The organism is Devosia sp., assembly GCF_036563435.1.
Lineage (GTDB): Bacteria > Pseudomonadota > Alphaproteobacteria > Rhizobiales > Devosiaceae > Devosia.
The window spans coordinates 455570-513240 of the sequence record NZ_DATCMJ010000001.1; the positions used below are offsets into that span (position 1 = coordinate 455570).

The 57671-nt window shown below is 63.8% G+C and carries 47 protein-coding genes and 2 pseudogenes (1 of these 49 cut by a window edge); 15 read left to right on the forward strand and 34 right to left on the reverse strand.

The window, feature by feature from the left end:
• Both VIL88_RS02190 and VIL88_RS02195 read right to left on the reverse strand, forming a co-directional pair.
• Positions 1-2141: the start of a translocation/assembly module TamB domain-containing protein gene (locus VIL88_RS02190; protein ID WP_331985466.1), read on the reverse strand. It extends 2209 nt beyond the left edge of the window; 2141 of the gene's 4350 nt are visible here — the first part of the coding sequence; the start codon lies at positions 2139-2141; its stop codon lies off the left edge, out of view.
• Positions 2141-4015: an autotransporter assembly complex family protein gene (locus VIL88_RS02195; protein ID WP_331985468.1), complete on the reverse strand. Its 1875-nt coding sequence runs from the start codon at positions 4013-4015 to the stop codon at positions 2141-2143. Before VIL88_RS02195 ends, VIL88_RS02190 begins: the two co-directional genes overlap by 1 nt.
• Positions 4016-4311: 296 nt before the next feature.
• On the opposite strand from VIL88_RS02195, the gene VIL88_RS02200 reads away from it, so the two are divergent.
• The 4 genes from VIL88_RS02200 to VIL88_RS02215 all read left to right on the forward strand — a co-directional run bounded on the left by VIL88_RS02200 (position 4312) and on the right by VIL88_RS02215 (position 8807).
• The gene (locus VIL88_RS02200; RefSeq protein ID WP_331985470.1) at positions 4312-5085 is read left to right on the forward strand and encodes an SDR family NAD(P)-dependent oxidoreductase; all 774 of its coding nucleotides are present in this window, start codon (positions 4312-4314) and stop codon (positions 5083-5085) included.
• A gap of 85 nt (positions 5086-5170) precedes the next feature.
• Positions 5171-6064, forward strand: a complete 894-nt coding sequence (locus tag VIL88_RS02205) for an aromatic ring-hydroxylating dioxygenase subunit alpha (RefSeq protein ID WP_331985472.1) — start codon at positions 5171-5173, stop codon at positions 6062-6064.
• Between the two features lie 225 nt (positions 6065-6289).
• On the forward strand, positions 6290-7996 hold the full coding sequence (locus VIL88_RS02210) for a Rieske 2Fe-2S domain-containing protein (protein WP_331985474.1): 1707 nt from the start codon (positions 6290-6292) through the stop codon (positions 7994-7996).
• Between the two features lie 166 nt (positions 7997-8162).
• The gene (locus tag VIL88_RS02215) at positions 8163-8807 is read left to right on the forward strand and encodes a glutathione S-transferase family protein (protein WP_331985476.1); all 645 of its coding nucleotides are present in this window, start codon (positions 8163-8165) and stop codon (positions 8805-8807) included.
• A gap of 2 nt (positions 8808-8809) precedes the next feature.
• Here the strand turns inward: VIL88_RS02215 and VIL88_RS02220 are convergent, their stop codons facing one another.
• The 3 genes from VIL88_RS02220 to epmA form a co-directional block, all read right to left on the reverse strand.
• The gene (locus VIL88_RS02220) at positions 8810-9934 is read right to left on the reverse strand and encodes a hypothetical protein (RefSeq protein ID WP_331985478.1); all 1125 of its coding nucleotides are present in this window, start codon (positions 9932-9934) and stop codon (positions 8810-8812) included.
• 116 nt (positions 9935-10050) lie between these two features.
• Positions 10051-11082, reverse strand: coding sequence for a lysine-2,3-aminomutase-like protein (locus VIL88_RS02225; RefSeq protein ID WP_331985480.1), 1032 nt, complete (start codon positions 11080-11082; stop codon positions 10051-10053).
• A 130-nt stretch (positions 11083-11212) separates the two neighbouring features.
• Entirely contained in the window at positions 11213-12268 is a 1056-nt protein-coding gene (epmA, locus tag VIL88_RS02230; RefSeq protein WP_331985482.1) for an EF-P lysine aminoacylase EpmA, read from the reverse strand.
• Positions 12269-12393: 125 nt separating this feature from the next.
• On the opposite strand from epmA, the gene efp reads away from it, so the two are divergent.
• On the forward strand, positions 12394-12963 hold the full coding sequence (gene efp, locus VIL88_RS02235; protein WP_331985484.1) for an elongation factor P: 570 nt from the start codon (positions 12394-12396) through the stop codon (positions 12961-12963).
• A gap of 181 nt (positions 12964-13144) precedes the next feature.
• Here efp and VIL88_RS02240 read toward each other — a convergent pair whose 3' ends face one another.
• The 4 genes from VIL88_RS02240 to motA all read right to left on the reverse strand — a co-directional run bounded on the left by VIL88_RS02240 (position 13145) and on the right by motA (position 16595).
• Positions 13145-13639 (reverse strand): ferritin-like domain-containing protein, encoded by a 495-nt coding sequence (locus tag VIL88_RS02240; protein ID WP_331985486.1) that lies wholly within the window; start codon positions 13637-13639, stop codon positions 13145-13147.
• 85 nt (positions 13640-13724) lie between these two features.
• A complete protein-coding gene (locus tag VIL88_RS02245; RefSeq protein WP_331985488.1) occupies positions 13725-14693 on the reverse strand; it encodes an acetylxylan esterase in 969 nt (322 codons plus the stop codon).
• 95 nt (positions 14694-14788) lie between these two features.
• Entirely contained in the window at positions 14789-15709 is a 921-nt protein-coding gene (locus VIL88_RS02250; protein WP_331985490.1) for a flagellar motor protein MotB, read from the reverse strand.
• A gap of 22 nt (positions 15710-15731) precedes the next feature.
• A complete protein-coding gene (motA, locus tag VIL88_RS02255) occupies positions 15732-16595 on the reverse strand; it encodes a flagellar motor stator protein MotA (RefSeq protein WP_331985492.1) in 864 nt (287 codons plus the stop codon).
• A 194-nt stretch (positions 16596-16789) separates the two neighbouring features.
• Between motA and VIL88_RS02260 the strand changes: the two genes are divergently transcribed.
• Entirely contained in the window at positions 16790-17632 is an 843-nt protein-coding gene (locus VIL88_RS02260; protein ID WP_331985494.1) for a division plane positioning ATPase MipZ, read from the forward strand.
• Between the two features lie 120 nt (positions 17633-17752).
• On the forward strand, positions 17753-19960 hold the full coding sequence (locus tag VIL88_RS02265) for a bifunctional diguanylate cyclase/phosphodiesterase (protein WP_331985496.1): 2208 nt from the start codon (positions 17753-17755) through the stop codon (positions 19958-19960).
• A 6-nt stretch (positions 19961-19966) separates the two neighbouring features.
• Here the strand turns inward: VIL88_RS02265 and ureG are convergent, their stop codons facing one another.
• From ureG to urtA, 13 genes are all read right to left on the reverse strand, one after another.
• The gene (ureG, locus tag VIL88_RS02270; RefSeq protein ID WP_331985498.1) at positions 19967-20590 is read right to left on the reverse strand and encodes an urease accessory protein UreG; all 624 of its coding nucleotides are present in this window, start codon (positions 20588-20590) and stop codon (positions 19967-19969) included.
• Positions 20587-21237 carry an urease accessory protein UreF gene (locus tag VIL88_RS02275; protein ID WP_331985500.1) on the reverse strand — a complete coding sequence of 217 codons (651 nt, stop codon included), beginning with the start codon at positions 21235-21237 and terminating at the stop codon, positions 20587-20589. Before VIL88_RS02275 ends, ureG begins: the two co-directional genes overlap by 4 nt.
• Complete coding sequence (locus tag VIL88_RS02280; protein ID WP_331985502.1) at positions 21234-21713, reverse strand: urease accessory protein UreE; 480 nt, start codon at positions 21711-21713, stop codon at positions 21234-21236. The genes VIL88_RS02275 and VIL88_RS02280 overlap by 4 nt, the downstream gene beginning before the upstream one ends.
• A complete protein-coding gene (gene ureC / locus VIL88_RS02285) occupies positions 21713-23422 on the reverse strand; it encodes an urease subunit alpha (RefSeq protein ID WP_331985504.1) in 1710 nt (569 codons plus the stop codon). Before ureC ends, VIL88_RS02280 begins: the two co-directional genes overlap by 1 nt.
• On the reverse strand, positions 23422-23727 hold the full coding sequence (locus VIL88_RS02290) for an urease subunit beta (protein ID WP_331985506.1): 306 nt from the start codon (positions 23725-23727) through the stop codon (positions 23422-23424). Before VIL88_RS02290 ends, ureC begins: the two co-directional genes overlap by 1 nt.
• 2 nt (positions 23728-23729) lie before the next feature.
• Positions 23730-24317 carry a HupE/UreJ family protein gene (locus VIL88_RS02295; RefSeq protein WP_331985508.1) on the reverse strand — a complete coding sequence of 196 codons (588 nt, stop codon included), beginning with the start codon at positions 24315-24317 and terminating at the stop codon, positions 23730-23732.
• 17 nt (positions 24318-24334) lie between these two features.
• On the reverse strand, positions 24335-24637 hold the full coding sequence (locus tag VIL88_RS02300) for an urease subunit gamma (RefSeq protein ID WP_331985510.1): 303 nt from the start codon (positions 24635-24637) through the stop codon (positions 24335-24337).
• A gap of 9 nt (positions 24638-24646) precedes the next feature.
• On the reverse strand, positions 24647-25462 hold the full coding sequence (locus VIL88_RS02305) for an urease accessory protein UreD (protein WP_331985512.1): 816 nt from the start codon (positions 25460-25462) through the stop codon (positions 24647-24649).
• 2 nt (positions 25463-25464) lie between these two features.
• A complete protein-coding gene (gene urtE / locus VIL88_RS02310; protein ID WP_331985515.1) occupies positions 25465-26169 on the reverse strand; it encodes an urea ABC transporter ATP-binding subunit UrtE in 705 nt (234 codons plus the stop codon).
• A gap of 30 nt (positions 26170-26199) precedes the next feature.
• Positions 26200-26949, reverse strand: coding sequence for an urea ABC transporter ATP-binding protein UrtD (urtD, locus tag VIL88_RS02315; protein ID WP_331985517.1), 750 nt, complete (start codon positions 26947-26949; stop codon positions 26200-26202).
• A 5-nt stretch (positions 26950-26954) separates the two neighbouring features.
• Positions 26955-28106, reverse strand: coding sequence for an urea ABC transporter permease subunit UrtC (urtC, locus tag VIL88_RS02320; protein ID WP_331985519.1), 1152 nt, complete (start codon positions 28104-28106; stop codon positions 26955-26957).
• Between the two features lie 187 nt (positions 28107-28293).
• The gene (urtB, locus tag VIL88_RS02325) at positions 28294-29946 is read right to left on the reverse strand and encodes an urea ABC transporter permease subunit UrtB (RefSeq protein WP_414650101.1); all 1653 of its coding nucleotides are present in this window, start codon (positions 29944-29946) and stop codon (positions 28294-28296) included.
• 74 nt (positions 29947-30020) lie between these two features.
• A complete protein-coding gene (gene urtA, locus VIL88_RS02330) occupies positions 30021-31295 on the reverse strand; it encodes an urea ABC transporter substrate-binding protein (RefSeq protein WP_331985717.1) in 1275 nt (424 codons plus the stop codon).
• Between the two features lie 328 nt (positions 31296-31623).
• Between urtA and VIL88_RS02335 the strand changes: the two genes are divergently transcribed.
• Both VIL88_RS02335 and VIL88_RS02340 read left to right on the forward strand, forming a co-directional pair.
• Positions 31624-34875 carry a S41 family peptidase gene (locus VIL88_RS02335; protein ID WP_331985521.1) on the forward strand — a complete coding sequence of 1084 codons (3252 nt, stop codon included), beginning with the start codon at positions 31624-31626 and terminating at the stop codon, positions 34873-34875.
• 119 nt (positions 34876-34994) lie between these two features.
• Positions 34995-36980: a PhoX family phosphatase gene (locus tag VIL88_RS02340; RefSeq protein WP_331985523.1), complete on the forward strand. Its 1986-nt coding sequence runs from the start codon at positions 34995-34997 to the stop codon at positions 36978-36980.
• A 1267-nt stretch (positions 36981-38247) separates the two neighbouring features.
• On the opposite strand, the pseudogene VIL88_RS18070 reads toward VIL88_RS02340, so the two are convergent.
• Positions 38248-39423: pseudogene (locus VIL88_RS18070) on the reverse strand (S8 family peptidase); the annotation flags it as partial.
• A gap of 127 nt (positions 39424-39550) precedes the next feature.
• Entirely contained in the window at positions 39551-40252 is a 702-nt protein-coding gene (locus VIL88_RS02350) for a hypothetical protein (protein ID WP_331985527.1), read from the reverse strand.
• A gap of 168 nt (positions 40253-40420) precedes the next feature.
• On the opposite strand from VIL88_RS02350, the gene VIL88_RS02355 reads away from it, so the two are divergent.
• The gene (locus VIL88_RS02355; protein WP_331985529.1) at positions 40421-41863 is read left to right on the forward strand and encodes a hypothetical protein; all 1443 of its coding nucleotides are present in this window, start codon (positions 40421-40423) and stop codon (positions 41861-41863) included.
• 50 nt (positions 41864-41913) lie between these two features.
• On the opposite strand, the gene VIL88_RS02360 is transcribed toward VIL88_RS02355, so the two are convergent.
• Both VIL88_RS02360 and VIL88_RS02365 read right to left on the reverse strand, forming a co-directional pair.
• The gene (locus VIL88_RS02360) at positions 41914-43191 is read right to left on the reverse strand and encodes an NAD(P)/FAD-dependent oxidoreductase (RefSeq protein WP_331985531.1); all 1278 of its coding nucleotides are present in this window, start codon (positions 43189-43191) and stop codon (positions 41914-41916) included.
• Positions 43179-44267, reverse strand: a complete 1089-nt coding sequence (locus VIL88_RS02365) for a polysaccharide biosynthesis protein (protein ID WP_331985533.1) — start codon at positions 44265-44267, stop codon at positions 43179-43181. Before VIL88_RS02365 ends, VIL88_RS02360 begins: the two co-directional genes overlap by 13 nt.
• Positions 44268-44583: 316 nt before the next feature.
• Between VIL88_RS02365 and VIL88_RS02370 the strand changes: the two genes are divergently transcribed.
• From VIL88_RS02370 to VIL88_RS02380, 3 genes are all read left to right on the forward strand, one after another.
• Positions 44584-45864 (forward strand): sensor domain-containing phosphodiesterase, encoded by a 1281-nt coding sequence (locus tag VIL88_RS02370; protein ID WP_331985535.1) that lies wholly within the window; start codon positions 44584-44586, stop codon positions 45862-45864.
• A gap of 100 nt (positions 45865-45964) precedes the next feature.
• The gene (locus VIL88_RS02375) at positions 45965-46690 is read left to right on the forward strand and encodes a DUF4336 domain-containing protein (protein WP_331985537.1); all 726 of its coding nucleotides are present in this window, start codon (positions 45965-45967) and stop codon (positions 46688-46690) included.
• Positions 46691-46761: 71 nt separating this feature from the next.
• Positions 46762-48081 carry a cytochrome P450 gene (locus VIL88_RS02380; RefSeq protein WP_331985539.1) on the forward strand — a complete coding sequence of 440 codons (1320 nt, stop codon included), beginning with the start codon at positions 46762-46764 and terminating at the stop codon, positions 48079-48081.
• 1 nt (position 48082) lies between these two features.
• Here VIL88_RS02380 and mce read toward each other — a convergent pair whose 3' ends face one another.
• The 6 genes from mce to VIL88_RS02410 form a co-directional block, all read right to left on the reverse strand.
• Positions 48083-48505 carry a methylmalonyl-CoA epimerase gene (gene mce, locus VIL88_RS02385; RefSeq protein ID WP_331985541.1) on the reverse strand — a complete coding sequence of 141 codons (423 nt, stop codon included), beginning with the start codon at positions 48503-48505 and terminating at the stop codon, positions 48083-48085.
• The gene (scpA, locus tag VIL88_RS02390) at positions 48502-50616 is read right to left on the reverse strand and encodes a methylmalonyl-CoA mutase (protein WP_331985543.1); all 2115 of its coding nucleotides are present in this window, start codon (positions 50614-50616) and stop codon (positions 48502-48504) included. Before scpA ends, mce begins: the two co-directional genes overlap by 4 nt.
• A 171-nt stretch (positions 50617-50787) precedes the next feature.
• Positions 50788-52770, reverse strand: a complete 1983-nt coding sequence (locus tag VIL88_RS02395) for an acetyl/propionyl/methylcrotonyl-CoA carboxylase subunit alpha (protein ID WP_331985545.1) — start codon at positions 52768-52770, stop codon at positions 50788-50790.
• The gene (locus VIL88_RS02400) at positions 52767-53045 is read right to left on the reverse strand and encodes a DUF2442 domain-containing protein (RefSeq protein WP_331985547.1); all 279 of its coding nucleotides are present in this window, start codon (positions 53043-53045) and stop codon (positions 52767-52769) included. Before VIL88_RS02400 ends, VIL88_RS02395 begins: the two co-directional genes overlap by 4 nt.
• Positions 53026-53262, reverse strand: a complete 237-nt coding sequence (locus VIL88_RS02405; RefSeq protein WP_331985549.1) for a DUF4160 domain-containing protein — start codon at positions 53260-53262, stop codon at positions 53026-53028. The genes VIL88_RS02400 and VIL88_RS02405 overlap by 20 nt, the downstream gene beginning before the upstream one ends.
• A gap of 7 nt (positions 53263-53269) precedes the next feature.
• On the reverse strand, positions 53270-54802 hold the full coding sequence (locus VIL88_RS02410) for an acyl-CoA carboxylase subunit beta (protein ID WP_331985551.1): 1533 nt from the start codon (positions 54800-54802) through the stop codon (positions 53270-53272).
• Between the two features lie 254 nt (positions 54803-55056).
• On the opposite strand from VIL88_RS02410, the gene VIL88_RS02415 reads away from it, so the two are divergent.
• Positions 55057-55869, forward strand: coding sequence for a TIGR02587 family membrane protein (locus VIL88_RS02415; protein WP_331985553.1), 813 nt, complete (start codon positions 55057-55059; stop codon positions 55867-55869).
• 8 nt (positions 55870-55877) lie between these two features.
• Positions 55878-56273 (forward strand): hypothetical protein, encoded by a 396-nt coding sequence (locus VIL88_RS02420; RefSeq protein WP_331985555.1) that lies wholly within the window; start codon positions 55878-55880, stop codon positions 56271-56273.
• Between the two features lie 63 nt (positions 56274-56336).
• On the opposite strand, the gene VIL88_RS02425 is transcribed toward VIL88_RS02420, so the two are convergent.
• Positions 56337-56636, reverse strand: coding sequence for a hypothetical protein (locus tag VIL88_RS02425; RefSeq protein ID WP_331985557.1), 300 nt, complete (start codon positions 56634-56636; stop codon positions 56337-56339).
• A 219-nt stretch (positions 56637-56855) separates the two neighbouring features.
• Positions 56856-57551, reverse strand: a pseudogene (locus VIL88_RS02430) (FadR/GntR family transcriptional regulator).
• Positions 57552-57671 lie beyond the last annotated feature (120 nt).

Here is a 57671-nt window from a genome sequence, read left to right on the forward strand (position 1 = left end):
GCGTTGCGCGTGGCATTGCCGGTGATCTCGGTACCGGCTGCCTGGAAGCGGAGGTCGCTCAGCACCTGCTGGTCATCGACGATGCCGATGCCGGCCGCAAGCGTGGCGCGATGGCCTTCGATGTCGGCCTGCCCGCTGACCTGGCCCCGAAGGGCGTCTTCGGCATAGCGGCCATCGAAGCCGAACCGGCCGTTTACGAGATCGCGATCGGCGAGGCGCCCCTGCGGCACCTCAGCGTCGAGCACGAGGTCGATGCCGGCCTCTGCCGTGCCCGTGGCGGTGCCGGTGACGCTGAGCGCGCCGCTGGCCTGATCCGACAGCAGCGCCAGGTCACTGAGATCGAGGTTGAAGTCGAAATCGGCCACTTCGCTGGAATAGGTGCCATCGGCGAGGATGCTGAGCTGTTGATTGCCGACGCGGAAATTCTCGGCCAGGAGGCCAGCTTCGGTGCGCGCCACTCGGCCGGTCAGCGCCACCGTGCCGGCCAGCAGCCGATCGGCCACTTCGTCGCCGACGGAAAGGTCGGTGCCGGTGCCATCCAGGGTCACGTCGAAGCCGCCGGTCAGCGGCATCAGCGTGCCATTGATGCGAAGGGCAAGGGCGCCATCGAGCTCACGGCCGGCAAGCCCGGAGAAGGGTGCAATGCTGGCGGTATCGACGGTGATGTCGCCGGTGAAATCGAGGTTGTCGAGCTGACCGGCAAGCGCAACGGTCAGGGCCTGGCCCACCACGCGCAGTTCGGCAAGCTGCACCGGCTCTCCTGCCGTCCACATGCCGGCAATGCCCAGCCCGATGGAGTCACCGAGCGCGGCTTCTATTTCAGCGGAACCGGCAATGCCGGACAGCGTACCGTCGCCGTTGAAGGTCACCCGCCGCGTAGCAGGATCGCTGAGATTGGCGGCCACGCCGCCCAAGGTCATGGCCAGCGTGTCGGCGGCAAAGCCCTCCGTCTCGTAGCCGGTCACGGCCAGGTTGGACGACCATTCCTCGCCCGTCTGCCCGAACGCGACGTCGAGCCGGGCCGAGCTGACACGCGTCGCGCTGCCCGGCACCGGAAGGATCACCTTCTCGCCCGAGGGATCGGCGACAACAGCCTCGAGGGTCAACTGGCGGAGGAAATTGTCCGGCGTGGTTTCCGCTGCTGCCTGTAGCGACAATTGTCCACCGCTCAAGCGGAGGCCGGTGATCGAGAGCCCACCTTCGGCGCGCAGGAGAGCGTCGGCGGCAAGCGTCGTCTCGGCGCCAAAGAACGGGCGATAGGGCTCGGCCAGAAGCGTCGCCAGCGGACCGCCAAGGTCCAACGCAACGGCGGTGCCCTCGGCCTGGCGATTGATGGTCGCGACACCGGCAAGGGCCGTCTGGCCATTGGCCTGCAGTTCCAGTTCGGTGCGCAGGTCGGTGATGGGGCCGCTGCCTGAAAGGTTCAGCGTGACGGCCGGGCGGCCCTCGATATTGAGGAGGTTGGCCAGGAGTCCGTTCTCCGGCTCCACCAGCGACAGACCAAGGTCGATATTACTCTCGGCGTTGCTGTAGACCACGTCGAGGTCCAGCGTACCGCCCGGTCCGTCGAGACGCACGATATCGAGGCTCGTGTCGAGATTGCCCCCTTCCAGCGTCAAATCACCGGCTAGAGAAACCTGCGACGCCAGCCCGAACACGTCTTCTCCGAAGGTAACCGAGGGCACGCTGAGCTGCTGCAGAATGACGGCGACGGGAAATTCCGGAACCTGAAAACTGCCGGCCTCGGGCGGCGGAAGATCTACCGCACCCTCGACGGGACGGGCGTTGCGGATGAAGTCGATGGAATCGGCCTTGAGCGACTGCACTTCGAGGCGCCCGAGGAACAATGCAGCCTGGTTCCAGGTCAGGGTCGCGTTGTTGACCTGCAGCCAAACGCCTTCGGCATCGGAGATGGTAATCTCGCGGATGGAGACATTGCTGCCGAGCACACCATCGATGTTAGAGAGGCGGATCTGCCGCTCCGGCGTGGAGAGGCGATCCTGAACGAAGGTGGTCAGCCAGTCCTTTTGTTCCTCGTTGTCCATGGCAAGGACATCCTGCGCCGCCACCGGCAGCGCCGCGGCGACGAGGAAAAGGAACAGGACGGCCAGATGCCGATAGAAAGACAAAAGTGCGCGCATCAGAAGGCCTGCCCTATGCCGACATAGATGGCGTAGTCAGGATCGTTCGCGCGCTTGTTCAGCGGGATGGCAACATCGAGCCGGAGGGGCCCGAGACCGGTATAGTAGCGCACGCCCAAGCCCGCACCGACGCGCAACTCGTCCAGCGACGGAAAGCGGTCGGCGGCCACGTAGCCGGCGTCGACAAAGCCGACCACGCCGATGTCGTCGGTCACCTTGGCGCGCGCTTCGAGCGAGCCCTCGAGCAGGTACCGTCCGCCCGTCACCACGCCTGCGCCATTGTCCACGCCGATGGACCGGAAGCCATAGCCACGGACGGAGCCGCCACCGCCGGCAAAGAACAGCTTGTCGGGCGGAATCTGGTCGAGGCCCGGTCCGACCACCGCACCACCCTTGAGACGCCCGGCCAGGACGAATGCGTCGTCCTCGGCAAAGCCGAAATAGGTGCGGCCTTCGACGGTCAGCTGGGCGCCGGCATTGCCGTAGTTGAGTTCGTAGAAGGGCTGAACATCGAGTGCCGCGTACCATCCCTGCGTAGCGTCGACCGGGTCGTTGCGGAAGTCGAGCACGGCATTGCCGAAGAGGCCAAGAGTCTTGAAGTCACGGGTGCCGAAGACGTCGTCGAAACGGTTGACCTCGAACTGCGCGCCGCCAGAGAGGGTAATCTGGTCCGAGAGGATGTGAGTCAGCCCCACGCGGCCGGAAGCCGAGGTCTCGGTATAGGTGGGGTAGATGGTGCGCTCGGCAAAGACGGTGGCCACCAGATCGGTATCCGGCGTCCAGATGCCGGGCTTGGTGAAGGTGCCGCCAAAGAAGTAATCGAACTGGGAGGTGTCGAGCGGATAGCCGATGCTGGCGACGCGCGCGTCGAGCCGGAGCCGCTCGGCCTGGCCGAAGAGGTTGCGCCAGAGGTGATAACCCTCGACCCCCAGGCCATCGATGGTGGAATAGGAAGCGCCTGCGCCGAAGCGGCGGCCCGGCAGTTCCTGGACGATCAGTTCATAGGGCAGCAACCCGTCGGCGCCGACCGATTCCGCTGCCTGGAGCCGCGCCGCCTGGAAGACCTCCAAGCGATCGAGGCGCTTTTGCGCCCGCTCGATCTCGTCGGGGTCGAATTCCTCGCCTACGGTGAGCCCGGTCTGGCGCCGGACAAAGGCGGGGTCCATTCGCTCGGTGCCCGAAACGGTCACCTCCCCGAAGGCGGCCTTTGGCCCGGGATTGACGGTGATGGTGACGTCCACAAGGTTGACGGCGTGGTCCGCGACGACGTCGCGCGAGGCTATTACTGCCTTGGCATAGCCTTGCTGGCGCCAGGCCTCGAGCGCCAGTTGCTCAGCCTGCAGGATCACCGAGGAGCGCGCGACGAGGCCGCCGCCGAAGCCCCGCGATGATGGCAGTTCGACCTGGTCCCATGGATCACTGGTTGCCGGAGCCTGGTTGACGATGGCAACATTGTTGAAGCGGAATTCGGGACCCGGATCGACCACGATGGTCACATCGACCGGATCGGGCAGGTCGATATCGGGCGGCAAGCCGGAGGCTTCCCGGCCACCGACGCGGATCGATACCGTGCCGCCATAGAAGCCTTCGTTGTAAAGCGCGGCCACCAGCCGGCGGTAGTCGCCACGGGCTTTGGCCAAAAGGCCAGCGGCGCCGGAAGCCGGCTCCTCTTCGTCGGCGATCAGGGCGGAGGCATTGCGAACGGTGTTTTCCACCGGGCCTTGCGTATTGACGACGAGCGTCACGCGATAGGGCTGCGGATCGGTGATCACGCTTTCTTCGTCGGTCTCGTCCTCGAAGAACTTCATGCCGAACAATTCAAAGCCGAGCGCCGGCGAAGCTGCTGCGCCGAACCCGGCCAGGGCAACGCACAAAGCGCCAATACTCGTTACCAGACGCGCGATTTGCAGTGGACCAGTTCCCGCCCGTTACGCTTCAACCACAGAGGCAGAAGCTCAGTTTGCTCCCCGGGGAAGAAGATTTCGTTAAGGACCTTCCCGCCCAGGCACTCTAGTGCCATGGGCAAGGCCGGCACAACCTCGGGCAAGCCTCTGCAGGAGAATTGATCGACCAGCCGTGGCCGATGGGCAACGGGTATATGTCGGTCTGGCTTGACCGCACCGGCCCGAGGGGTCACTAAAAGGCCTCCCCACGCTGCAAGAGTTTATCCATGTACCAGCTGCTCGACCCCAGCCGCTTTGTTGTTTTCATCACCGGCGCAACCTCCGGCTTTGGTGCTGCCGCCGCGCGCCGCTATGTCGCCGCGGGCGGCAAGGTTATCGCCACGGGCCGCCGCAAGGATCGCCTCGTGGAACTGCAGAACGAACTGGGGGCCGAGAACTGCCACATCATCGAACTCGATGTGCGCGACCGGCACGCGATTGATGCGGCCATCGCCGCCCTGCCCGAGCCCTTTGCCGGCATCAATATCGTCCTGGCCAATGCCGGCCTGGCACTGGGCCTGCAGCCGGCGGCGGAAACCGATGTCACCGACTGGGAAACGATGATCGCCACCAACGTGACAGGGCTGGCATATACGATCCGGGCGCTCCTGCCGGGGCTGATCGCGCGGGGCGGCGGCCATGTGGTCACCTTGGGATCGGTCGCGGGTGATTATCCCTATCCCGGCGGTTCGGTCTATGGCGCCACCAAGGCTTTCGTGAAGCAGCTGGCGCTTAACCTCCGCTCCGACCTCCAGGGCAAGAATGTGCGGGTCACCAATATCGAGCCTGGTCTTACCGAGACTGAATTCTCGCTGGTGCGCTTCAAGGGGGACGAAGCCAAGGCCAGCAAGCCCTATGAAGGCACCAAGGCCATGAATGCCGATGACATCGCCGAGACCATTTTCTGGTCCACGACGCTCCCAGCGCATGTCAACGTCAACCGCCTGCAGGTGATGGCGACGACGCAGGCCTTCGGACCCTTCGACATCTACCGCGAATAGACTGCAAGGCGGCCCTGCCTCCGTTGCAGCTTGCCCCCTGGAGCCTGCCCGCGATAGAGTTGCGGGCAGCAAGCCCGGACCATCAATGACTTCAATCGATCCCATCACCCGTGACCTCTGGCAGGTCATCGCCGCAACCGACGAACTTCCTGTCGGCATCGTCGAGACCACCCTTCTCCTCGACCAGCCGATTGCCATGACCCGCGACCGCAATGGTGAGCCGGTCGTGTGGCGGCGCAGCGATGAGCAGCCCGGTGACGAGATCGATCCAGAGACCATTCTCGACCGTCTGCCCGTGACCACCGGCTATGGCTTTACCTGGACGAGCCTGGGTAGCCCGCCCGCCCAGCTGTTTCCGGTGCCTGAATATGCCGAGAGCGACCGGGTGAACATGAGCTGCGGCTCCATTGGCATCCACGTCTCGGCCCCGCGGGCGGTCGAGAACTTCCTCGACATGGGGCACTTCCCCTATGTCCACACTGACATTCTGGGCGCCGAGCCGCATACCGAAGTGAAGGAATACGACGTAGAGGTCTCCCAGGAGCGCGACGAAGTGCTTGCCACCAAGTGCAAGTTCTTCCAGCCACGGGCGGCCTTGTCGGCGACCGACGGCATGGAAGTGGAATATGTCTATCGCGTGCCGCATCCCTTCTGCTCGGTGCTCTACAAGTCATCGCCCGAAGCGCCCGAGCGGCGCGACGTCATCGCCATCTTCCTCCAGCCCATGACCGAGGAGCGCTGCCGCGCTCACCTCCTGCAGTCGATGATCGACTCCACCTCGACCATCACCGAACTGCGCCGCTTCCAGCAGACGATCTTCGGGCAGGACAAGCCCATCCTCGAAAACCAGTATCCCAAGCGGCTGCCGCTCGACCCACGCGCAGAAACACCGATCCGGGCGGACAAGTCCGCCATCGCCTATCGCCGCTGGCTATCGCAAAAGGGGATTACCTATGGGGTGATCCCGGTGGCGGGGTGACGTGACTGCTGTGGCTCAGTCGTCTCCCTCCCCCTTGAGGGGAGGGATCAAGGGTGGGGGTTCGGGACCCTCACTACACTTGGCGTCTAGGCCAACCTGCAGAACCCCCACCCCCGCCCTCCCCTCAAGGGGGAGGGAGTTAGATCGAGTTGCCCCGTACGCCAGGGTGACCAGCAAGCATTCGATATCGATCGTGGCGCGATCCCAGACCACCGCGGATCACGCATGACCCTCACCCTATCCGACCCGACCTGGTACCCGATCGCCTCAAGCGAGGACCTGCCCTTCCGCCATGTCTATCAGGGGCAGTTGCTGGGCCGCGAACTTGCCGTGTGGCGGGCCGACGATGGCAATGTCAATGTCTGGGAGAACCGTTGCCTGCATCGTGGCGTTCGCCTCTCGATTGGCGTCAACGAGGGCGGCGAACTCAAGTGCCAGTACCACGGCTGGCGCTATGCCAACCGCTCGGCCGGCTGCACCTATATCCCGGCCCATCCAGCCGATGCACCTGCGCGCCGCATCCAGAACAAGACTTACCCAGTGCGCGAGGCCTATGGCCTGGTCTGGTCCGCCGCCAATGACGACCAGCCGTTCCGCCCCTTTCCAGGCGCTGAAGGGCATGACTGGTTCGCCCTGCGGCCCATGCCGGTCAATGCGGCCCCTGAAGACGTGCTCGCAGGCTTGGTGCGGCTTGCGCCCGACGACCAGCCGGCTGACCTGCTGCCCGGCCTTTCGGTGCGTTTCGCCGGCACCTACTACTTTGTCCAGCCGGTTGATGCCGGCCGGTCGGTGATCCGCGGCCTCCTGCAGGAACAACCGGTCGAGCCGACGATCACCCTGCGCCACTACAACGAGATGCTGAGCAAGCTGCGCGATCGGCTGGAGCGTGCCGCCCAGCGCAAGCCAGCGCCGGCACCGCTGCAGCCGGCCTTTGAAAAGGTCTCGGCCGAACTCTCCACCATGCCCGATATCGCCATCCCGAAGGGCAACACCATTACGGTGGTGGTCAAGCGCAAGTGGACCAGTGCCGATGGCGTCATCGGTTTCGAACTGGCGCCGCGCGAGGGGCACCTCCCAACTTTCCAGCCGGGCGCCCATATCGATATTCATCTGCCCAATGGCATGACGCGGCAATATTCGATCACCAACGGGCCGGGCGAGCTCCTAAGCTACATCATCGGCGTCAAGGCCGAGAGCGCCAGCAAGGGCGGCAGCAAAGTGCTGGCCGAAACCGTGCGCGAGGGTGACCTCCTCGCCATCTCCGAGCCGCGCAACAACTTCCCGCTCCGCCGCGACGCCACCCGCACCGTGTTGATCGCCGGCGGCATCGGCATCACACCGCTCCTGTCGATGGCCCGTTTCCTCGACAAGTCGAACCTGCCGTACGAGCTGCACTATTTTACGCGTGCCGAGGACAGCACCGCCTTCCGCTCCGAACTAGAGGCACTCCATGGCAAGGTGATCTTCCACACCGGCCTGCCGCGCGAGCAGACCGCCGTGACCATCAGCACCGCACTAGGGCAATGGTCGCTGGCCCAGCATGTCTATGTCTGCGGACCATCGGCCATGCTGGAAATGGTGCGCGCCACCGCTGCGGCGCAGGGCTGGCCCGAAGAGTCGATCCATTTCGAGTATTTCAAGAACGACAAGATCATCGACAACTCCAACGCCTTCGACGTGGAACTGGCCCGCTCGGCCATGACCCTGCATGTTCCATCGGGCAAGACAATCCTCGAGGTCATGCGCGAGAACGGGCTCACCGTCCCGAGTTCCTGCGAACAGGGCGCCTGCGGCACCTGCCTGACCGGAGTGATCGAAGGCGAGGTGGACCACCAGGACGTCTACCTCAACGACAGCGAAAAACGCGCCAACACCTGCATGATGACCTGCGTCAGCCGAGCCAAGGGGCCACGGCTGGTGCTGGATATTTGATTGTGGTGAGCACCGAGCGCGCAGTCGAATCCCTCCCCTTTGAGGGGAGGGATCAAGGGTGGGGGTTTGGGACTAGCCAGGCCAACCTCACCCAGTGCGACCTTCAGAACCCCCACCCCACCCCTCCCCTCAAGGGGGAGGGGGCAGATCGGGGCGAGACCAAGATATGACGATCACCCTCTACGACTACGAACTCTCGGGCAATTGCTACAAGCTGCGGCTGCTGATGAGCATCCTCAAGCTCCCCTACGACATCGTGCCGGTGGACTACTATCCCGGGCGCGAGAACCGCTCGGACTGGTTCCTGCGGCTCAACCCGTTCGGGCAGTTGCCGGTGCTCAAGGATGATGATCTCGTCCTCTCCGACAGCGGCGCGATCCTCGCCTACCTGGCCCGCAAATATGACGCGAGTGGGCGCTGGCACCCAACCGATGCCGCCGCCACTGCCGAGGTGCTGCGCTGGCACGGCGTGGCCGACAGCATCACCGGCAGCGTCGCGGCCGCACGGCTGGCCCTGAGCTTCGGCCTCGACTATGACGTGCCGCGCTGCCAGCGCGAGGCCCACCGCATCTTCCGCCTGATGGACGAGCATCTCTGGTTCGGCGAGCGCGGGGGCCGCGACTGGCTCTGTGCCCCCGATCATCCCACCACGGCCGATATCGCCTGCTTCCCCTATGTGATGCTGAGCGAAGAGGCAGGCGTCGGTCGCGAAGACTATCCGGCGCTGCGGCGCTGGACCGACCGTGTGCGCCGGGTTCCGGGCTTTATCGTCATGTCCGGCATCTTCCCGGCCGGGGCAGCACTCGGTTAGCGCTAGGACTTGGTCTTGGTCGGCGCCACTTTCCATCTTGTCCAATCCTCGGTGTCGACACACCCAAAGGGCGCGCGTTCGTCGCCGAAGCGCTGGTACAGCTGGGTACAGGCCCAATCATTGAGCGGCTCGGGCATGAGGTTGTTGATTTCGATGCCCACTGAGTCGAAAGCGTCATTGGCACTTGTGGCGTAGTAGATCCAGTAGCCAAAGATACCGACGGCAAACAGAACCAGCACGCCAAGGCCTGCCGCGAGGCCGCGCCAGATGCGGTATTTGGGCTTCGCGGGCTCCTGGTAGGTAATTGCCCCACCGCGTGCTTCCTGTTGCGTGTCGAAGGCGGCGAGCGCCAGCTGCCGCTCGGCATCGCTGAGTTCGAGACGGTGAAGATCGCGATCGAGCAGAACCGGCACTGCAAGGTGGTCGGACGCGACGGCGACCCCCAATGCCTTGCCGTTCTCGTCCACCGCCATCATCGGTTCATCACTACCGCTGAAGCGGGAGCGGATGATCTGCCCCTTGCGCTTGCCATCGCGGAGGGCATGGTAGCCCACGAAGCGGGAGCCACCCTTGGTGTCGACGCCCACGACGTCGACGGGCACCACCTGGAGGCGCCCGGCGACACCGGCGGCTCGATTGGCGCGGGCGGCCTTTATGGCGCCCCAGATCATGCCCAGCGTACCGCCCACGAAGACCAGCATGAAGACCGCGAACACGGCGAGCCGGTTCCACAACATGTCGAGACCAAGACTTACCGTCGCCAGTTCCGGCTTATCGCGCGAAACCACCAGCTCAACTTCGTAGTCGCCGCTGGAGAAATCGAGAAAGGCCAGCGAGACATGGGTATCGTAATCCTGGCCGCCATAGCTATAGACCAGCCTTGCCTCGCAATCGGTGAGGCCCCGGCGCGTCGTGCATTCGCCATCCAGAATCTCCCCGTTGGGAACGCTGATCGGGTTCTGGCTGATCTGCCAGTCGCGCCAGAGGCCTGGCCCCTGCCAGATGGCAAGGCCAATTGCCATTGCGGAAAGCAAAATGACGGTGAAGAAAAAGGCGGCCGGCTGCGCCAGCGGACGCCCGGCAATGGCTATCGACCTGTTGGGCAAGGGAAGATCAACGAAGCTCATGGAAACTGGACTCACTGAGACAGGTATGCCGCAGTGATACGCCAGCCCCAACGATCACGTAAATGCGAGAACCGCTGAAATTGCTTCACATTTTTCGCGGCCTTGTCAGCCAAACGTCATGTAGACGGTGGATAGGGGTGATCAACACCCTGCCAATCGCGCACGGTGAAGCAGCCATCACCGACCGAAATGGTGCTGGCGCCGATCTGCGCCTTGCCGTGACCGCCAGGGATATCGAGGATATAGGTCGGCTGCGCCAAACCCGAGATGCGACCGCGCAAGGCGCTAACCAGCGCCTGCCCTTCCTCGATCGACAGCCTGAAATGGCTGGTCCCGGGCGCCAGGTCGGGATGATGAAGGTAGTAGGGCTTCACGCGGTTCTCGACGAAGGCCTTCATCAGCGAGGCGAGCGTTTCCACGTTATCATTAACGCCGCGCAGCAGCACCGACTGGCTGATCAGCGCGATACCGCCATCTGCCAGCCGCGCCAAGGCCCTGCGCGCCGCATCCGAAATTTCACGGGGATGATTGGCGTGCACTGCAAGATAGGTGGTCTTGCCGCTGGCCTTGAGGGCCTCGACCATGGCCATGTCAACGCGCTCGGGCTCCAGCACCGGCACGCGGGTATGAAAGCGGACGATTTTGACATGCTCGATCCGGGCAAGTCGTTCGCCGATCTCGCGCAGCCGGCGCGGTGACAGCACCAGCGGGTCGCCACCGGTGAGGATCACCTCCCAGATTTCCGGACGGGCCGCGATATAGGCAAGGGCCGCATCGAGCTGCGCCGGGGTAAGGGTGCCCAAGCCATGCGGCCCCACCATTTCGCGGCGGAAGCAGAAGCGGCAATAGACGGGACAGACATGCACCGCCTTCAGAAGCACCCGGTCCGGATAGCGATGGACAATGCCCTCGACCGGCGAATGGGCAAGGTCGCCGATCGGATCGGCGCGCTCATCCGGTGTCGTCACCAGCTCGGCAACATCGGGAACAAACTGCCGAGCTATTGGGTCATCGGGATCAGCAGGATCGATCAGGGCAGCAACCGCGGGGGTGATGCCAATGGCGTACTTGTGCGCCACCGCATCGAGCGCCGTGGCGTCATGGACGAGGCCGGCTTCGATCAAATGTTGTATGGTTCGGATGAGCATTATGCTGCCCCACTCCAGATTGTCACCCTCGGGCTCGAACCGAGCGAGCTGCACTTCGAGGCAGTTCTGCAAGTATAGCCCCTTCGGGTCAAGCCCGAGGGTGACGTCCGGTGGATAGACGACCAAGAACTCATTCCGCCACCGGCGCCCAGAGTACCGCCTCGATGCGCGGCGCGCCGGTAGCCAGCATCACCAGGCGATCGAAGCCCAAGGCGACGCCACTTGCTTCCGGCATCAGCGCAAGGGCGGCAAGGAAGTCCTCGTCGAGGGGGTAGCGCTCACCATAGATGCGCGCCTTTTCCGCCATTTCTGCTTCGAAGCGCCGGCGCTGCTCGGCGGGGTCGGTCAATTCGCCGAAACCGTTGGCCAGCTCCACGCCGCAGGCATAGAGCTCGAAACGCTCCGATACCCGCCGGTCATCCGCCGTGCGCCGCGCCAACGCCGCTTCGGCGGCGGGGTAACGATCAAGCACAGTGGGACGGCCGATGCCGAGATGCGGCTCCACCCTGTCGGTGAGCACGAGGCTGAACAGGTAGCTCCAGCTGCGATCATCGGGCACCGACATGCCGTGAGCCAGCATCTGCGCCGCCAGAGCGTCACCATCTGTCTGTCCTTCCAAGTCCATGGTGGCCAAGAGGTCGATGCCGGCATAACGCAAAAAAGCGTCGGCTACACTCAGCCGCTCCGGCTTGGCGAAAGGATCGCACTGGCGGCCGCGGAACTGGAGGGTTTCGGCTCCCGTGATCTCTGCCGCCAGCGTGAGGAAGGCAAGGCAATCAGTGATGACCGCATCATAGCCTTCACCGACCCGATACCATTCCAGCATGGTGAATTCGGGATGGTGCAGCGCACTGCGCTCCCGGTTCCGCCACACATGGCCGAGGCTGGCAATGCGGCTCTCGCCGGCAGCCAGGAGCTTCTTCATGGTGAATTCAGGAGAGGTATGGAGATACATGGGCTGCCCCTCCCCGTTGTTGCCAATCATCTGCGTCGCGAAGGCATGCAGATGCGTCTCGTTCCCCGGCGAGCGCTGCAAGGCCGGCGGATCGACCAGGAGGAAGTCCCGATCGAGGAGATAGCTGCGAATGGCAGCCTCGATCCGGCCGCGCGCGAGGAGGATCGGCCGCCGATCCGCATGCAGCGAACGCGTCCACCACGACGATGGCTGGATCTGGGAAACGCTCATGGGACCTTTACAACGCCCGGGCTGGCGATTTTCGTCGAGATAGGGTAGTTGGCGCGAGGAATACACCATTCGGGCGCGGCAGGCCTGCCTCTACGACGCGCCAATGAGTTGAACAAGGAAGAATAATGGTCAAGGTCATCGCCTCCTCGCTGCGCAAGGGCAACGTCGTCGAGCAGGACGGCAATCTGCACGTCATCCTGACGGCCGAAAACGTCCACCCCGGCAAGGGCAACTCCATCACCAACGTCAACATGCGCCGCATCAGCGATGGCGTGAAGGTCGTCGGGCGTTGGCGCACCGTGGAAATGGTCGAAAAGGCCGACGTGGACGAGCGCGAATACGACTATCTCTATTCCGATGGCGAAGGCCACCACTTCATGAACCCGGAAAACTACGAGCAGCTCGTGGTCTCCGACGACGTCATCGGCGACCAGAAGGCCTACCTCACCGACGGTATGAAGGTTTACCTCAAGACCTTCGAAGGCAATGCGATCGCCATGGAACTGCCGCAGCGCCTGAGCTTCGAGATCGTCGAGACCGAGCCGGTGGTCAAGGGCCAGACGGCCTCTTCGTCCTACAAGCCAGCCGTGCTCAACAATGGCCTCAAGGTCATGGTCCCGCCTCATATCGGCGTCGGCACCCGCATCGTCATCCTGACCGAAGACAATTCCTACGTGGAACGCGCCAAGGACTGAACTGCGGCGGCCCCCTCCCATCCTCCCCCTGACAGGGGGAGGAGCAGATCAGGCTTGGGGCACCATCTCGTCCACCCACCAGGCAGTCCCTCCCCCTTTCAGGGGAGGTTAGGTGGGGGTCTCCACCAAATAAAACGGGCCCCAGCGGGCCCGTTTCTTTCACTCCGAAGGTGCGGAGACCTTAGGCAGCAGCCTTCTGGTTTGCGCTGGATTCGGCAACCTGGGTCAGCTTCTTGTCGGTGGCGACTTCCTGCGCCAGCGTCTCGTCGATTAGCTTCACCGCATCCTGCATGCCCAGCTGGGAAGCCCAAGTCTTGAGGGTGCCGTAGCGGGCGATTTCGTAGTGCTCGACAGCCTGGGCAGCGGCGACCAGACCGGCGTCGAGGGCAGCGGTGCCCTTGTACTCGGTCATGATTTCCTTGCCTTCTTCGATAATGCCGAGGATGGCATCGCAGGTCTTGCCGCGGGCGGGCTTGCCAAGCAGTTCGAAAATCTGCTCGAGGCGCTCGACCTGGCCTTCGGTCTCTTCGGCATGCTGCTCGAAACCGGCCTTGAGCTCTGCCGACTGGGCAGCCTTGGCCATCTTCGGCAGGGTCTTCAGGATCTGCTTTTCGGCGTAGTAGATGTCCTTGAGCGTGTCGTGGAACAGGTCTTCCAGGGTTTTTTCGGCAGCCATGATGGTATCTCCGAGCTTTGTGTTTCAGCTGCCCGATGAACGACTCTCTGTGGTCAAGGTTCCCGTAAGTTTACTGGCGCAGCGCTTACATGAAGCGCTCGGTGAGCCAGAGCATCTGCGCGCGATCCTGGAAAGCCTGGCCGCCTTCATGATTGTTGTACTCGTATTCTTCCATGCGCTTGTCCGCTCCTGCATAGGCATTGAAGGCGCCATAGACGCTTGATGGCGGGCAGACGTCGTCCATCAAGGCGACGGAAAAGAGGGCTGGCGCACTGGCGCGGCGAGCAAAGTTGACTCCGTCAAAATAGTTGAGCGTTTCGAAGACCTGCTCCCGCTTGTCTCGGTGCTGCGCCAGGAAGCGAACGATCTCCAGATAGGGATCGCGGCCGGCCTTCTGCATGGAGCGGCGATAGTCGCAGAGGAAGGGAACATCGGGCATGACCGCCTTGATGCGTGGATCGAGACCGGCAGCTGCGAGGGCAATGCCGCCGCCCTGGCTGCCACCACAGACGGCGATCCGCTGGGCATCGACAAAGTCCTGCGCAACCAGGGCATCGATGGCGCGCACGGCATCGGTGAAGACGCGGCGGTAGTAGTAGTCGTTCCTGTCGAGGATGCCCTTGGTCATCATGCCGGGAATCGAGGGCGTCGTCCCCACCGGGTCGGGCGTGGCGCCGGTGGACCAGCCACTGCCCTGCCCTCGCGTATCCATGCGAAAATTGGCAAAGCCGGAGGCGGCCCAATGCAGCTGCTCGTGCGGGAAGCCGCGGCCGCCGCCATAGCCGACATACTGGACGACCAGCGGCAGCTTGCCGCTGCGCTGCGCCGGCAGCACCAGCCAGCCCCGAACAGGATGCCCGCCAAAGCCGGGGAAGCTAACGTCGAAGGCCTCGACGAGCCGCAAGGTAGTAGCCACCGGCACGATGCTCACCGCTCCGCCCACGCTACGGGCTTCGCTAAGCGTCCCTTCCCAAAAGGAGGTGAAATCGGATGGCATCGGGACCTGGCTCTGGTAGGCGCCAAGTTCAGGCTGAATCAGATCGGGAAACGGCACGTCGGCACTCCTTGCTTTGGGAGCAAGCATGCACCGAGGTGTCCTTCCATACCAGTCGGGTGGGTCGACTTCAGCCTAGTTTTCCGGAACTACTGCTAGGGCGCCAGCCCCGCCGGCACAGGGGGCGTCTGGTAAAGCAGGGTAATCTCGATCCGCTCATTGGCCGCCATATAGGGGTCGTTGGGGAAGAACGGCTCGGCTGTCGCACGCCCCACCACCGAATCGATCTTTTCGTCGGAAAGCCCGAACTCGCCCATGATCTGGCGCACGCTGTTGGCGCGGTCCGCCGACAGCTCCCACGAGCCATAGCGCGGGTTGGCATAGACGCCGCCGGCCGCCGTGTGGCCCTCGATGCGCACCGGATTGGACAGTTGCTGCAGGATCGGGGCAATGGCAGCAATGGCCTGGCGGGTCGCCTCGTTGGGATATTTCGACCCTTCGGGGAACATCGGCGTGCCCTCCTGGTCGATGATGCGGATGTTGAGACCTTCCTCAGTCTCTTCCACGAGGAGGTTGTCGGCGATCTCGGTGATTTCGGGCAGAGCCTGCCAAGCCTGCTTGATGCTGGCGGCGGCGCTGTGGAAACCCTGGTCGTCCTGCGCCTTGAGATCATAGGAGGAGGCCTTGGCGGCATCGAACTGGTTGCCGTCCTTCTGCTCGTTGCCGCTGAGGGCGCCCTGCTTGGCACCGAACTCGCGGCCCTTCGGCGTCACCGATGCATCCTCGCGGTCCTGCGGCGTGGCGCCGGTCATGAGCGATCCTGAGCTTTCGAGCGCCGTGCCGCCCATCAACCCGCCCGAACCGCTGGTAGTGGGCGCGATATTGGGTGGCGCGAAATAGGTGGCGAGACCTTCCTTCTGCTCGGGCGTGGTCATGCTGATCAGCCAGAGCAGGAGAAAGAAGGCCATCATGGCGGTCACGAAGTCGGCATAGGCGATCTTCCAGGCGCCGCCATGGTGGGCGTGCTTGTTCTTCTTGACCTTCTTGATGATGATCGGCTGGTCGAAATTGGCCATGGCGGCCTCCTATCGGGGACGCTTAGGTGGCCGGAGCGAGGTTGCCGGTGGCCTCGTCGACCTCGGCAAAGGTCGGCCGCACTTCGGCAAACAGCGACTTGCGCGCGAACTCCACCGCCATCACCGGCACTTGGCCGGAGATATGGGCCAAAAGCCCAACCTTGAGCGACAGGAAATACTTGGATTCCGACTCATAGATGTTCTTGAGCGACTGGGCGAAGGGCGCAAAGAAGCCATAGGCGACGAACACGCCGAAGAACGTACCCACCAGAGCGCCGCCGATCATGTGACCCAGCACTTCGGGCGGCTCGCTGATGGCGCCCATGGTGTGAATAACGCCCAGCACGGCGGCCACGATGCCGAGGGCCGGGGTACCGTCGGCAAGGGCCTGCACGGCGCCCACGATGCGCTCCTGCTCCTGATGGTGGGTTTCGAGCTCCTCGTCCATAAGCGCTTCGATCTCGTGCACATTGTTGGCGCCCAGCGTCACCATGCGCATGTAGTCGCAGACGAATTCCACCGCATGGTGGTTGGCCGCGAACTTGGGGAAGCGGTTGAACAGCGTGGATTCGTGTGGATTTTCGATATGCTGCTCGAGCGCCAATATGCCCTTGGACTGGATGAGCTTGTACATGCTGAACTGCATGCCCAGCAGTTCCACATAGGCTTCCTTGTTGTACTTCGGACCCTTGAACAGGGTGCCGAAAGCGCCAAGCGTTCCCTTTATGATTGGGCCGGTATTGCCGATCACGAAGGCGCCGATGGCGGCACCAAGGATGATGACGAATTCGAAGGGCTGCCACAGCACCTGCATGTGGCCGCCGACGCCCAGATACCCGCCCACCACGCAGCCGATCACAATGAGGATGCCGATTATAAGACGCATGGGACGGGGAACTCACTTCGAACAACACAGCTGGCTCCCTTATCGGCTGGTTTACCTTAACGGCCGGTTATTGGGCACCGGCAGCTGTTTGCAATGTCCACAATGAGGACGAAGGACGTTGATATGTTAGCCGTTTGTTAACCATGTGTGCACTTCATGGCGGAGGGACTTCGTTCCCTCAATGGAGGTCGGACATGGCGCTCGGCAGCAGCCACATCATCACGGTCGGCAACGAAAAAGGCGGCTCGGGCAAATCCACCACCGCCCTCCATCTTGCCGTCTATCTGCTGCACCAGGGCTATCGCGTGGCGACCATCGACGTGGACAGCCGGCAGCAGACCCTGACCCGCTATGTGCGCAACCGCCGCACGACGGTGGAGACGACCGGGCACCAGGTGCCCATGCCCAAGCATGTGCATCTCCCCACCGCCTGGGGCGACTCTATCCGCGAGAACCAGCGCGCTGAACTCGACATCTTCAGCAAGGCCCTGGACAGCCTTCGCGGCGAGACCGATTTCATCGTCATCGACACGCCCGGCTTCGACGGCAATCTGGCGCGCCTGGCGCATGGCTTCGCCGACACGCTGGTGACGCCCATCAATGACAGCATGATCGACCTCGATGTCTTGGCCAAGGTTGACCCGGTGAGCGGCGAGCCGATCGAAACCAGTCCCTATTCGCGCAATGTACAGCGCGCCCGCTCCGAACGCCTCACCCGTGACGGCAAGGCCATCGACTGGGTCCTGGTACGCAACCGCATTTCTAACCTCGGGTCGCGCAATGCCAGCCAAGTGCAGAACACAGTGGATCGCCTGGCGGAGCGGCTCGGCTGCCGCGTAGCCGACGGTATTGCCGAGCGCGTGATCTTCCGCTCGCTGTTCCCGATCGGCATGACCGTGTTCGACCCGCTGGACGCCGGACTCTTTGGCACCGCTCCATCCATGTCGCACGTCAACGCGCGCCAGGAATATCGTAGCCTTGTCGCCTCGCTCAGCCTTCCCGCGAGCGCGACGCCTGCGGCCGCACGGGCAGCCTGACCAAGCCGGCGTCAGCGGAAGCTTACAGTTGCCTGACAAGCACTTAACTTAGGTAAGGCACGGTTTTTTAGGGCTTGGCGGTTAAGGCTGTGGGTACGAACTCCAGCATCAGCCAAGCCATTGCGGTCAACCACCTCCCTTTCGCGCCAGATCAGCTATTTGTCCTTTGCCCTGGCGGCGACGCTGGTGGCGATCATCGGCTCATTCAGCTGGTGGGCCGCATCCACGATCGACGAACGATCGATGGCGCGGCAGGCAAGCGCCGTGCAGCGGGGACTTACCGAGGCGCTTGAACGCATCCCAGTCGAACAGGACAGTTCAGTCGCCTGGGACGATGCCGTCCTCAATCTTCGTGCCGGCAACGAGTTCTGGATTGCCGACAACCTCGCGGAGTGGATGAGCGACTATTTCGGTCACAACCGGGTCTATATACTCGATCCGAACAATGCGCCGGTGCGCTCGGTCTCCGAAAGCGTGCGCGTCGACAACCGGCTCTACTCCTTCGACACTCATGCGCTTGATCCTTTGGTGCATGACCTGCGCGCCCAGATGGCCAGTCGTTCGACGGGCCTGGAGGATTCAACCTCGGCGATTAGCGGGCTTGGCGTAGAGGACATGGTCGTGCTTGGCGATGGCCAGCCTGCCATAGCCAGCGTGCGGCCCGTCGTGCCCACCAGCGATGCCGTCAGCCAGGCGCCGGGTACGGAATACCTGCACATTTCGATCAGGCTGATCGACACGAGACTCACGGCTGAAATCAGTGAACGCTATGAGATCTCCGGCCTCACATTCGACAAGTCTGCCGCGGCAGACAACGGCACCATGTCCCTGCCGGTGATGAATTCGGACAACCGCATCATCGGTTTCTTCACCTGGACACCCTCCAAGCCCGCGCAAGACCTGATCTGGCGAACCCTGCCACTGATGATCGCTGGCCTGCTGCTGGGCGGCTCAGGGGTGGTCTATGTTCTTAGACGCCTGCAGCGCACTTCGATCCAGCTTGAGGACACCCAGGCCCAGGCCTCCTTCCTCGCCTTCCACGACCCTATGACCCGCCTGCCCAACCGTGCCCTGTTCGAGGACCGTCTGGAACAGGCCCTCGCCAACATGCGCGATGGCGCGTCACTCGTGGCGCTCCACTACGTGGACCTTGATCGCTTCAAGCAGATCAATGATGCCTTCGGACACGCGACCGGCGACGAGTTGCTGCGGCAAAGCGCGGCACGCCTCAAGGCGCTGGTCTCGGAGGTCGATACGGTGGCACGGCTTGGCGGCGACGAATTCGCCGTGATCCAGTTCCACCCCGCCGATACGGCTGAAGCGTTGACCCTGAGCCAGCGCATCGTGGATGCCTTCGCCCAGCCCTTCGAGTTGTCCGGCCATTTGAGCAATGTGGGCGCGAGCGTAGGCGTCGCCGTGGTGTCGGATGCCGCCCTGTCGATGGGCGACCTGATGGTTCAGGCCGACACCGCGCTCTACGAGGCCAAGAACAGCGGCAGGGGCCGGTACCAGGCATATGACGGTGAACTCAATGCTGTCATTCGGGATCGCCGTGCCCTGGAGAGCGACCTGCGCGAAGCCCTCAATGGAACGCCGGGCCTGCAACTGGTCTATCAACCCATCTTTATGGCGCAGAGCGGCAAGGTCGCTGGCGCTGAGGCGCTGGTGCGGTGGGCCCATCCAACCCGGGGACGCATGAACCCGGCTACCTTCATAGGGCTTGCCGAAGAGCGTGGACTGATCGACCAGCTCGGCCTCTGGGTCATGCGAGAGGCTTGCGACTATGCGGCTTCGTCTGACCTGCCTTGGGTGGCGGTCAACGCCTCGCCCCTGCAGTTCCGTGATGAAAGGTTTGCGGATCGTGTCTTCGAGATCCTCGACAGCACTGGCCTAGCCGCCAAGCGCCTCGAAATCGAAATCACCGAAGGGCTGCTGCTGCAGAACTCTCCGCTTACACAGTCGACCCTGACGCGCCTGCGGGCGCGCGGCATCCGTGTGGCGCTCGACGACTTTGGAACGGGCTATTCTTCCATCAGCTACCTGCGCACCCACGGCATCGACAAACTCAAGATCGACCAGTCCTATACAGCGCAATTGGGCGTTGACCAGGAAATCGACAGCATCGTCCGTTCGATCGTGGACCTCGGTCGGGCCATGCATATGGTCGTCACCGCCGAAGGGGTCGAGACCGAGGAGCAGCGTTCGTTTCTAGGAGACATCGGCTGCCAGCAGTTGCAAGGCTATCTCCTGTCGCGCCCCGTCGAGCCCGGGCGGCTGGCGGAAATCCTGGCAGGCACCAGTGCTCCCAAAGCACGAAAACGGGCGTGATATGCCCTAGGTTGCCACCTGGAGACCGCCCATGCGCTCGATGCTGTCGATGATCTCGTTGATCTTTTCGCGCCGCAGCAGGTCGGTGAAAATATAGGGGCGCCCTTCCCGTACCTTCTGCGTATCGGCCTCCATCACCTCAAGACTGGCGCCGACATGGGGCGCCAGGTCGGTATGGGTGATCACGAGGAGGTCGGACCGCGAAATGGCAGGGCCACCCTTGCGTGGGATCTTCTCGCCCTGCGCGACTGAAATGACATAAAGCGTGATGTCCGCCAGGTCCGGCGAAAAGGTCGCTGCCAAGTTGTCGCCGCCACTCTCGATCAGGATGATGTCGAGGTCCGGGAACTTGCGATTCAAGGCATCGATAGCGGCGAGGTTGAGGGAAGCGTCTTCGCGAATTGCCGTATGCGGGCAGCCACCGGTCTCGACCCCGACAATGCGATCCTCGGAAATCGCCTGCACCCGCGACAGGATCAGCGCATCCTCCTTGGTGTAGATGTCATTGGTGACCACGGCCATGGAATAGCGCTCGCGCATGGCCTTGAGCAGCATCTCGCACAGCGTGGTCTTGCCAGAGCCGACGGGGCCGCCGATGCCGATGCGCAGGGGACCGTTGGGAGAAGTCATGAGCGGAATATCCTTGTAGGCAGAGTGTCGTGGCGCATCTGGGCAATGTCGGCGGCATAGCCGATCGTACCCAGGTCATCGAGGGTGGCGGTGGTGGCGAAGCGAGCAAGCTCGGCGATGGCCGGCTCCAGCGCCACCAGCGTTTGGAGGCCGGCAACCTGCCCGATGGGCACGAGGCGCACGGCTACGGAAATCTGCGCCTGCACTTGCGCGGTGAGGAAAGCAACGGCCGTGTCCAATAGGGCAATGTCGTGTGCAGCGGCTATGGCCCCGACTGCCACGGGGTATGGCACAGGCGACGGCAGTTGCAGCGGCACGGGCCAGATGGCTGTTGCGCGCACAAAGGCGTCTCCCATCTGCGTCAGTTCCTCATGGCGCTCGCTGGCGACGGTGAGAGCCAGGCAAAGCTCCGCCAGCTCCTCGAGAACACTTGAATTACGGGCATGAAGATGGGCCTGACAAAGGAGGATGGCGTCGGTGGTCAACCCGCCATACTGGAGGAAATTGCCCAGCCACGCGCGCGTCGTGACGGCATCGGTGACCACTCCATCGGCAATGGCGGTTTCGAGGCCTGCCGACCAGGCGAAGCCGCCCACCGGAAAAGCAGGCGACAGGAACGCCATCAGCCGTTGCAGGGCGAGGGTCATCGATGAAGGCGCAGGACGTGGTTTTCGGCGCCATGGCTGTGACCATGATAGGCGCCGTGTTCGGGCGAAAAGGTCGCCTCGACATCCCGCACGGTCGCGCCGAGCCCCACCAGCATTTCGCGGATCACGTGGTCGCGGCGGATCAGCAGCCGCCCCGCCTCCAGCTGCGCCGGCAGGTGCCGGTTGCCGATATGCCAGGCAAGGCGGACGAGATGCGCCTGGTCCCTTGCGGTGACCTCGTAGAGCACCTCCTGCGCCGCCCTGATCCCAACCAGCCTGCCATCCGCGAGCTGAAGCGCATCGCCATCGGCGAGGGTGATGGTGGCGGGGAAATCGAGCAGCACATCCTCGCCCGTGGAAAGGCGCAACGCCTTGCGCCGCAGGCGCCGCTCGTCGGCTTCGAGCGTGACGGTCGCGAAAGGCTGGCCGGAAACGGCGGCGGCGGGAATATGGGCGGCAACAGGAAGCATGGTCATCAGAACAGAAAGTAGCGCTGTGCCATGGGCAAGACCGTGGCTGGTTCGCAGGTCAGCAACTCGCCGTCGGCCCGGACCTCGTAGGTCTCGGGATCGACGTCGATCCGCGGCATGGCGTTGTTGAGGATCATCGAGGCCTTGCCGATGCCACCGCGGGTATTCTCCACAGCAAGCAGCGTCTTTTCGAGGCCATAGCGTTCGCGAATATTGTCGTCGATGGCGGCCTGGCTGGTGAAGGTGACGCTGGATGCCTTGCGCGCCTTGCCGAAGGCGCCAAACATCGGACGGTAATGCATGGGCTGGGGAGTCGGGATGGAGGCATTGGGATCGCCCATGGGTGCGGCGGCGATGACGCCGCCCAGGAGCACCATTTCGGGCTTCACGCCGAAAAAGGCCGGGTTCCAGAGCACGAGATCGGCGCGCTTGCCCGTTTCGATCGAGCCGATATGGCGCGAGATGCCGTGGGCGATGGCCGGGTTGATCGTGTATTTGGCGATATAGCGCTTCACGCGGAAATTGTCGTTGTCGCCGGTTTCCTCCGGCAAGCGGCCACGCTGGCGCTTCATCTTGTCGGCGGTCTGCCAGGTGCGGATCAGCACTTCGCCGACCCGGCCCATGGCCTGGCTGTCGGATGAGATAATCGAGAAGGCGCCCATGTCGTGGAGGATGTCTTCGGCCGCGATGGTTTCCTTGCGGATGCGGCTTTCGGCAAAGGCGACATCCTCGGGGATGGACGGCGAAAGATGGTGGCAGACCATGAGCATGTCGAGATGCTCGGCGATGGTGTTGCGCGTATAGGGCCGCGTCGGGTTGGTCGAGGACGGGATGACATTGGGGTGGCTGGCCACCTTGATGATGTCGGGTGCATGGCCGCCGCCGGCGCCTTCGGTGTGGAAGGCGTGGATGGTGCGCCCGCCGATCGCGGCGATCGTGTCCTCCACAAATCCGCTCTCGTTGAGCGTATCGGTGTGGATCATCACCTGAACGTCGAACGCGTCGGCCACGGCGAGGCAGTTGTCGATGGCGGCGGGCGTGGTTCCCCAGTCTTCATGCAGCTTGAGGGCAGCGGCGCCGGCGCGGATCATCTCCTCGAGCGGAGCCGGCTTGGAGGCATTGCCCTTGCCCGCCAGCGCCAGGTTCATCGGAAAGGCTTCGAAGGCGCCCATCATGGTCATGATGTGCCACGCACCGGTGCAGGTGGTGGCTAGCGTTCCATGGGCAGGACCCGAGCCGCCGCCGAGCATCGTGGTGACGCCGCTGACCAGCGCTTCCTCGATCTGCTGGGGGGCGATGAAGTGGATATGGGCGTCGAACCCGCCTGCGGTGAGGATCCGGCCTTCGCCCGCAATCGCTTCGGTCGAGGGCCCGATGATGATGTCGACGCCCGGCTGGGTATCGGGATTGCCCGCCTTGCCGATGGCATGGATGCGCCCGTCCTTGAGGCCGATATCGGCCTTGTAGATGCCGGTATGATCGACCACCAGGGCATTGGTGATGACGGTATCGACGGCGCCCTCGCCGCGCGTCGCCTGCGACTGACCCATGCCGTCGCGGATCACCTTGCCGCCGCCGAACTTGACCTCCTCGCCATAGGTGGTGAAATCCTTCTCCACCTCGATAAAGAGCTCGGTATCGGCCAGACGCACGCGGTCCCCCACGGTGGGACCATACATCTGCGCATAGGCGGCACGGCTGAGATTGACTGCCATCAGAGTTGTCCCATCACCTTCTGCTGGAACCCATGGACTTCGCGCTTGCCGCCGAACGGCACCAGGCGCACTTCGCGCTCCTGACCCGGCTCGAAGCGCACGGCAGTGCCGGCCGCGAGGTCGAGCCGCATGCCGCGCGCCTGCTCGCGGTCGAAACGGAGCGCCGCGTTGGTTTCAAAGAAATGATAATGCGAACCGACCTGGATAGGCCGGTCACCAGTATTGGCCACGACCAGGGTGATGGCCTCGGCATCGGCATTGAGCGTGATGTCACCGCCGCGGGTCAGGATTTCGCCGGGGATCATGCTCAGTTCCCCACCGCGATCCAGAGCCCGCCGAGCGCCACGAAACCGCCGGCAATCCGGGCCGCCATGCTCCCGGTGAAGCGGCCAGCCACAAGGCCGGCGAAAACGCCCGCAGCATGCAGCGCTGCCGTTGCGAGGGCAAAGCCGGCCATGAAGGGCAGTGTGCCGGCTGCGCCCAGTTCGCTGCCATGGGCATAGCCATGGAACAGCGCGAAGGCGGCAACCATAAGCGCCGCGATGGCGGTGGGTGCCTGGAGCGCCACCAGCGCCAGGAGCCCGAGCGCCACCACCGAGGCGGCGATCACCGGTTCCACGAAGGGCAATCCGATGGTCGTCATGGACAGGGCAAAGCCGGCGACCATGGTCGCAACGAAGGCGGACGGCACGGCCCAGATGGCCCGACCGCCCAGGAGGCTGGCCCAGAGGCCGACGCCGACCATGGCGAGGATATGGTCGAGGCCGAACAGCGGATGGGAGAAGCCGGCGGCAAATGAGCCATGCTCGAGCGGATCGAGGTGGGCGAAGGCCGGGGTGGCGGCGAACATGGTAAGGCCGAGCACGGCCCAGAATGTACCTGAAGTTGTTTTCATCTGTTCCTCTGCTTGGGCTAGCGAATGGGCTGGTGGACGGTGACGAGCTTGGTGCCGTCGGGAAAGGTGGCTTCGACCTGCACGTCGTGGATCATCTCGGCGATGCCCTCCATGACCTGCTCGCGCGTGATCACATGCGCACCTGCCTCCATGAGATCAGCGACGCTGCGCCCCTCCCGGGCACCCTCGACCACGAAATCGGTGATCAGGGCGATGGCCTCGGGGTGGTTGAGCTTGACGCCGCGCTCGAGCCGCTTGCGGGCGACGATCGCCGCCATGGCGATCAGCAGCTTGTCCTTCTCGCGGGGGGTAAGGTTCATCTGGGATTCCTATAAAGACCAAAGACGCGGCAGCCCGCCGTTTCCCGACAGCTGGGCGATGATGGGCACGATGAGCCGCCGCAGGGCGAGGCCCGATGGCGCGAGAACCCGCACGACCAGCCGCTCACCGATGCGGCTGATGCCGACGCCGGGCGAAGCGGCGGGCAGTTGCGCCTGCCGTTTTTCGGCATCCGCACCGATATAGATTACCGTCGCGAAGGCCGATGCACCGGCAAGGAGGGCAATTCCATCGCGCTCCAGTTCGGGAACACCGGCAATGCGCGTGGCTTCGGCATGCACCAGCCGGCCGCCGCGGCGGATGCGCCAGCGGTCGGCGAAGCGCGCGTGGCGCGCCGTTTCACCCATGGCGTCCCGACCGAGCAGCACGGCCTCGACCGCACATAGGCTGGCGGTTTCATCAAGGTCGATATGGATGCGGCGCGATAGACGGCTGTTTTCAAACAGGATGGTTTCCTGCGGCAGCCAATCGAGATGCGCCCCGGCGCCGACGACAAGCCGCGTTTCGATCTCGGCATCGGTGCCAAGCGACTTGTAGACCCGCTCGCAGGCCTGGGTGGTCAGGGTCAGGCGGGCACCGGCTTCCACATCGGCGTGCCAGGCGACGTGATCGCCCCCGGTCAGCCCGCCGGCGGTGTTGATGAGCACCGCGCTGACGGAGGTGTCGAAGCTCTTGGGCAGCCGGATCTTGGCGCAGCCTTCCTGATAGAGCGTGCGCAACGCCGTGCGCCCGTCGCGCGTCTTGACCGCGATGCGGCCCACGCCCTTGGCGCGCTGAAGCTTCGGATCGGCAGACACGGCCACCATGCTCAAACCATCAGATACCGGCGCACGTCGGGCCGGTCGAGATCACTGGCCGGACCGCGATGGCGGATCTCGCCGCGGTCCATGACATAGATATCGTCGGCGATCTCGCGGCAGAAGTCGAGGAATTGCTCGACGAGGAGGATGGTCATGCCCTTTTCGTCGCGCAGGAACTGCAGGGCCCGGCCGATGTCCTTGATGATCGAGGGCTGGATGCCTTCCGTCGGCTCGTCGAGCACCAGCACCTTCGGCCGCGTCACCAGCGCCCGGCCGATGGCTAGCTGCTGCTGCTGACCGCCGGAGAGGTCACCGCCGCGGCGCCCGAGCATGGATTTGAGCACGGGGAACAGGGTGAAGATATAGTCAGGAATGTTGCGCTCGCCACGCGAGAGGCCGGCATAGCCCGTTTCAAGGTTTTCCCTGACCGTCAGCAGCGGAAAGATCTCCCGGCCCTGCGGCACATAGCCGATGCCAAGCCGTGCCCGCTTGTAGGGTGGCGCCTTGCGCAGCACCTCTTCGCCCAGGAGAATGTCGCCGGCCGTGATGGAATTGACGCCGGTGATGGCTCGAAGGGTGGACGACTTGCCTACGCCGTTGCGCCCGAGCACGGCGGTGATGCGGCCCGGCTTGCAGGCGATGCTGACGCCACGGAGCGCCTGCGCCGCGCCATAGTGGAGGTCGACGCCCTGGATGGCGAGAGCCGTGCTCATGCTGTTTCTCCGCGTGGTAGGCTGCCCATGCTAGCGCCCCAGATAGCGTTCGATGACGACGGGGTTGGCGCTGACCTGATCCAGTGTGCCTTCGGCGAGGACCGATCCTTCGGCCAGGCAGGTGACCCGGCAACCCAGGTCACGCACGAAGCTCATGTCGTGTTCGACGACGACCACAGAACGGGTCTCGGCGATGGACTTGAGAAGCTTAGCCGTTTCCACCGTCTCGCTGTCGGTCATGCCGGCAACGGGCTCGTCGACCAGCAGCAGCTTGGGGTCCTGCGCCAGGAGCATGCCGATTTCGAGCCACTGCTTCTGCCCGTGGCTGAGATCTGCAGCGAGGTCGTCCTTGCGGGCGGAAAGGCGCACCGTCTGGAGGATATCTTCGATGCGCGCAACGTCATCCGCGCTCGCAGTGTAGAACAGCGTCTGGAAGATGCCGCGCGGCTTGCGCAGGGCCATTTCGAGGTTGTTCCAGACCGTCTGGCTCTCGAACACGGTCGGCTTCTGGAACTTGCGGCCAATGCCGAGATTGGCGATGGCCGCTTCGTCGAGCCTGGTGAGATCGGTGCGGCCGTCGAACAGCACCTCGCCGTCATCGGGCCGGGTCTTGCCGGTGATGATGTCCATCATCGTCGTCTTGCCCGCGCCGTTGGGGCCGATAATGGCCAGCATTTCCGCGGGGTGGACGATCAGCGACAGCTTGTTGATGGCCCTGAAGCCGTCAAAGCTCACCGAAACGCCGTCGAGATAAAGCATGGTGCCGGTCTTGTCGGTCATCGCCTCTACTCCGCCGGCTCGGGCTGTGGGTCGGTGCCCGCTTCCGTGGCCGCCGACGAACGGCGGGCGGTGGCGGCACGATATTGCCCCAGCAGGCCCACGATTCCCTTGGGCAGGAACAGCGTTACCAAGACGAAGAGCGCGCCAAGGGCGAAGAGCCAGAGCTCGGGCAGCGCCCCGGTGAAATAGGACTTGCCCATGTTGACGAGGATGGCGCCGATGATCGGCCCGACAATGGTGCCGCGGCCGCCCACCGCCGTCCAGATCACCACTTCGATAGAGTTGGCCGGATCGAACTCGCCCGGATTGATGATGCCGACCTGCGGCACGTAGAGGGCGCCGGCGATCCCCGCCATGACCGCCGAAACGGTGAAGGCGAAGAGCTTCACATATTCGACCCGGTAACCGAGGAACCGCGTGCGGCTTTCCGCATCCCGCACCGCCACCATCACCTTGCCCAGCTTGGAATTGACGATCATCGAACAGACGAAGACCGACAGCGCCAGGGCCAGCGCCGTTGCGGCGAACAGGGCGCCGCGCGTGGTGGCTGCCTGCACCGGCACGCCCAGGATTTCCTTGAAGTCGGTCAGGCCGTTATTGCCGCCAAAGCCCATGTCGTTGCGGAAGAAGGCCAGCAGCAGCGCGAAGGTCATCGCCTGGGTAATAATGGACAGGTAGACGCCGGTCACGCGGCTGCGGAAGGCGAGGAAGCCGAAGACGAAGGCCAGGAGTCCCGGCACCAGCACCACCATGAGGCAGGCGAACCAGAAATTGTCGAAGCCCTGCCAGTACCAGGGCAGTTCCTGCCAGTTGAGGAACACCATGAAGTCGGGCAGTTCCGCATTGGCATAGACGCCGCGGTCGCCGATCTGGCCCATGAGATACATGCCCATGGCATAGCCGCCCAGGGCAAAGAAGGCGCCATGTCCCAGCGAAAGGATGCCGCAATAGCCCCAGACCAAGTCGAGGGCCAGCGCCAGCATGGCGTAGCTCAGATACTTGCCGAACAGCGTCACCACATAGACCGGCACGTGGCCGGGCTGGCCGACCGGGATCAGGAGGTTGGCGGCGGGCACCAGGATGGCGAGGGCAACGAGAATGCCCACCAGCCAGATGGCCTTGCGGTCGAGTGCACGAAAGAAGGCTTGGGTCAGCATGGGATGGCCTCCCTGTTATGGCTAGCCACGATCGGTCCCCTCCCCCTTGAGGGGAGGGCTAGGGTGGGGGTTCCGGCGCCCCCGCGGCTATCGAGTTCTTGGTGGGCGAAGAACCCCCACCCTCGGTCCCTCCCCTCAAGGGGGAGGGAGGCGCTGGCTGCGCCCGCAGTGCCAATCGACAAGTTCATCACGCCTCCACCGCCCTTCCCTTGAGCGCGAACAGCCCTCGGGGCCGGCGCTGAATGAAGAGGATGATGAGGACCAGGATCAGGATCTTGCCCAGGACGGCGCCGGCATAGGGCTCGAGGAACTTGTTGGCGATTCCCAGCGTCAGGGCGCCCACCATGGTGCCCCAGAGATTGCCCACACCGCCGAACACCACGACCATGAAGCTGTCGATGATGTAGCCCTGCCCCAGGTTCGGCGACACGTTGTCGATCTGGCTGAGGGCGACGCCCGCCAGTCCTGCGATGCCCGAGCCCAGGCCAAAGGTCATGGCGTCGACCAGCGGGGTGCGGATGCCCATGGCAGAGGCCATGCGCCGGTTCTGCGTCACCGCCCGCATCTGGAGGCCCAGAGCCGTGCGGTTAAGGACCACCAGGAGCGTAAAGAACACGGCCAGCGCAAACAGCACGATCCAGAGCCGGCTCCAGGTGATCGCAAGGCCATAGAACTCGAAGGAGCCCGACATCCAGCTCGGATTGCCCACCTGCCGGTTGGTCGGCCCGAAAATTGAGCGCACCGTCTGCTGGAGGATCAGCGACAGGCCCCAGGTGGCCAGCAGCGTTTCCAGCGGCCGGCCATAGAGCCAGCGGATGACGCCGCGCTCGATGGCGACGCCGACCAGCGCCGTCAGGAGAAAGGCCAAGGGCATCGCGATGGCCAGCGAATAGTCGAAGAGACCCGGCGCATTGAGGCGAATGACCTCCTGCACCGCAAAGGTCGTATAGGCCCCCAGCATCACCATTTCGCCATGGGCCATGTTGATCACGCCCATGACGCCAAAGGTGATGGCGAGACCGATGGCCGCCAGCAGCAGCACCGAGCTGAGCGACACGCCGAACCAGACATTCTGCAGCGCATCCCAAACCGCCCGGTCACGCGCGAGACCATCAAGGCTGGCCTGGATGTCTGCCTTGAGCTCATCGGGCGCCGTGGTCAGGGCGGCTGAAAGGATGGTTGCCGCATCGCGGCTGCCCGAGCGCGCCACGACATCGGCGGCTTGGCGCAGGTCTTCGGCGCTCGTACCGGACTTCAGCGTAATCACCGCGCGCGCCAGTTCCATGGTGCGCTTGATGTCGGCGTCGCCCTCGGCGGCCAGCGCCTGGTCCAGCAGTTCGAGATTGGCGGGATCGGAATCGCGCAGAATGGATTGCGCTGCGGCCAGGCGGGTGGATCGATCCTCGCTCAAAAGCGTCATCTGCCCGATGGCGGTGCGGATTACCCGGCGCAGCGAATTGTTGACCTTGACCTTTTCCGCCTCGCGGCGGCCGATTTCCCCGATCGGGCCATTGGTCACCGGATCGGTCAGCGCGAAATTGTCGCCGCTGCGTTCGGCGAATACGACCTTGCCGGTGGCCTCGACAGCATAAAGATCGCCCTCGCCCAGCACCTGCAGGATCGGCACGACCCGCGGATCAGCTGTTGCGACGAGGGCTGCGATCGCTGCCTCGCGATCAGAATAGGAGCCGGGATAAAGCGCATCGACAAGCGGCGCCAGCTCAGCGTCGGCGACCTGGGCGGCGGCGGGCGTGGTCGCGCCGAGCATGGCCAGCAGCAGGACCGCCAGCCACTGCCGCATGTCCATGCTTGCTCGTGCGATCAGAGATTTCAAAACCATTCGTGCCACTCCTGGCCGCCGCGTCGTCAGAGGGCGAAGGCAGCAAGCCGCCTTCGCCTGGGTTGCTCAGGGCGTCACTGCGCTGCAGCCGCGCCGCAACTCTCGGTTTCGGTGTTGTAGTTGCCGCAGTTGATCGGCGCGGTCCAATCAGCTTCGAGCACGGCGCTTTCGGGCAGGAAGTCGGACCAGGCGTCGCCGGGAACGAGGTCCTCGGTTTCCCAGACCACGTCGAACTGGCCGTCATCCTGGATTTCGCCGATCAGCACGGGTTTGGTGATGTGGTGGTTGGGCAGCATCTTGGCGACGCCACCGGTCAGGTTCGGCGTCTCAAGGCCCACGATGGAGTCGATCACGGCGTCTGCCTCGGTCGAGCCGGCAGCCTCCACGGCCTTAACCCAGAGGTTGAAGCCGATATAGTGCGCTTCCATCGGGTCGTTGGTCACCCGGTCTTCCGAGCCGATAAACTCGTGCCAGGCGGCGATGAAGTCCTCGTTCTCGGGCGTATCGACGCTCATGAAGTAGTTCCACGCAGCCAAGTGGCCGACCAGTGGCGTGGTGTCAAAGCCCGACAACTCTTCCTCGCCGACCGAGAAGGCGACGACCGGAATGTCCTCGGCCATCACGCCCTGGTTGCCCAGCTCGCGGTAGAACGGCACGTTGGCGTCGCCGTTGATGGTCGACACCACGGCGGTCTTCTTGCCGGCCGAGCCAAAGGTCTTGATGTCGGAGACGATGGTCTGCCAGTCGGAATGGCCGAAAGGCGTGTAGTTGATCATGATGTCGTCTTGCGCGACACCCTTGTCGAGCAGGTATTGCTCGAGGATCTTGTTGGTGGTCTGCGGATAGACATAGTCGGTGCCGGCCAGGACCCAGCGCTCGACGCCTTCCTCGTTCATCAGGTAATCCACGGCCGGGATCGCCTGCTGGTTCGGCGACGCGCCGGTGTAGAAGACGTTGCGCTGCGACTCCTCGCCCTCATACTGCACCGGGTAGAACAGCAGGCCATTGAGCTCTTCAAACACCGGCAGCACGGACTTGCGGCAGACCGAGGTCCAGCAGCCGAAAACGGCATCGACGTCGTTGACCGTCAGAAGTTCACGGGCCTTTTCCGCGGCAAGCGGCCAGTCGGAGGCGATATCAACGACTACTGGCTCGATCTGCTTGCCTAGGAGGCCACCCTTGGCATTCTGCTGCTCGATCAGGAACAGCATCGTGTCCTTGAGCGTGGTTTCCGAGATTGCCATCGTGCCCGATAGCGAATGCAGGATGCCTACCTTGATCGTTTCGTCCTGCGCCAGGACCGGGGTTGCCAGCGAGGCCAACCCGATGGTCGAGACCAGTCCCAACATGGCCGCCAAATTCTTTGTTGCAGTCATTACACCCTCCGTGTTTCTCCGCGGGGGAGACTTTGCAAAGGCTGTGCCAGCGCTGCGCAGGGGCTAAGTGGTTGAAGACAAAGAATTCTGGTGGCGCCGTGCGTCGGCCATCCGATGCGCTGCTCATTTTTTCAACAGCCAGCCACGGCCTTGCGCACAAATTGAGCAGCTCTGAAGCTGCGGCCTGTTAAATAGGCAAGAAGAGCATCCCGGGCGGAACGGATGGAAAATTGCAGTACGGTTTCAGCAAGTCTTTACCCGCATAGGCTTGTGTGACCGCCGCCAACGGAGGGGGACAGAGATGTTGAAGCGGCGGGCCATTTTCGCAATCGTGGCACTTGCAAGCGCCTTGCCGGCCTTTGGGCAGGACACGGGCGACATCCTCTCGCTGGGCGAAAAGCCGATCTGGGTGCGCTATCCGTCCATCGCGCCCAATGGCGAAACGCTGAGCTTCACCTATCGCGGACGCATCTTCGTGGTGGATGCCGAAGGGGGGCTCGCCGTGCCGCTCACCGCCAACGGCGCCTATAGCCACAGCGCTGTGTGGTCGCCCGATTCCGAGCGCCTGGCCTTCGCCTCCGACCTCAACGGCGACGACGACGTCTACATGACCGACTTCGCCGGTTCGCTGCAGCGCATGACCTGGTCCTCGGCCGGCGAGAGCCCGACGCAATTCACCGATGGGGAGATCCTCTATAATTCGCTCCGCCTGGGCGATGCCGAGCAAAGCGTGCAGGCCGCGCTTTCGAACGAACCGCAGCTTTATTCCGTCAGCGTCCAATCGGGCCGCGAGGCGCTGGTCCTGCCCAACCTCGCCATCCAGGCAAAGTGGAACAGGGAGGGCACAAGGCTGGTCTATACCTATAATCCCTCCGCCGACCCCTACGATCGGCAACACCGCGTCGCTCCCAATGCGCGCCAGCTCTGGATCTACGACAAGGTCAGCGGCTTGCACGAGCGGGTCTTTGCCGCCGATGGCGTCGATCGGCACAACCCGGTCTGGAGCGCCGACGGCGAGGAACTCTATTATCTCTCCGAAGCCTCAGGCTGGCTTAATGTCTGGCGGGTGGATCTCGCCACCGGCGAAGAGGTCCAACTGACGCAATTCGAAGGCGATCCTGTGCGCGACCTGTCGGTTGCCGATGACGGCACCATCGCCTTTGCCAATCGCGGCAGGATCTACGTGCAGCGCGAAACCGACGGCGAGCCCCGCGCCATCGAGGTGATGACGCTCGAGCAACGCGCCGAACGGCACGACAACTTCCGCGCCGTCTCCAACCAGGAATTCGTTTCCTCCCCCGACGGGCAGCATTTCGCCATCGTGGTCAATGCCGATGTCTTCATCCAGGACACGGACGGCGATTTCCGGCAGGTCACCGCCACGCCTGGCGAAGAGCGCAACATTGCCTTCTCGCCAGATGGCTCCATGCTGGTCTATGCGGCGCAGCGCAATCACCAGTGGGGCCTCTATGTCGTCGCGTTAGGCGCGGGTGAGGACGACAAGCTCGCGGACAGCTATTCCGAAACGGCGCTCTATGTTCTCGAGACGGGCAATGCCTACCAGCCGTCTTTCTCGCCCGACGGCCAGAAGGTCGCCTTCGTAGCCGACCGGCGCGAGATCAAGGTGCTCGACCTCCAGAGCGGTGACGTCACGGCGCTGTTCGGCGAGGACGACTACAACTCCGTCTATAAGGACGGCGACATGAGCTTCAGCTGGTCGCCGACGTCCGAGGACCTTGTGGTCAACTGGCGCTCCATCGGCGGCAGCCAGACGAACCGCGTGGCCGTGGTGCCGGCCGACGGCAGCGCGCCGCCGCGCCCGCTCGGCGCCGTGCCCAACCTCTATGGCGCATTCTGGAGTCTCGACGGCACCCAGATCATCGGCATGACGACGCTCTATGGCGCACGCAATGCCCAGCTGGCGGCGCTGGATGCCGACCTCTACCGCGTCTTCCTGTCGGAAGCGGCGCGGCTGGACTTCATGGCGGCCGCGCAGGGTGACGCACCAGCATCCGACGATGACAACGCAAATTCCGCCGAGCCGATGCGCTACGCGCTCGACGGCTTCCGCCCGGCGCGGCTCGAAGGGCGCCTGACTGATGACCTTGATCACACTGGCATGGTCGTGCCGCTGCCGGACCAGGAGAACCTCCTCGCAGTTTCGGCGGTCGATGACTCGACATTCGAACTCGACGTGGTGAGCCTCGCCGATGGCAGCATCACCACCATCGGTACGTTCGAGGCGCCCGACCTGCAGTCGATCTCCTTTGTCGGTGCGCTCGGTGTTCTCGACGCCAAGGTGCCGGGCCGGATCCTGCGCATCCCGCTTTCGGCGCCCAATCAGGTCAGCACCATTGCCTCCAACCTGTTCTTTGCGCGCGATGCACAGGCCGCTCGGATCGCGGCCTTTGAACAGGCTTGGGCCGATGCGGAATATCGCTACTACGACAGCAATCACGAAGGCCGCGACTGGGCGGCCATCGGGGACAAGTACCGCGCCTATCTGGGATCGATCGCCAGCGACCGCGAACTCCGGGAACTGATCTCGGCCATGTATGGCGAGCTTTCCGGCTCGCACATGTTCGTCAGCTATGGCGGCGCGGAAACGGCGCGAGCAGACCTGGGCAACAGCAATGACGCCCTCGGAGTCTATCTCGACCACAACTACACCGGACCCGGCCGGCGCGTGGCGGCCATCCTCCCCGGAGGACCGCTCGACCGCCGCTCGGTCGATATCCAGCCTGGCGACATCATCACGGCCATCAACGGCCGCCCGGTTCCCGAGGCCGGTGGTCTCGATCGCCTGCTCGACCTCAATGTTGGCAGGCCCGCCCAGGTTGTGGTGACCGACGCGACGACGCGCGAAGAACGCTCCTATTCCGTCCGGCCGATCAGCCTTGGCGACGAAGCCGTGCTGGCGAAGGCCCGGCTGCTCGACGCGCGGCGCGAGATGGTGGAGCGGCTCTCCAACGGTTGCATCGCCTACCAGTACATCCCCGCGATGGACAATGAGGCCTATCTGAACCTCCTCGGCAATCTGACGGCGGCACGCGGCGTCGCCAAAGCAGCCCTTGTCGACGTGCGCTCCAATGTCGGCGGCAACCTCACCCGTGAACTCATCACCCTGCTGAGTGGCGAAGCCTATGGCGGCATGGGCGTCGCAGGCGGGCCAATGGAGAGCGAGCCCAATAACCGCTGGATTTGGCCCAGCGCCGTGGTGGCCGATAGCTTCTCCTATTCCGATGGCTCGGTCTTCCCCCAAGCCTACCAGGACACTGGGATCGGACCGCTGGTGGGTGACATCATGCTCAATACGGGCACGGCAGTGGACTATGTGCAAAGCGCCGTCGTGCCGGGGCTTGAATATGGCATTCCAGTGCTGCCATACCGCCGCGCCGACGGCCGCTACTACGAAAACAACGTCATCACACCGGATCTGCCGGTGCCCTTCGACCCCAACAAGGTCGGCCTCAATACCGACCCGCAGCTGGAAGCTGCCATCGACGCTCTGATGGAGCAGATCGGCACCGATGCAGATTGCCGCCTGAACTAGGCAGTCGCCGGACAGGGTCTGCCCTGTCCGGCTGTGTCATCTAACTTTCGCAGAGCCCCCTTACAGCTTGGAATGGTTCCAAGCTGGAGCCAGCCGTTGCTGTTGAAGGGGCAATCTACATGAACGACCAGAATCCGATCTTCAAGACATCGCAGCTCGAGGCCGCTGACGCCGAGCCGCGCAACCACTCTGCCAACCCCACCATGGGTGAGCTGATCAGCACCCGTTTCTCCCGCCGCGGCTTCCTCGCCGGCTCCCTGGCCGTGTCCGCAATCGCCGCCACGGTCAGCCCCCTGGCGCTTCTGAGCGCCCGCCCGGCTCGCGCCCAGGAAGGTGGCTCTGCCTTCTCCTTCACCGAAGTGGAAGCCGGCATCGACGAAACCCACCACGTCGCCGAAGGCTATGATGCCGACATCCTGCTGCGCTGGGGCGATGGCCTCTTCGCCGATGCGCCCGAATTCGACCCAACCAAGCAGAGCGCGGCCGCCCAGGAGCGCCAGTTCGGCTACAACAATGACTATGTCGGCTACATCCCGCTGGACGGCTCCAGCGAGCACGGGCTGCTCGTGGTCAACCACGAATACACCAATCCGCACCTGATGTTTCCGGGCCTCGTGACTCTTGTCGACGGCGAGATCACCATGAACCCGCTCACCAAGGAGCAGGTCGACGTGGAAATGGCGGCCCATGGCGGCACCATTGTCGAAATCGAGAAGGTCGACGGCAAGTGGCAGGTGATCAAGGACGGCAAGATGAACCGCCGCGTCACCGTCAACACCGAAATGGAACTGACCGGACCGGCTGCCGGCCACAAGCGCCTGCAGACCAATGCCGATCCGAGCGGCACCAAGGTCTTTGGCACCATCAACAACTGCGCCGGCGGGGTCACGCCCTGGGGCACCTACATCATGGCCGAGGAAAACATCCACGGCTACTTCACCGGTGAACTGACCGAGGACCATCCCGAATTTGCCAATTACGACCGTCTCGGCATCCCGGAAGGCTCCTATGAATGGGCCAACTTCTACGACCGCTTCGACATCGCCAAGGAGCCCAATGAGCCCAACCGCTTCGGCTATATCGTCGAAGTCGATGCCATGGACCCGAACTCCGTGCCCAAGAAGCGCACCGCTCTGGGCCGTTTCAAGCACGAGGGCGCCGAGTCGATCGTCAACAAGGATGGCAAGGTCGTCTTCTATCTCGGCGACGACGAGCGCTTCGACTATGTCTACAAGTTCGTGACTGCCGGCACCTATAATCCCGATGACCGGGCCGCCAACATGGACCTGCTCGACGACGGCACGCTCTATGTGGCCAAGTTCGCCGAGGACGGCTCCATGGAGTGGATGCCGCTGGTGCATGGCCAGGGTCCGCTGACCGCCGAGAACGGCTTTGAGTCCCAGGCCGATATCGTCATCGAGACCCGCCGCGCCGCCGACCTCCTTGGCGCCACCAAGATGGACCGCCCCGAAGACATCCAGCCCAACGGCGTCAACGGCAAGGTCTATGTCATGCTGACCAACAATACCCGCCGCACCGCCGAGCAGGTGGATGCCGCCAACCCGACCGCGGAGAACGCCTTCGGCCACATCATCGAGATCGCCGAGACCGATGGCGATTTCGCTGCCACCACCGGCACCTGGGAAGTGATGCTCAAGTGCGGCGATCCCTCGATCGCCGAAGTGGGGGCCACCTTCTCCAGCGCTACCACCGAAAACGGCTGGTTCGGCATGCCCGACAACGCCGCGGTCGACTCCATGGGCCGCCTCTGGGTTTCCACCGACGGCAACAACCCCTCCGACACCGGCCGTACCGATGGCCTCTGGGCCGTGGACACCGAGGGCGAGGCGCGCGCCACCTCGAAGCTCTTCTTCCGCGTACCGGTTGGCGCCGAAATGTGCGGCCCGCTCTTCACGCCCGATGACGAGACGGCCTTTGTGGCGGTGCAGCATCCGGCCGATGGCGGCGACGACTGGGAAGGCTTCGGCCGCGTCTCCTACTACGAGGACCTCTCGACCCGCTGGCCCGACTTCGACGATGCCATGCCGACCCGCCCGTCGGTGGTGGTCATCACCAAGCAGGGCGGCGGCAAGATCGCTGTCTGATCTGATGAAGGGGGAGGCCAGCGGCTTCCCCCTTTTCTTATGGCTAGAACGCCTGCTGGAAACTGACCGCTGCGCCTGCGGCCGACGCGCCTTCCACATGGCCCGCGTCGAAGCGGTACTGCAGGCCCAGCTGCAACTTGCCGCTGTTGACCGGGACGGCGTAGCTGAGGTCGAGGTCCAGTTCGCGGCCGCTCGGCGCCAGGTCCGCCGTGGCCTTGCGATGCTCGATCGTGCCATCGGCAGATCGGGACACCGGCAGGTTCAGCCCCATGGCACCGCCTTCCACACGCAGCGGCTGTGAAATGGAAATGCCTGCCACGTCGTTGTTGCTGAACACGTCACTCATGCGGGCACCGAGCTCGAAGCCCGAGAACTGCATGTCCGAAAGGCCGCTGACCAGCCCGGACGTCGTGCCCATTTGGCGCGCGACGCCATATTCCAGCCGCCCGAACAGCGACAGCTTGGGCGTCAGCGCCTGGTCGATGCCAAGATGCGCCGCGCCGGTCACGCCGCCCGAACCAAGGCCAAAAGCCGCATTACGGCCAAGGCCAAGGACGCTCCCCTCTTCCCCCAGATAGCTCATGCCCAGCGAGATGCGGCTGCCACCCCCCGCAAGGGAGAGGTTGAGGCCGGTGCCGCCGACCCCGCCTCGGCCTTCCGCACCCTGCCCGGCAATGCCGACCGCGGTGATGGAAAGCGGCCCGGACCCGCTCGTAGAGACCACAGTCAGCGCATTCCTGGCATTGGAGAAGACGGAAGCGCGGTTGTTCAGAACCCCTGATCCCGTCGTTTCGAAAACGCCCGCAGCATTGCCCAACAGGGCAACCTGTGCCGCGGGCGTTGCGCCTTGGCTCTCCTGCACTTGCTTGAATGTCGGCGCAGCGCCAAAGGCAGGGCCGCTGACCGAGGCCAGCAATTCCGGCAGCATGGTGCTGCGCGGCTTGGCCACCAGAGCCGAGCCCTCGACGGCAAAGCCGCGATTCATGCTGTCAAATACTGCAATGTCGTTGGGGGCCAGGGCTGTGGCCAGGCCGTCACCAAAGGCCGAAGGCGCCACCAGCGTACTGTCGGCGAGGCTCGCGCGCTCACTGGTGACCACATTGTCTCCCGAGAGCACCGCGACCGAGCCGATGGGGCGAAGCGCTGCGGCAATATCGAGCACGCCATGGCCCCATTCGCCCGAATAGGAATGGGAAACGCCGTTGCCGAAATCGACGCTGCCAGCAACCGGTACGCCAAGCGCGGAAAACCAGCTGTTGTCGGCGCTGGCGAGGAGGCGCTTCGCCCATTCTTCCGAGCTGAGATCGGGAAAGGCTTCGGCAAGGAGCGCGACTGCGCCCGAAATCTGCGGCGCCACATAAGAGGTGCCCGTGCCGGTGGCGTAGCTCGTGTCCGACGCTGCGCTGGCGGCCCGCGTCGTGCCATCGCCGGCGATGCAGAAGCTTGCGGCAAGCCCGCATGGCGCTGACAACCGGATGGCCTTGGTGATGCCGCCCGTGGCATTCACCTCGAAATAGCCGTTCGCCGCCGCGATCCACGAGCCCTGCAGCCGCGGCTCGAAATACGGCAGGGTCGCCATGATATCGCCCGAGGCGATGGTGTTGTCATTGGACAGCGACCAAACGACTACGCCACCATTCTCGAAGGTGTCGAGCGCATCGATATAGGCCTGCCAGCGGTTGGTACCGTAATTGGCGACCACGCTGTTGAGTCCCTGCGCGACGCTCTGGCCCGGATTGGCATTGAGATGGTTCTGCAGAGTCGACGCTGCAACGTTGAAGCCCCACGAATTGTTCTGCGCCACGGCGCCCAGCGAGGCGGCGTGGAGCGTGCCTTGCGTGACATTGGCGATATCGAGTGTGCTGGCGCCGGTCGGATTGATCGCCGTCAGGTGGAGACTGGCCTCGGGCGCAACCCCGTGCATGCCGACGCCGTCGCGCTTGCCGGCAATCAGGGAGGCCACGTGCGTGCCGTGGTCCTTTACCGGCAGGACGCCGTTCTGCAGGATGCTCTTGCCGGCAAATTCCTGATGGGTGATGCGGAAGCCCTCGTCGACCACAGCGACGAGCTGATTGGCACCCCGCAGCCCCGACGACAGCGCTTCATGGAGGTTGTGTAGCGCATAGGCCTGTGACTGGTTGCCGGCCGGGGTCCCGGAAGTGGCGCAGCCTGCATAGGTGCAGTTGGCGTCTGCTGCGCGAAACTCTGCTGATGCTAAGATCTGCGCGGCGACGACCGGATCCAGGGCAACGCCGCGCGTTGCCCAGCTGGGTGTTACGGGCTGCGGACTGGAAGGTGGAACGGGGCTAGGGGTGGGCTGGACCGGCGCAGAGATGCTCGCCTGTGGCGGACTAGACGGTGCCGAGCCACCCGAGCAAGCGGCCAGGGCAAACGAGAGAGCCAGGGCAGCGATAAGCTGCGGCAAGCGAATGGGGGCAGGCATCGGCAGCAAGCGGTCCTTGATTAACCAGCATCACGCCCCCCGGCATCTGCGCGGCGCCTAGCATGGCGCCGCCCATACTGGTAATCACAATTGCCTCAGCTTCCGTTACCGGCCCCCCAGAACCGGGTCAGATCGCCTGCTTGATCGGTTCGGCCAGCCACTCGACGAACTCGGCGTCGACCGCATCGATCTGGTTGTTCATCTCGCTCACGATCTGCTCGACCTGGAGCGACAGCGCCTGTTCGCGGTTCTGCAGTTCTGCAGAGAGGGCCATGATGCGCTCGGCATCGGCGACGGGGATCTGGCTCATCACCAGTTGGCTTTCGGCGCAGAACTGGGCATAGCCAGCGTTGATCGTGCCGATCTTGACCGCGTTCATGTCGATCAGGGCGAGCACTTCGCTGGTCACTTCGGGCGGGCCGTCAGCGGGGAGATCCTCGATCATCGTGCCGGCTTCCACCACGCGTGCACGCAGCGTTTCCAGCGTCTCCTTGCCGGTGATGAGGGCGTGCGAGCGTACAAACTGCTCAGGTGCATAAAGGAAGCTTTCAAGACCGCTGAGATTGCAGCCGTCCTCGACGACGATATCTGCGGCAGCGCTGACCGCTGCCTCCAGCCGCACTGCCATGGTCTCCTGGAAGGTCTGGTTGAAGCGGGAGAAGGGTCCCAAAAATTGTTCCTGGGCCGCCAGCATACCCTCCTGGCGAAGCTGTTCGCGGGCCAACGCGGCTTCCATTTCTTCGGGGGAAAGGTCCTGCGCCGACGCGACGACGGTGCCGCCGCCATTGAGCATGAGGGCGATGAGAAGGGCGAGGCTCTTGTGGTTCATTTTCGGTCCGATGGCGGCTCTAGTTGTACGGTCTGTCGCGGGGGGCTGCGGGAGCCGGTGGCGGCGCGCCGTCTATGTCACCTTGCCGCGCCCCCGACCCCACCCATAAAGGTGGTGCGACTTCCCCGATGCGCCGCTATGCGACCGCGATACTGGATTGGGGATAGCATGCTTCGTTTTCTGAGTGCCGTCGGACTCGCATTGACTTTGGTCGCCACAGCGGCCGCCAAGGAAAAGACAGCCAGGGACGAGGGTGCGCCGCCCGCCGCCCAAGCTGCGGCCGGAGGCGGCGCCTATTTCGCGCCGGCAGAGGAATCGACCAGCGCCTCGCTCGCCTACCATGCCCAAACCGGACTGCAGGCGGCCTTTGTCGGCTTCGGTGAAGACAACAACGACCTGCTCTATTATGCGCAATGTACCGGTGAGGACTGCACCGACGACGCCTCCTGGCAGCGCGTGCCGCTCCCGCTGCCGGAGGCGGTCAAGGCGCAACTGGCGCTGACGCCCGAAGGCCAGCCGCGTATTCTCGGCGCCGGCTGGTCCGCCACTCAGGCCAATGGCACCAACTACTTCTTTGCCCAATGCGACCGCAATTGCCTTGAGGCGGACAACTGGCAGATCGGCAGGATCGTCTCCACTGCAGACGGGCTCATGTCCAACATCAGCCGCACCCGCCTACCCGAGCGCACCTTTGCCCTCGACGATGCGGGCCATCCGCGTTTCGTCGTGACCGACAGCAACTACCATATCGAGCCGGACCACTACGGCGCCTTCTTCATGGCCTGTGAGGTGGATTGCACCGAAGCCGCCAACTGGAGCGAAACCAATCTGGCCAACCAGGTCGGCTACAACACCGAAGCCTTCAGCTATCCCGTGCTCGCCCTCGGCCCCAATGGCGCCGCGCATGTGCTGGCCGGCGTTTATGCCTTCGACGAAAACGGCACCGATCTTGAAGACGGGCTCTACTACTACCAGTGCGAGACGGATTGTGCCGCCCGCGACAACTGGCAACGCACCCGCATCATGGCACAGGGCAGCGGTTCATATCCCAATCCGACCTGGAGCATGACGCTTTCCAGCACTGGCCTGCCCCGCGCGGCGCTCTTTACCGGCTATGGCGTTGACATCGAAGGGCTCGACCGGCAGCTGCTCTATATCTATTGCGATGCCGACTGCACCAAGGCCGAAGGCGAGAACTGGTTCGGCTATCCGCTCGGTGTCGGCGACGGCGTGGGAGAGAGCCCCGATATCCGGCTCGACAGCGGCGACGTCCCCCATATCGCCTTCACCACCGACCACTTCGAACTCGGCTATGCGGTCTGCACTGCCGACTGCGAGAACCCCGACAAGGCCGCCTGGTCCGCTGATCTTGCCGAGCCTTCGGCAAGGGCCGCAGCCGATCGGCCAACCGCCCTGCCCTTCACCTGCGACGGTGAGGTCTGGAACGGCATGGCGCCCAGTCTCGCCTTGCTCGCCGACCAGCCAATGGTGGCCTATGACCTGTCGGTCGAGGCGCGCTGCCTCTACAAGGAATACGACAAGCCCGAGATCACCTACGAATTCCACGAGATCTGGCGCGGCTCGCGCGTGCTGCGCCCGGCGCAGTCGTGAGCTGGCGCCGCCTCCGGCATCACGTCCGGCAGGCGGCGCCTTGATTGGAGCTAGCGCAGGCGTTGCGACAGGTCGGCCACCGGCGTGACTTCCGCGGCGGGAGCTTCGATAGGCTTGCCCTGGAAGGCGGCACCTGCCGTTGCTGCCCACAGGTGCCCGGTCAGCTGCGACAGGATCGGGAGCGCCCGTCGGCGCGACGGCATGTACCAGGCAAAGAACAGGATGCGGATCATCCAGGCGAGGCGGCCGGTGAACTGCAGCCGCCAGAGCTCGGTGATGCCACGCTGACCGGCAAGGCCGGCAGCCTGACCCAGGCCCTTAAAGTTGAAGCGCTTGAGCGACTGGCCCTTGAGCGCGCGGGCCACGTTGCGGCCAAGGCAATCGCCCTGCTTCATCGCCCAAAGCGCATTGGCTGGGCACGGCTCGCCGGTCACCGGATGCGGCACGGCCGCGATATCGCCGGCGACCCAGATGTTGTTCCTGCCGCTGACGCGCAGCGATTTGTCGGCAAAGATCTGCCCGGCCGCATTGCGTGGCAGCGCTTCGGTCCCTGGCAGCGTGCGGAAGCTCATGCCGGCGGCAACGATCGCCATGTCCGAAGACAGCGTCCTGCCGTCAGCCAATTGGACATGGTCATCCATGATCTGGGTGACCTTGGCGCCGCGATGCAACTGCACGCCCTGGTCGGCCAGCGTCCGTGTGGCCGTGTCGGCGATATGGTTGAAGTCGGGCCGAAGCGTCGGCAGGAGCTTGTCGCTCGACGACACGAGATGGACGTTGATCTTGCCACCCTGGTTCTTGCCGAAGCGGGCGGCGAGCGCCGATGCCGTTTCGACGCCGGCAAGGCCACCGCCGACCACCACGACATTGCGTGGGTCGGGCGCCGCACCGTTCCAGTTCTCGAGCTCGGCAACGAGCTTTTGCATGTCGCGCGTGTCCTTGACGCACCAGCCATGCTCGCTGAGGCCGCCGATGCGATCGAAAGGATCGCTCGATCCGGCTGCGATCACCAGATGATCATAGGCGAGCTGCCGCTCTCCCGCTTCCGTCCTGACGGTCAGCGTCTGCCCGCCCAGATCGGCCGCGACGACGTCGCCCTGCACGAAGCTCTCGCCCAGGATCGGCGCAAGCGGGGTCAGCGTGCTGCCGACGTCGAGGTCACCGGTCAAGACCTCGCCGGTCCAGCCATGGTAGGTGTGGTGCGGATCGCGCGAAACCACGATCAGTTCCACCTCCTTGCGCGCCAGCATGAGGCGCAGGCGCGAACGCATGGCGCTGAAGGCGTGGAGGCCGGCATAGCCGGCTCCCAGAATGACTACGCGGCGCATGACACGAGCTCCTCGGCCGGTGCTGCAAAAGTCTCGGTCGGGGTGGCATCGACGAGCCGTCCGAAGGAGCGGAACGGCGCGAGGTGGAAGCCGAGATGGCGGTATTCGTGTGCCAGTTGCAGAATGTGCTCGGCCTGGTCCACCTGCGCATCGCCCATGCAGAAGTGTCCCTTATGGCCCGACAGCGCCAGGAGCATAGTTTCGGCGAGGCAGGCATAGGCAAGCTTGGGAGCCAGGGCGATCGAACCGCGTAGGTTGAAGCCGGGGATCTCGACCAGACCGCCGTCGACGATAAGGACGTCCGGCCGCTCCTCGAGCAGCTTCTCGTCGGTATTGCGGGGCACGGTGTCGTCGAGCACGATGGCGCCGCGCTTGAGGTGTTCGCTGCGCAGCAAGGCATCGGGCGATGAGGTCAGCAGCACGACAAGGTCGGCCTCGGCGACATCGGCCATGTCGACACTGATAGCGACCTCGACATCGTCGCGTGCCACATCGGCAGCGAGCGCCTGCAGGCGGCCCTCATTGCGGGCAACAAGCAGCAGCCGCGCCGCGTGCTTGCGGGCATAAAGGCGCGTGAGGCAGCTGCCCACGCTTCCCGTCGCGCCGACGATGGCGATCAGCGGATCGCGTCCAAGGGTAGCGGTGAGCTTTTCCATGGCTTGCAAGGTCATGGCGGCGGTGAAGGCATTGCCGTTGGTGACCCCGACATCCTGGCGCTTGGCGAAAGCCTTGCCGCCCACCGAAGCGGGGGCCGTCAAGGCACCGAGCCCGACCACCGAGGCACCAAGGTCGCGTGCCAGGTCCACGGCCGCGCCGATGCGCGCCTGCACCTGCGTCCGCGGCAAGGTCAGCAATTGGGTGGGCGTGAGGGGAACAGTGATGATGCGGCCGGTCACCTGCCCCGGCAGGTCCACGCGCGACATCGTTCCGGTGACCATGGGCGGCACTGGGAGGTGCTTCAGCGCCGAACGCCACACCCTTTCCGGAACCAGGGAAAACGGACGCCCAAAGAGGATACCCATATCCTCGCGCAACGTGTTTCTCGGATGCACCAGGAACGCAAACTCAGACGCCATACCAACCCCCATTGGAGACGCCGCAACAGCCGGCGCCGCAAAAGAGCCTTAACATAGTTGTAAGCAAATTTTAACTAAATGTTAGGAATTCTAAACCCTTGGTTAATGCTAGGGTTGCTTGCAAGACTTCGTTAGGGATCGGGGCTGAAACTCAAAAGCGGTGCTTTGCAGCAATGATCGCTTAAAACTTCGTGTCTATGATAGAGTTAGGAAAATCCGCAGTGCGTCGCACCATACCGGTCGCGGCTGGCAGGTCACTCCTTGACCTCTCGCTTTGATCATCATCGTGCAGCCGCGGCTTAAGGCAGAGCTGTTCATGAGCGCAGACAAACCGGATATTCTGGACCTCAAGGGATTAACGGCCTCTCTGGACGAGAAGGCCGAGAATTCCCTCAAGAGGACGCTGGAGGCCATCCGCGTTCACCTGGGCATGGAAGTGGCCTATGTTTCCGAATTCGTCGGCGACCAGTCGGTCTTTCGCGAGGTCGATGCCCCCGGCTTCGAGAATGTCGTCAAGCCCGGCGACGCCATGCCGCTCGATTATGTCTACTGCAAGCACATTCTCGAGGGCCGTCTGCCCGAACTGATGCCCGATGTGCTCGACGTGCCGGCGGCCGCCAGCATGCCCTTCACCACCGACATGGGCATCCGCGCCCATATGAGCGTGCCCATCAAGCTTGCCGATGGCACCACCTACGGCATGTTTTGCTGCATCAGCACCGAGCCGCAGCCCTCGCTCAACCAGCGCGACCTCAACATGATGCGCGCGGTGGCCGAACTGACCTCTGTGCTGATCAGCCGGGAGATCGACGCCACCACCGAGTACCGCGGCAACCTCGAACGGGTGCAGCGGGTGCTCGACGCCAATGAACTCACCATTGTCGTGCAGCCTATCATGCAGATCACTGACAATCGGCTTGTGGGTTTCGAATGCCTGTCGCGCTTCAGCGGCGACGAGGATTGGGGTCCAGACACCTGGTTCAAGACGGCTGGCGCAGTCGGCCTAGGCAAGGACCTGGAACTACTGGCGGTCAGGAAGGGTCTTGCCCTGCTCGACCTCTTTCCCAAGGATCTCTATCTGTCCTTCAACGTCTCGCCGGAGACCATCCTGTCCGGAGAGCTCGACACGCTGATCCGCAAGGAATTCGGCCGGCGCGTCGTGCTCGAGATCACCGAGCACGCCAGCGTCGAGGATTATGGCGCGCTCTGTTCCGCCCTCAAGGGTCTCCGCTCCCGCGGCGTCAAGCTTGCCGTGGATGATGCGGGCGCCGGTTATGCGAGCCTCCGCCACATCCTGGCGCTGCAGCCCGACATCATCAAGCTCGACATTAGCCTCACGCGCAACATCCAGGACGACCTGGCACGTCACTCCCTTGCCGCAGCGCTGGTCCATTTTGGCCGTGACATCAAGAGCCAGATCCTGGCCGAAGGCGTCGAGACCGCAGCTGAACTCGAAGCCCTGCGCAAGCTCGGCGTACGGACGGCACAGGGATATTTCCTGGGTCGGCCCATGCCATACCTCGAAGCGCGCAAGCTGGTGCAGCAGCTCAACGGCGCCGATGGCGGCGACCCCGAGCCGGTTACCCGCAGCGCCTGATCCGGGACCGGTCTCTCACAGGTTAACCGCCTGAACGATGTTTCGCTGCAAGGGTTGCTGGGAACACAAGGATTGTTCCCGTGACCCAGCCGAGACAGCCGTGGCAGAGGTAACCTATCCGCCGCTCGACATTCCCAAGCCCCTGGCCGACGATCTGTGGATCGTCGACAGCGGACATCAGATGGCCGGCGCGCCCCTGCCGGTGCGCATGACGGTGCTGCGCCTCCCGGACGGCGCCCTGCTCCTTCATTCGCCTACGCGCTATACCCAAGCGACGCAGGCGGCCCTTGAACAACTCGGATCCATCACACACCTCGTAGCCCCCAACACCGCGCACTGGTCCTATATGAGCGAATGGCAGAAGCATGTGCCGGCCGCCACCTACTGGGCCGTGCCGGGGCTGCGCAAGCGCCGTGCTGTCGTCAAGTCCGGGTTGCGCCTCGACCATGACCTTCCCGGCCAAGCCGAGGAAGTCTGGCAGGGCGCCGTCAAATGCATCCTGGTCAATGGCCTCGGCATCAGCGAAGCGGCCTTGTTTCACCACCCTTCACGCAGCCTTGTCCTCACCGATCTCGTGGTGAACGTCGAAACCGGCAAGCTGCCGGTTCCCCTTTCGCTTGGCGCCAGGCTCGTAGGTTCGACGGCACCGCATGGCAAGGCGCCGATCTATGCCCGCATGGCCTTCAAGCTTGGCGGAAGCGAGGCCACCGAAGCCGCCCGGCGCATCGTGGCGCTGGCGCCCGACCGGGTGATCTTTGCCCATGGCCAATGCTTCGAACACGATGCCGCCGCGCGTCTCAAGGAGTCACTGTCCTGGCTGACCTGACCACGATGAACCAGCCCATCCCTACGACCCGCCTGCAATCGTCGGCACGGCATGTCTCCAGGGCTGGATGGATGGACACCGCGCGAGCCTTCCGCGATGTCCTGCTTCCCACTTTGGCCAAGGGCCCCTTGATCCGACGGCGCAAGGTCGTCGGACTGGCAGAGCGGGCCCATCTCGACGACAAGGCCGTCCGGTGCATGCAGGCGCTGCGCCGCAAATACGGGGCCGGTCCCCTCGTCCTGCCCATTCCGTTCCGCCCCCAGGCCCTTCTTCTGTCGGCTGAGGATGTGCGAATGGTGCTGGAGTATTCGCCCGAGCCCTTCGCCGCCGCGTCGCGAGAGAAGCAGTCAGCGCTCGATCATTTTGAGCCCGAGAATGTGCTCGCCTCACGCGGTGCGAACCGCGCCCAGCGCCGCGCGCTCAACGAGGCGACGCTGGAAACCAGCTGCGAGCGGCACTCCATGAGCGCCCTGTTTGCTCGTGTGGTGGACGAGGAGATGGAGCTGATCTCTGCAGCCGCCATCAGAAACGGCACCCTGGACTGGAACATCTTCTTTACTGGCTGGATGTGCATGGTTCGCCGCATCATGCTTGGCGACGCGGCACGGGATGACACGGCGCTGACCGACCTCCTCGAAAAGCTCCGCTACCGCGCCAACTACGGCTTCCTGCGCCGCCAGGCGCCCCGGCAGCGCCAGCAGCTGCTCGACCAGCTGGCGCAGTATGTGAGCCGCGCAGCGCCCGAAAGTCTGGCCGGGCAGATGGCCCGGCACTGCACCGATCCCGCGCAGATGCCCCACCATCAGCTGCCGCAGTATCTCTTTGCCTTCGATCCGGGCGCCATGGCGACCTTTCGCACGCTTGCCATGCTGAGTTTGGATCGGCGCTCGGCGGAGCTTGCGCGCGACGAGATCACCTCAAGCGCCGGCGAGCTGGCGCCCCGCCTCGAATTCCTGAGGGCCTGCCTCCTTGAAGCCTTGCGGCTATGGCCGACCACACCGGCAATCCTGCGGGAGACAACAGGTCCGGTAAAGTGGGCCCAGGGGCAGCTTGATCGCGGCACCCAGGTGATCGTCTTCACGCCGTTCCTGCATCGCGATGACGAGACGCTGGCCGATGCCCACCGCTTCGAGCCCAGCCGCTGGCTGAACAGCATAGCCAAACCCGAACTCGGCCTCGTGCCTTTCAGCCATGGCCCCGTGCAGTGCCCGGCAGCACACTTCGTGCCGATGATCGCCTCCCTGGCGCTCCGGTCACTCATGAGCGGCCTCGATGTCGCGGTCCTGGAGGCGGAGCGCCTTCCTCTGGCGCGGCTTCCCGGAACTTTCGACAACTTCACGCTGAAGTTCACAGTGACCCGCCGCTTGGACGAACCGACAACTGTTGCCTGAACTAGCCTGCGCTGCCTGAAGCCACTTCCTCCAGCTCGATCAACGTGCCGTCGAAATCTTTGGGATGGAGGAATAACACCGGATTGCCATGGGCACCGGTCTTGGGCCTGCCATCCCCCAGCACCCGCGCGCCGCCAGCGCTGAGCCTTGCCGCGGCGGTCGCGATGTCGGGGACTTCGAAGCAGACATGGTGCATGCCCCCAGCCGGGTTTTTCGCGAGGAAGGCTGCAATGGGCGAGTCCTCGCCAAGCGGCTCCAGCAGTTCGACCTTGCTATTGCCAGTGTCGATAAAGACCACGGTGACGCCATGCTCCGGAAGCGGCTGGGGCGGCCCCACATCGGCACCGAGGAGGTCGCGGTACCGCGCGACCGCCGTCGGGAGGTCGGGCACGGCAATGGCGATGTGGTTGAGACGGCCGATCATCGGTTCGAGAGCCTTCCCTCGATCTGGTTGAGCACCGAGAAGGCGGCGTCGAGCACATTGGTGCCAGGGCCAAAGATCGCCGCAACGCCTGCCGCGTAGAGGAAGTCATGATCGGGCTCCGGAATGACGCCGCCGACGACGACGGTGATGTCGCCGAGCTCGCGCGCCCGCAGCGCCTCGATCAGTTCGGGCACCAGCGTCTTGTGGCCCGCGGCCAGCGAGGAAACGCCCACCGCGTCCACGCGGAGCTGGTCAGCATGGGCGGCCACTTCCGGAGCGGTTTCGAACAGGTCGCCCATATGGACGGTGAAGCCGAGATCGGCAAAGGCCGAGGCAATGATCTTGGCGCCGCGGTCGTGCCCATCCTGACCCATCTTGGCGATGAAGATGGAAGGCGCGCGGCCCCGCGCCGCTTTGAACGCTTCGACCCGATCCGCAACCGCGCGCAGCTGCGGATCATCGCCATAAGTGCCGGCATAGACACCCGAGATGACCTTGGTCACGGCACGATGGCGGCCGAACACGTCTTCGAGGGCGGCGGAGATTTCGCCCAGGGTGGCGCGGGCGCGCGCCGCCTCGATGGCGGCTTCGAGGAGATTGCCCTCGTCCTTGGCGGCGAACTCGCGCAAGGCCGCCAGCATCGACTGGCACCGGGCTTCGTCCCGGGTGGCACGGATATGCTCGAGCTGCGCGATCTGCTCGGCCCGCACCTTGGCATTGTCGATCTGGCGGACATCAATGGCCTCCTCGGCGTCCACCCGGTAGCGGTTGACGCCGACAATGACCTCCTCGCCCCGGTCGACCCGCGCCTGGCGCAGCGCCGCCGCCTCCTCGATGGCAAGCTTGGGCGCGCCGGACTGGACAGCCGCCGTCATGCCGCCCTGCGCTTCGACCTCGGCGATCATTTCCTGGGCCTTAGCGACGAGCTCAGCCGTGAGCGCTTCCACGTAATAGGAGCCCCCGAGCGGGTCGACCACGTCGGTGATGCGCGATTCATGCTGGAGGATCAGCTGCGTGTTGCGCGCGATGCGGCTCGAGAACTCGGTTGGCAGCGCAATGGCTTCGTCGAAACTGTTGGTGTGCAGCGACTGCGTGCCGCCCAAAGTCGCAGCCAGCGCCTCGATCGTCGTGCGCACGATATTGTTATGCGGGTCCTGGCTGGTCAGCGACACGCCCGAAGTCTGGCAATGGGTGCGCAGCATTTTCGAGCGCGGATCTTTGGCGCCCAGATCGGTCATGATCCCGCTCCACAGCTGCCGGGCGGCGCGCAGCTTGGCAACTTCGAGAAAGAAGTTCATGCCGATGCCGAAAAAGAAGCTCAGCCGGCCGGCAAAGGCATCAATGTCGAGCCCCCTGGCCTGTGCCGCGCGGACATAGTCCATCCCGTCGGCCAGCGTATAGGCCAGCTCCTGCACCGCCGTCGCTCCGGCCTCGTGCATGTGGTAGCCCGAAATCGAGATCGAATTGAACCGCGGCATGTGCCGGGCCGTATGGACGATGATGTCACCCACGATCCGCATCGAGGGTTCGGGCGGGTAGATATAGGTGTTGCGGACCATGAACTCCTTGAGGATGTCGTTCTGGATGGTCCCTTCCAGTTGCTCCTGCCGCACACCCTGTTCCTCGGCGGCGACAATGAACATGGCCAGCACCGGTATGACGGCGCCGTTCATGGTCATCGAGACGCTCATCTGGTCGAGCGGAATGCCGTCGAAGAGGATCTTCATGTCCTCGACGCTGTCGATGGCAACACCCGCCTTGCCGACATCGCCCACCACGCGCGGATGATCGCTGTCATAGCCGCGATGGGTGGCAAGATCGAAGGCGACGGAGAGACCCTTTTGGCCCTTTTCCAGCGCCTGGCGGTAGAAGGCATTGCTCTCGCGGGCGGTCGAGAAGCCCGCATATTGGCGAATGGTCCAGGGGCGATTGGCGTACATGGTCGCCCGTACGCCGCGGGTGAACGGCTCCGCGCCGGGAACCTCGCCATCGGCGCCGAGATAGACCGGGCTGACCCGGATGCCGCCATAGTCGCGATCGAGCGCGGACAGCGGCGTGTCGCGGAGCTCGCGCTGCGCGAGGGCGGTCCATTTGTCGTGAGCGTCAGACATGGGGCCACTCCGAAGATCGCGTGTGTGGCACCCCCCACCCCGGCCCTCCCCGCGAGGGGGAGGGAGCCAGTCCAGTGTGCGCCGCCCACGCCTGCCCCAAACTGGATGCGGCTCCTCCACCCTTGCGGGGGAGGATGGGTTGGGGGGAGGGTTGCCACGATGCCATCATCATCACACCGCCTCGAATTCCAGCATCACCGCATCGACCGCCAGCACGGCGCCGGGCGCCACATGCACCTTGCTCACCCGCGCCCGCTTTTGCGCCTTGAGTACGTTTTCCATCTTCATGGCTTCGACAATGGCCAGCGTCTGCCCGTCCTCGACCACGTCACCTTCCGCGACATCGATGCGCACCACCTGCCCGGGCATGGGGCAGAGGAGGAAGCGGCTCATGTCAGGAGGTACCTTGACCGGCATATATTTCAGATACTGCGCAACATGCGGCCGGAGCACCATGACCTTGAGATCGGCGCCGCGATAGCGGATGCGAAAACCGGAAGTCGTCGGCTCAACCTTGAGCAGGGCCTGCCGGCCACTCGACCAGTCAAGCCGCGCCAGCGTCTGCCCCGGCTCCCAATGGAGGCGCACCGCTTCGGAGCGCCAGTCGAGGTCCACAACGGTTTGCTGCCCGTCCTGGTGCAGCGTCACCGCTTCGGCACGGTCTTCGATCTGCACGTGCCAGCGGCTTTCCGCCTCGATGCCGCTCCGTCGTCCCTCGCGCCGCGCCATCAGCAGTGCCGCGGCGGCCACCACGTCAAAACGGTGCTGCTCGGCAAGCTCGGCTCCAGTAAATCCTTGGGGAAACTCCTCGGCGATATAGCCGGTCGTCAGGCGTCCCTCGCGAAACCGCTCCTGCTCCATGACAGTGGAGAGGAACGGGAGATTGCTGCCGACACCTTCCACTTCAAACCGGTCCAGCGCCACGGCCATGGCATCGATGGCTTCAAGCCTAGTCGGCGCCCAGGTGCACAGCTTGGCGATCATCGGATCATAGAAGGTCGAGATCTCGCCGCCTTCGAGAACCCCGGTGTCATTGCGCACCACCAGCGTCTCCGAATTGCTTTCAGCCGGCGGCCGGTAGCGCGTCAGTCGGCCGGTGGACGGGAGGAAGTTGCGATACGGATCCTCCGCATAGAGCCGGCTCTCGATCGCCCAGCCATTGCGCCGCACCTCATCCTGCGTCAGCGGCAGCTCTTCGCCATTGGCGACACGCAGCATCAACTCGACAAGGTCGAGCCCGGTGATCAACTCGGTCACCGGATGCTCGACCTGGAGGCGGGTGTTCATCTCGAGGAAATAGAAGTTGCGGTCCTTGTCGACGATGAATTCCACCGTCCCCGCACTGGTGTAGCCAACCGCCTTGGCCAGGGCGACGGACTGCTCGCCCATTGCCCTGCGCGTCGCTTCATCGAGGAAAGGCGACGGCGCTTCTTCGATCACCTTCTGGTTGCGCCGCTGGATCGAGCATTCGCGCTCGTTGAGATAGAGCACGTCACCGTGGCTGTCGCCGATGAGCTGGATCTCGATGTGGCGCGGTTCGGTGACGAACTTTTCGATGAAGATGCGATCGTCGCCGAAGGAGCTTGCCGCCTCGGACTTGGAGCGTTCGAAGCCCTCGCGCGCCTCCTCATCGTTCCAGGCAATGCGCATGCCCTTGCCGCCACCGCCGGCCGAGGCTTTGATCATCACCGGATAGCCGATGGAGCGGGAGATGGTGACAGCCTCCTCGGCGTCAGCGATGAGCCCCATGTGACCGGGCACCGTGGAAACGCCTGCCGCGGCGGCCAGCTTCTTGCTGGTGATCTTGTCGCCCATCGCTTCGATAGCGCTGGCCGGAGGCCCAACGAAGGTAATCCCGGCCGACTCGAGCGCGGCCGCAAAACCTGCGTTCTCGGACAGAAACCCGTATCCCGGATGCACCGCCTGCGCGCCCGTGTCCTTGCAGGCCCGGATGATGCGCTCGATCTGCAGATACGAATCCTTGGCCGGCGCCGCCCCGATATGCACCGCCTCATCCGCCATCCGCACATGCAGCGCGTCTCGGTCAGCATCGGAATAGACGGCCACCGTTGCGATGCCCATCCGCTTGGCTGTTTTAATCACCCGGCAGGCAATCTCGCCGCGATTGGCAATGAGGACTTTGGTGATGGTCATTCCGCCGCTAGTCCCGGCTCGTGCGCTTCCGGCGACTTCCAGCCTCGCAACATGCCGGCAATACTGAGGTCCTCGTCCAGGTCCGGCCAGTGGATGCCGCTGAACATCAATTCCAGGTTGTTGCGCTGCTGGTGCGAAGCCCGATGAAGGCTGGGATACCACCAGAGCGGTGTGATGATCTCTCTCCCGTCCACCAACTTTACGTGGAGGTTCACGTCGTCGCACCAGGCAGAGGCAGGAGCCTGGGCTTTCATTTCAGCGTCCGAAGCTGTCATGCCAAATCTCCAGAAGATGGTTGCGCTGCTCGGCCGTTACGGAAACAAGGTTCCGCAGGTCGGCAGGCGCGTAGCCGTGGTTATAGGCCACTTCCAGGCTGTTGAGCCAAATCTTGCATTCCTTGCCGTCCTTCCAGATGTGGACATGCGGCGGCTCGGAGCCATCGGCAAGGTACCAGAAGAAGCGATGACCTCGCCAACGGAAGACGGTGGGCATCGTTTCCTCACAACGGAATATTATCGTGCTTCTTCTTCGGTCCATGCGCACTCTTGTGCCGCAGCGTCGAGAACGCCCGGATCACCCGCCGGCGCGTACCATGCGGCATGATCACGTCGTCGATGAAGCCGCGTTCGGCCGCGACGAAGGGATTGGCGAAGCGGGCTTCGTAATCCGCCGTGCGCTTCGCGATCTTGTCAGGGTCGCCCAATTCGGAGCGGTAGAGGATTTCCGTCGCGCCCTTGGCGCCCATGACGGCGATCTCGGCTGACGGCCAGGCATAGTTGACGTCGGCCTTGATGTGCTTGGAGGCCATCACGTCATAGGCGCCGCCATAGGCCTTGCGCGTGATGACGGTGACCAGCGGCACGGTGGCTTCCGCATAGGCAAATAGCAGCTTGGCGCCATGCTTGATGATGCCCCCATATTCCTGCGCCACGCCGGGGAGGAAACCGGGCACGTCGACAAAGGTCAGGATCGGGATCTCGAAACTGTCGCAGAAGCGGATGAAGCGCGCCGCCTTCTTGGAGGCATTGATGTCAAGGCACCCCGCCAGCACCAGCGGCTGGTTGGCGACGACGCCCACCGTATGCCCGTCGAGACGGATGAAGCCGCACAGGATATTGCCGGCGTGATCCTTCTGGATCTCGAGAAATGCGCCCTCGTCGGCCACCTTCTCGATCACCTCGCGCATGTCATAGGGCTTGTTCGCGCTGTCGGGGATGATGGTATCGAGCGACAGGTCATCCCGATCGACCGGATCGTGCGTCGGCAGGCGCGGCGGCTTCTGCCCCGCCGCCAGTGGCAGACAGCCAAAGAGCCGCCGCACTTCGAGCAAGGTCTCGACGTCGTTGTCGAAGGCCGCGTCGGCGACCGAGGAGATTTTTGTATGGGTGGAGGCCCCGCCCAGCTCTTCCTGCGTCACCGTCTCATTGGTCACGGTTTTCACCACGTCCGGACCGGTCACGAACATGTAGCTCGTGTCCTTGACCATGTAGATGAAGTCGGTCATGGCCGGCGAATAGACCGCGCCCCCCGCACATGGCCCCATGATGACCGAGATCTGCGGCACGGCGCCCGAGGCCTGCACATTGCGCCAGAACACGTCGGCATAACCGCCCAGCGACGCCACGCCCTCCTGGATGCGGGCACCGCCTGAATCGTTGAGCCCGATCACAGGCGCGCCGTTCTGCATCGCCAGGTCCATGATCTTGCAGATCTTCTTGGCATGGGTTTCGCTCAGCGAGCCGCCGAATACAGTGAAATCTTGCGAGAAGACGTAAACCAGCCGCCCATCGATGGTGCCCCAGCCGGTAACCACGCCATCGCCGGGAATGACCGTATCGGCCATGCCGAAATCGGTGGCCCGATGGGTGACGAACATGTCGTATTCTTCGAAAGAGCCGGGATCGAGCAGCACATCGAGCCGCTCGCGGGCTGTCAGCTTGCCTTTGCCATGCTGCGTGTCGATCCGCTTCTGCCCGCCGCCCAGCCGCGCCTGGGCGCGCTTGTCTTCCAGCTCGGCAATAATCTCACGCATCGCGAACCTATGGGTTACTACGGGTCGGGCCAACGCCCTTGCTGTCGCATTAGGAACCAGCAGCGGCCCCGATGGCAATAGGCGCCAGAGAATGTCGCATGACTTCCGCCCTTGCTTTACATCCCCGCCAAACGCTGGCTCTATCCCGCCCGGAAATGCCCATGCGCAGGAGATTTGATTGTTAGCAGACAGGGTTAGGAACTCTCTTCCTTCTGTCCACCTCGCGCGCGCCGCTGCTTTCCGGATGCGAAGCAATGGCTGATCGGCCCGAATTGCGGCTGGCCATCAGCATCAGCCGGGCGTTTGGCGGCGCACTGATCTTCTCGCTGCCCGTGCTCATGACCATGGAGATGTGGGACCTGGGCTTCGTCATCGATCGGATGCGGCTCGTCCTGCTCCTGGGTGCAAGCTTTCCGCTGCTGATGTTTCTGTCCCACTATTCGGGCTTTGAAAGTACCTGGGGCTGGCAGGAGGACCTGCGCGACGTCGCCATCGCCTATGGCGTGGGCATAGCGACCGCCACTGGAGCGCTGCTGGCCCTGGGCGTCCTGCATCTCGACATGAACCCGTCCGAGTTCATCGGCAAGATCGCCATCCAGGCCATTCCCGGCGCCTTGGGCGCACTCCTCGCGCGCAGCCAGTTCGGCAAGGACGGCAAGGATTCCGAGGAGGACGACACCCTTTTGAGCGAACTCGGCGTCATGGCTGCCGGCGCCTTGTTCTTGTCGCTCAACGTCGCGCCGACTGAAGAAATGGGCCTCATCGCCTACAAGATGACCGCCTTCCACACCGCCCTGCTTGTCCCAATCACGCTGGTGATCATGCATGGCTTTGTCTACGCCAGCGAGTTCACCGAGAAGGACCGACTGCATGATCGGCTGAGCGGCTGGAGCGCATTCTTCAAGTTCACCGTCACCGGCTATGCCCTGTCGCTCCTGATCGCCGCCTATCTTCTCTGGACCTTCAACCAGTTCGAAGGTCTTTCCTTCGACCAGGTTATTCGCGTGAGCATCGTCCTTGGCCTGCCGGCCTCCATCGGCGCGGCTGCTGCGCGCATCATTCTCTAGGAGCGGCCATGAACGACACATCCGGCGCGAAAAAGCAGGCCGACCGCCGCAGCGGCGTCCTCGAATGGTCCATTGCGGCAGCCAGCGGTCTGGCCGTCGCCGTCCTCTTCGGCTTTCTGCTCTTTGAGGCGCTGACCGCCTCCGATGCGCCACCCACCTTCACAACCCATCCGGCCTTCATTCGCGAGGCTGGAGGGCTGTACTACGTCACCGTTACGGTCAATAACGATGGGCCAAAGGCCGCAGCCGACGTCACCGTCACCGGCGATCTGCAACAGCAGACCGCTTCGGCAACCCTCGACTACGCCCCGGCGAATTCGCAGTCGGAGGTGACCCTGGTCTTCTCAGAAGCGGTGGAGCAAGAGGCCCTACGCTTACGAGTGGAGAGCTTCCGCGAACCCTGATCCCAACAGGGGTGACAAGCTGGGCTCAGTCGGTCAGGCACAAGCGCTCACCGCTTTTCGCAGCTACTCGCCCACAGTCAACAGCGGGTCGCGGCATAGGTCCACCGTAGGCCTGAACTCGGCCGGATTGTCCTTGATCCTTACCAGCACCTCGACGGTCTGGCACTGCTGGAGCGACAGGTCGACCCGTCCAGCCTGCCCCGGCGCGATCGGCACGGTATATGTCCCGACAACGACCTCCGTCTTCTCGGGGAACACACTGATGCTCTCGACCGTGTCCTGTGACGTATTCTCGACCACAAGACTCAAGGGCTGGGCGAAGGCAGGGGTCGACAAGGCCATCAAGATCAAAACTGCGCGCATATCATCTCCAAACCACCATCGGGCACCGCGTACACCCATAACACCATGCGTGTGCCGGAGGATCCTTTTCGAACAGCTAAACCTCTATGTAGCGGATGCGTCTGTGGCGCCATCCAGTCTGCCTTTCGGCCGCTCCAGGCGGACAAAAAAGGGTTTGCGACCAAATGTGTGACCGTCAGTCACCCAGTGCGCCGTCGAGACGCACCGGGCTGCGAACGACTACTTCAGCGAAAGATCAAACGTCTTGTCCTCGAACAGGCGATTGCGTGAACTTTCTATGTGGCGACGCATGCGGTCGCGGGCCAGCTCGGCGTTCTGATCGCGAATGGCCTCGAAAATGCTCACATGTTCCCCGAAGACGTGCTCGAGCCCAACGGCGCGGTCATTCATCAACGACCTGCCATGCAGGCGCATGCCGACATAGATATGCTCACGAAGCGCCTTCATGGAGGCTTCTTAATAGTGGTTGTTGGAAGCTGCCGTTATAGCCATGTGGAAGGCGAAATCAGCATCTTCACGGTGGCTATGCTGGCTTGTCGCATCGCTCGGCAGTGACAGCACCTTGTTCAGCTCATCCAGTCGCGCCTGATTGCGGCGCTGCGCGGCATAGAAGGCGGCATCGGGCTCGATGGTCAACCGAAACTCGTAGCAGCGCTGAATGTCGGCAATAGTTTCGACCGGAGAATAACCAAGATTGGTACGTTGCTCACGCGGGCGCACGAAGCTGCCGGCACCCTGGCGCGAATAGATCAACCCTTCGGAACGCAGGCGTTCGAGTGCCGCCCTCAGCACCGGACGCGAGACGTCGAGCTCCACAGCCAGGTCATTCTCCGACGGCAGGCGCTGGTCGGCAGCATAGGAGCCGTTGGCGATGCGGCTATGCATGACGTGATAAACGCGATCGGCCAGCAGCATGCGGGCGCCGCCGGCCCCTGGCTTGCTGCGTTCCGAGATACGACGCTCCGAGCGCTCCACAACAATTCTCCCGCTCCTGTTGCGCCTGTTGTTTACAACAGGATCAGCGCACGATGCCAC

Excerpts from the sequence above, each read along its gene's own strand:
- VIL88_RS02200 (WP_331985470.1), top strand. The coding sequence starts at position 4,312 with ATGTACCAGCTGCTCGACCCCAGCCGCTTTGTTGTTTTCATCACCGGC.
- VIL88_RS02205 (WP_331985472.1), top strand. The coding sequence starts at position 5,171 with ATGACTTCAATCGATCCCATCACCCGTGACCTCTGGCAGGTCATCGCC.
- VIL88_RS02210 (WP_331985474.1), top strand. The coding sequence starts at position 6,290 with ATGACCCTCACCCTATCCGACCCGACCTGGTACCCGATCGCCTCAAGC.
- VIL88_RS02215 (WP_331985476.1), top strand. The coding sequence starts at position 8,163 with ATGACGATCACCCTCTACGACTACGAACTCTCGGGCAATTGCTACAAG.
- VIL88_RS02220 (WP_331985478.1), bottom strand. The coding sequence starts at position 9,934 with ATGAGCTTCGTTGATCTTCCCTTGCCCAACAGGTCGATAGCCATTGCC.
- VIL88_RS02225 (WP_331985480.1), bottom strand. The coding sequence starts at position 11,082 with ATGCTCATCCGAACCATACAACATTTGATCGAAGCCGGCCTCGTCCAT.
- epmA (WP_331985482.1), bottom strand. The coding sequence starts at position 12,268 with ATGAGCGTTTCCCAGATCCAGCCATCGTCGTGGTGGACGCGTTCGCTG.
- efp (WP_331985484.1), top strand. The coding sequence starts at position 12,394 with ATGGTCAAGGTCATCGCCTCCTCGCTGCGCAAGGGCAACGTCGTCGAG.
- VIL88_RS02240 (WP_331985486.1), bottom strand. The coding sequence starts at position 13,639 with ATGGCTGCCGAAAAAACCCTGGAAGACCTGTTCCACGACACGCTCAAG.
- VIL88_RS02250 (WP_331985490.1), bottom strand. The coding sequence starts at position 15,709 with ATGGCCAATTTCGACCAGCCGATCATCATCAAGAAGGTCAAGAAGAAC.
- motA (WP_331985492.1), bottom strand. The coding sequence starts at position 16,595 with ATGCGTCTTATAATCGGCATCCTCATTGTGATCGGCTGCGTGGTGGGC.
- VIL88_RS02260 (WP_331985494.1), top strand. The coding sequence starts at position 16,790 with ATGGCGCTCGGCAGCAGCCACATCATCACGGTCGGCAACGAAAAAGGC.
- ureG (WP_331985498.1), bottom strand. The coding sequence starts at position 20,590 with ATGACTTCTCCCAACGGTCCCCTGCGCATCGGCATCGGCGGCCCCGTC.
- VIL88_RS02275 (WP_331985500.1), bottom strand. The coding sequence starts at position 21,237 with ATGACCCTCGCCCTGCAACGGCTGATGGCGTTCCTGTCGCCTGCTTTT.
- VIL88_RS02280 (WP_331985502.1), bottom strand. The coding sequence starts at position 21,713 with ATGACCATGCTTCCTGTTGCCGCCCATATTCCCGCCGCCGCCGTTTCC.
- ureC (WP_331985504.1), bottom strand. The coding sequence starts at position 23,422 with ATGGCAGTCAATCTCAGCCGTGCCGCCTATGCGCAGATGTATGGTCCC.
- VIL88_RS02290 (WP_331985506.1), bottom strand. The coding sequence starts at position 23,727 with ATGATCCCCGGCGAAATCCTGACCCGCGGCGGTGACATCACGCTCAAT.
- VIL88_RS02295 (WP_331985508.1), bottom strand. The coding sequence starts at position 24,317 with ATGAAAACAACTTCAGGTACATTCTGGGCCGTGCTCGGCCTTACCATG.
- VIL88_RS02300 (WP_331985510.1), bottom strand. The coding sequence starts at position 24,637 with ATGAACCTTACCCCCCGCGAGAAGGACAAGCTGCTGATCGCCATGGCG.
- VIL88_RS02305 (WP_331985512.1), bottom strand. The coding sequence starts at position 25,462 with ATGGTGGCCGTGTCTGCCGATCCGAAGCTTCAGCGCGCCAAGGGCGTG.
- urtE (WP_331985515.1), bottom strand. The coding sequence starts at position 26,169 with ATGAGCACGGCTCTCGCCATCCAGGGCGTCGACCTCCACTATGGCGCG.
- urtD (WP_331985517.1), bottom strand. The coding sequence starts at position 26,949 with ATGACCGACAAGACCGGCACCATGCTTTATCTCGACGGCGTTTCGGTG.
- urtC (WP_331985519.1), bottom strand. The coding sequence starts at position 28,106 with ATGCTGACCCAAGCCTTCTTTCGTGCACTCGACCGCAAGGCCATCTGG.
- urtB (WP_414650101.1), bottom strand. The coding sequence starts at position 29,946 with ATGGTTTTGAAATCTCTGATCGCACGAGCAAGCATGGACATGCGGCAG.
- urtA (WP_331985717.1), bottom strand. The coding sequence starts at position 31,295 with ATGTTGGGACTGGTCTCGACCATCGGGTTGGCCTCGCTGGCAACCCCG.
- VIL88_RS02335 (WP_331985521.1), top strand. The coding sequence starts at position 31,624 with ATGTTGAAGCGGCGGGCCATTTTCGCAATCGTGGCACTTGCAAGCGCC.
- VIL88_RS02340 (WP_331985523.1), top strand. The coding sequence starts at position 34,995 with ATGAACGACCAGAATCCGATCTTCAAGACATCGCAGCTCGAGGCCGCT.
- VIL88_RS02350 (WP_331985527.1), bottom strand. The coding sequence starts at position 40,252 with ATGAACCACAAGAGCCTCGCCCTTCTCATCGCCCTCATGCTCAATGGC.
- VIL88_RS02355 (WP_331985529.1), top strand. The coding sequence starts at position 40,421 with ATGCTTCGTTTTCTGAGTGCCGTCGGACTCGCATTGACTTTGGTCGCC.
- VIL88_RS02360 (WP_331985531.1), bottom strand. The coding sequence starts at position 43,191 with ATGCGCCGCGTAGTCATTCTGGGAGCCGGCTATGCCGGCCTCCACGCC.
- VIL88_RS02365 (WP_331985533.1), bottom strand. The coding sequence starts at position 44,267 with ATGGCGTCTGAGTTTGCGTTCCTGGTGCATCCGAGAAACACGTTGCGC.
- VIL88_RS02370 (WP_331985535.1), top strand. The coding sequence starts at position 44,584 with ATGAGCGCAGACAAACCGGATATTCTGGACCTCAAGGGATTAACGGCC.
- VIL88_RS02380 (WP_331985539.1), top strand. The coding sequence starts at position 46,762 with ATGGACACCGCGCGAGCCTTCCGCGATGTCCTGCTTCCCACTTTGGCC.
- mce (WP_331985541.1), bottom strand. The coding sequence starts at position 48,505 with ATGATCGGCCGTCTCAACCACATCGCCATTGCCGTGCCCGACCTCCCG.
- scpA (WP_331985543.1), bottom strand. The coding sequence starts at position 50,616 with ATGTCTGACGCTCACGACAAATGGACCGCCCTCGCGCAGCGCGAGCTC.
- VIL88_RS02395 (WP_331985545.1), bottom strand. The coding sequence starts at position 52,770 with ATGACCATCACCAAAGTCCTCATTGCCAATCGCGGCGAGATTGCCTGC.
- VIL88_RS02400 (WP_331985547.1), bottom strand. The coding sequence starts at position 53,045 with ATGACAGCTTCGGACGCTGAAATGAAAGCCCAGGCTCCTGCCTCTGCC.
- VIL88_RS02405 (WP_331985549.1), bottom strand. The coding sequence starts at position 53,262 with ATGCCCACCGTCTTCCGTTGGCGAGGTCATCGCTTCTTCTGGTACCTT.
- VIL88_RS02410 (WP_331985551.1), bottom strand. The coding sequence starts at position 54,802 with ATGCGTGAGATTATTGCCGAGCTGGAAGACAAGCGCGCCCAGGCGCGG.
- VIL88_RS02415 (WP_331985553.1), top strand. The coding sequence starts at position 55,057 with ATGGCTGATCGGCCCGAATTGCGGCTGGCCATCAGCATCAGCCGGGCG.
- VIL88_RS02420 (WP_331985555.1), top strand. The coding sequence starts at position 55,878 with ATGAACGACACATCCGGCGCGAAAAAGCAGGCCGACCGCCGCAGCGGC.
- VIL88_RS02425 (WP_331985557.1), bottom strand. The coding sequence starts at position 56,636 with ATGCGCGCAGTTTTGATCTTGATGGCCTTGTCGACCCCTGCCTTCGCC.